Source organism: Nocardia sp. NPDC050175 (genome assembly GCF_044459885.1).
Taxonomy (GTDB): domain Bacteria; phylum Actinomycetota; class Actinomycetes; order Mycobacteriales; family Mycobacteriaceae; genus Nocardia.
In genome coordinates, this window is record NZ_JBITJI010000006.1 from 519,045 (window position 1) to 575,726 (window position 56,682).

The 56,682-nt window shown below is 65.8% G+C and carries 54 protein-coding genes and 1 pseudogene (1 of these 55 cut by a window edge); 15 read left to right on the top strand and 40 right to left on the bottom strand.

The features are described from left to right. The 5 genes from ACIBK2_RS23380 to ACIBK2_RS23400 all read right to left on the bottom strand — a co-directional run. Positions 1 to 1,440: the 5' portion of a biotin carboxylase N-terminal domain-containing protein gene (locus ACIBK2_RS23380; protein ID WP_396969727.1), read on the bottom strand. 501 nt of this gene lie to the left of the window's left edge; the window shows 1,440 of its 1,941 coding nt (coding positions 1-1,440); the start codon lies at positions 1,438 to 1,440; the stop codon falls past the left edge of the window. Further along, positions 1,437 to 3,002, bottom strand: coding sequence for a carboxyl transferase domain-containing protein (locus ACIBK2_RS23385; RefSeq protein WP_396969729.1), 1,566 nt, complete (start codon positions 3,000 to 3,002; stop codon positions 1,437 to 1,439). Before ACIBK2_RS23385 ends, ACIBK2_RS23380 begins: the two co-directional genes overlap by 4 nt. After that, entirely contained in the window at positions 2,999 to 4,234 is a 1,236-nt protein-coding gene (locus tag ACIBK2_RS23390) for an aminotransferase class I/II-fold pyridoxal phosphate-dependent enzyme (RefSeq protein WP_396969730.1), read from the bottom strand. Before ACIBK2_RS23390 ends, ACIBK2_RS23385 begins: the two co-directional genes overlap by 4 nt. A gap of 40 nt (positions 4,235 to 4,274) precedes the next feature. Next, the gene (locus tag ACIBK2_RS23395; RefSeq protein WP_396969732.1) at positions 4,275 to 5,420 is read right to left on the bottom strand and encodes an MFS transporter; all 1,146 of its coding nucleotides are present in this window, start codon (positions 5,418 to 5,420) and stop codon (positions 4,275 to 4,277) included. 556 nt (positions 5,421 to 5,976) lie between these two features. After that, the gene (locus tag ACIBK2_RS23400) at positions 5,977 to 6,822 is read right to left on the bottom strand and encodes a helix-turn-helix domain-containing protein (RefSeq protein ID WP_396969734.1); all 846 of its coding nucleotides are present in this window, start codon (positions 6,820 to 6,822) and stop codon (positions 5,977 to 5,979) included. Positions 6,823 to 6,998: 176 nt separating this feature from the next. Here ACIBK2_RS23400 and ACIBK2_RS23405 point away from each other — a divergent pair, with 176 nt between their 5' ends. Genes ACIBK2_RS23405 through ACIBK2_RS23420 form a run of 4 tightly spaced genes read left to right on the top strand, consistent with a single transcriptional unit; the run spans position 6,999 to position 9,762 of the window. Then, the gene (locus ACIBK2_RS23405) at positions 6,999 to 7,751 is read left to right on the top strand and encodes an SDR family NAD(P)-dependent oxidoreductase (RefSeq protein WP_396969736.1); all 753 of its coding nucleotides are present in this window, start codon (positions 6,999 to 7,001) and stop codon (positions 7,749 to 7,751) included. A 46-nt stretch (positions 7,752 to 7,797) separates the two neighbouring features. Then, the gene (locus ACIBK2_RS23410; protein ID WP_396969738.1) at positions 7,798 to 8,604 is read left to right on the top strand and encodes an alpha/beta fold hydrolase; all 807 of its coding nucleotides are present in this window, start codon (positions 7,798 to 7,800) and stop codon (positions 8,602 to 8,604) included. Between the two features lie 43 nt (positions 8,605 to 8,647). Further along, on the top strand, positions 8,648 to 9,394 hold the full coding sequence (locus ACIBK2_RS23415; protein ID WP_396969740.1) for an MBL fold metallo-hydrolase: 747 nt from the start codon (positions 8,648 to 8,650) through the stop codon (positions 9,392 to 9,394). Positions 9,395 to 9,396: 2 nt separating this feature from the next. Then, positions 9,397 to 9,762, top strand: a complete 366-nt coding sequence (locus ACIBK2_RS23420) for a putative quinol monooxygenase (RefSeq protein ID WP_396969741.1) — start codon at positions 9,397 to 9,399, stop codon at positions 9,760 to 9,762. A 115-nt stretch (positions 9,763 to 9,877) separates the two neighbouring features. On the opposite strand, the pseudogene ACIBK2_RS23425 reads toward ACIBK2_RS23420, so the two are convergent. The 5 genes and pseudogenes from ACIBK2_RS23425 to ACIBK2_RS23445 form a co-directional block, all read right to left on the bottom strand. Further along, a pseudogene (locus tag ACIBK2_RS23425) lies at positions 9,878 to 10,195 on the bottom strand (ABC transporter permease); the annotation flags it as partial. Then, a complete protein-coding gene (locus tag ACIBK2_RS23430; protein WP_396969743.1) occupies positions 10,192 to 10,977 on the bottom strand; it encodes an ABC transporter ATP-binding protein in 786 nt (261 codons plus the stop codon). The gene ACIBK2_RS23430 and the pseudogene ACIBK2_RS23425, both read right to left, overlap by 4 nt. Before the next feature lie 9 nt (positions 10,978 to 10,986). Continuing rightward, positions 10,987 to 11,343, bottom strand: a complete 357-nt coding sequence (locus ACIBK2_RS23435) for a DUF1048 domain-containing protein (RefSeq protein WP_396969950.1) — start codon at positions 11,341 to 11,343, stop codon at positions 10,987 to 10,989. Positions 11,344 to 11,345: 2 nt separating this feature from the next. Then, complete coding sequence (locus ACIBK2_RS23440) at positions 11,346 to 11,675, bottom strand: PadR family transcriptional regulator (protein ID WP_396969744.1); 330 nt, start codon at positions 11,673 to 11,675, stop codon at positions 11,346 to 11,348. A gap of 240 nt (positions 11,676 to 11,915) precedes the next feature. Next, positions 11,916 to 12,590: a response regulator gene (locus ACIBK2_RS23445; RefSeq protein WP_396969952.1), complete on the bottom strand. Its 675-nt coding sequence runs from the start codon at positions 12,588 to 12,590 to the stop codon at positions 11,916 to 11,918. A gap of 542 nt (positions 12,591 to 13,132) precedes the next feature. Here ACIBK2_RS23445 and ACIBK2_RS23450 point away from each other — a divergent pair. Genes ACIBK2_RS23450 through ACIBK2_RS23465 form a run of 4 tightly spaced genes read left to right on the top strand, consistent with a single transcriptional unit; the run spans position 13,133 to position 18,057 of the window. Continuing rightward, positions 13,133 to 13,327, top strand: coding sequence for a potassium-transporting ATPase subunit F (locus ACIBK2_RS23450; RefSeq protein ID WP_396969954.1), 195 nt, complete (start codon positions 13,133 to 13,135; stop codon positions 13,325 to 13,327). Next, a complete protein-coding gene (kdpA, locus tag ACIBK2_RS23455) occupies positions 13,328 to 14,998 on the top strand; it encodes a potassium-transporting ATPase subunit KdpA (protein WP_396969746.1) in 1,671 nt (556 codons plus the stop codon). 1 nt (position 14,999) lies between these two features. Next, the gene (gene kdpB / locus ACIBK2_RS23460; protein WP_396969748.1) at positions 15,000 to 17,165 is read left to right on the top strand and encodes a potassium-transporting ATPase subunit KdpB; all 2,166 of its coding nucleotides are present in this window, start codon (positions 15,000 to 15,002) and stop codon (positions 17,163 to 17,165) included. Position 17,166: 1 nt separating this feature from the next. Further along, positions 17,167 to 18,057, top strand: a complete 891-nt coding sequence (locus ACIBK2_RS23465; RefSeq protein WP_396969750.1) for a potassium-transporting ATPase subunit C — start codon at positions 17,167 to 17,169, stop codon at positions 18,055 to 18,057. A 92-nt stretch (positions 18,058 to 18,149) separates the two neighbouring features. Here ACIBK2_RS23465 and ACIBK2_RS23470 read toward each other — a convergent pair whose 3' ends face one another. The 4 genes from ACIBK2_RS23470 to ACIBK2_RS23485 all read right to left on the bottom strand — a co-directional run bounded on the left by ACIBK2_RS23470 (position 18,150) and on the right by ACIBK2_RS23485 (position 26,595). Then, a complete protein-coding gene (locus tag ACIBK2_RS23470; RefSeq protein ID WP_396969752.1) occupies positions 18,150 to 20,159 on the bottom strand; it encodes an APC family permease in 2,010 nt (669 codons plus the stop codon). A 109-nt stretch (positions 20,160 to 20,268) separates the two neighbouring features. After that, entirely contained in the window at positions 20,269 to 21,705 is a 1,437-nt protein-coding gene (locus tag ACIBK2_RS23475) for a hypothetical protein (RefSeq protein WP_396969754.1), read from the bottom strand. Between the two features lie 25 nt (positions 21,706 to 21,730). Then, positions 21,731 to 23,944: a tetratricopeptide repeat protein gene (locus tag ACIBK2_RS23480; RefSeq protein WP_396969756.1), complete on the bottom strand. Its 2,214-nt coding sequence runs from the start codon at positions 23,942 to 23,944 to the stop codon at positions 21,731 to 21,733. A 119-nt stretch (positions 23,945 to 24,063) separates the two neighbouring features. Then, a complete protein-coding gene (locus ACIBK2_RS23485) occupies positions 24,064 to 26,595 on the bottom strand; it encodes an ATP-binding protein (protein WP_396969758.1) in 2,532 nt (843 codons plus the stop codon). Between the two features lie 97 nt (positions 26,596 to 26,692). On the opposite strand from ACIBK2_RS23485, the gene nhaA reads away from it, so the two are divergent. Then, positions 26,693 to 27,847 (top strand): Na+/H+ antiporter NhaA, encoded by a 1,155-nt coding sequence (gene nhaA / locus ACIBK2_RS23490; protein ID WP_396969760.1) that lies wholly within the window; start codon positions 26,693 to 26,695, stop codon positions 27,845 to 27,847. A gap of 13 nt (positions 27,848 to 27,860) precedes the next feature. Here the strand turns inward: nhaA and ACIBK2_RS23495 are convergent, their stop codons facing one another. The 10 genes from ACIBK2_RS23495 to ACIBK2_RS23540 all read right to left on the bottom strand — a co-directional run bounded on the left by ACIBK2_RS23495 (position 27,861) and on the right by ACIBK2_RS23540 (position 37,220). Continuing rightward, positions 27,861 to 29,483 (bottom strand): amino acid adenylation domain-containing protein, encoded by a 1,623-nt coding sequence (locus ACIBK2_RS23495; protein ID WP_396969762.1) that lies wholly within the window; start codon positions 29,481 to 29,483, stop codon positions 27,861 to 27,863. Between the two features lie 623 nt (positions 29,484 to 30,106). Then, positions 30,107 to 30,403, bottom strand: coding sequence for a hypothetical protein (locus ACIBK2_RS23500; protein WP_396969764.1), 297 nt, complete (start codon positions 30,401 to 30,403; stop codon positions 30,107 to 30,109). Positions 30,404 to 30,418: 15 nt separating this feature from the next. Next, positions 30,419 to 31,807, bottom strand: coding sequence for a hypothetical protein (locus tag ACIBK2_RS23505; protein ID WP_396969765.1), 1,389 nt, complete (start codon positions 31,805 to 31,807; stop codon positions 30,419 to 30,421). 1 nt (position 31,808) lies between these two features. Next, positions 31,809 to 32,111 (bottom strand): WXG100 family type VII secretion target, encoded by a 303-nt coding sequence (locus tag ACIBK2_RS23510; protein ID WP_396969767.1) that lies wholly within the window; start codon positions 32,109 to 32,111, stop codon positions 31,809 to 31,811. After that, positions 32,108 to 32,461, bottom strand: coding sequence for a WXG100 family type VII secretion target (locus tag ACIBK2_RS23515; RefSeq protein ID WP_396969769.1), 354 nt, complete (start codon positions 32,459 to 32,461; stop codon positions 32,108 to 32,110). Before ACIBK2_RS23515 ends, ACIBK2_RS23510 begins: the two co-directional genes overlap by 4 nt. A gap of 74 nt (positions 32,462 to 32,535) precedes the next feature. Continuing rightward, positions 32,536 to 33,546, bottom strand: a complete 1,011-nt coding sequence (locus ACIBK2_RS23520) for an ABC transporter substrate-binding protein (protein ID WP_396969771.1) — start codon at positions 33,544 to 33,546, stop codon at positions 32,536 to 32,538. A gap of 65 nt (positions 33,547 to 33,611) precedes the next feature. Then, positions 33,612 to 34,544 carry an ABC transporter ATP-binding protein gene (locus tag ACIBK2_RS23525; RefSeq protein ID WP_396969773.1) on the bottom strand — a complete coding sequence of 311 codons (933 nt, stop codon included), beginning with the start codon at positions 34,542 to 34,544 and terminating at the stop codon, positions 33,612 to 33,614. After that, positions 34,541 to 35,617, bottom strand: a complete 1,077-nt coding sequence (locus tag ACIBK2_RS23530; RefSeq protein WP_396969775.1) for a FecCD family ABC transporter permease — start codon at positions 35,615 to 35,617, stop codon at positions 34,541 to 34,543. The genes ACIBK2_RS23525 and ACIBK2_RS23530 overlap by 4 nt, the downstream gene beginning before the upstream one ends. Then, positions 35,614 to 36,630: a FecCD family ABC transporter permease gene (locus tag ACIBK2_RS23535; RefSeq protein WP_396969777.1), complete on the bottom strand. Its 1,017-nt coding sequence runs from the start codon at positions 36,628 to 36,630 to the stop codon at positions 35,614 to 35,616. Before ACIBK2_RS23535 ends, ACIBK2_RS23530 begins: the two co-directional genes overlap by 4 nt. Positions 36,631 to 36,755: 125 nt before the next feature. Beyond that, positions 36,756 to 37,220 (bottom strand): winged helix-turn-helix transcriptional regulator, encoded by a 465-nt coding sequence (locus ACIBK2_RS23540; RefSeq protein ID WP_396969779.1) that lies wholly within the window; start codon positions 37,218 to 37,220, stop codon positions 36,756 to 36,758. 133 nt (positions 37,221 to 37,353) lie between these two features. On the opposite strand from ACIBK2_RS23540, the gene ACIBK2_RS23545 reads away from it, so the two are divergent. Then, positions 37,354 to 38,277 (top strand): NADP-dependent oxidoreductase, encoded by a 924-nt coding sequence (locus tag ACIBK2_RS23545; protein WP_396969781.1) that lies wholly within the window; start codon positions 37,354 to 37,356, stop codon positions 38,275 to 38,277. A 33-nt stretch (positions 38,278 to 38,310) separates the two neighbouring features. On the opposite strand, the gene ACIBK2_RS23550 is transcribed toward ACIBK2_RS23545, so the two are convergent. From ACIBK2_RS23550 to ACIBK2_RS23575, 6 genes are all read right to left on the bottom strand, one after another. Next, on the bottom strand, positions 38,311 to 39,453 hold the full coding sequence (locus tag ACIBK2_RS23550) for an acyl-CoA dehydrogenase family protein (protein ID WP_396969783.1): 1,143 nt from the start codon (positions 39,451 to 39,453) through the stop codon (positions 38,311 to 38,313). A 13-nt stretch (positions 39,454 to 39,466) separates the two neighbouring features. Continuing rightward, on the bottom strand, positions 39,467 to 40,372 hold the full coding sequence (locus ACIBK2_RS23555) for an SDR family NAD(P)-dependent oxidoreductase (RefSeq protein ID WP_396969785.1): 906 nt from the start codon (positions 40,370 to 40,372) through the stop codon (positions 39,467 to 39,469). Between the two features lie 42 nt (positions 40,373 to 40,414). Then, positions 40,415 to 41,038: a TetR/AcrR family transcriptional regulator gene (locus ACIBK2_RS23560; protein ID WP_396969787.1), complete on the bottom strand. Its 624-nt coding sequence runs from the start codon at positions 41,036 to 41,038 to the stop codon at positions 40,415 to 40,417. 91 nt (positions 41,039 to 41,129) lie between these two features. Next, on the bottom strand, positions 41,130 to 42,014 hold the full coding sequence (locus tag ACIBK2_RS23565; RefSeq protein ID WP_396969789.1) for a helix-turn-helix domain-containing protein: 885 nt from the start codon (positions 42,012 to 42,014) through the stop codon (positions 41,130 to 41,132). A 160-nt stretch (positions 42,015 to 42,174) separates the two neighbouring features. After that, positions 42,175 to 42,552 (bottom strand): nuclear transport factor 2 family protein, encoded by a 378-nt coding sequence (locus tag ACIBK2_RS23570; protein WP_396969791.1) that lies wholly within the window; start codon positions 42,550 to 42,552, stop codon positions 42,175 to 42,177. A 65-nt stretch (positions 42,553 to 42,617) separates the two neighbouring features. Continuing rightward, positions 42,618 to 44,045, bottom strand: a complete 1,428-nt coding sequence (locus ACIBK2_RS23575; protein ID WP_396969793.1) for an MFS transporter — start codon at positions 44,043 to 44,045, stop codon at positions 42,618 to 42,620. A 231-nt stretch (positions 44,046 to 44,276) separates the two neighbouring features. Between ACIBK2_RS23575 and ACIBK2_RS23580 the strand changes: the two genes are divergently transcribed. Beyond that, positions 44,277 to 44,630 (top strand): hypothetical protein, encoded by a 354-nt coding sequence (locus tag ACIBK2_RS23580; protein WP_396969795.1) that lies wholly within the window; start codon positions 44,277 to 44,279, stop codon positions 44,628 to 44,630. On the opposite strand, the gene ACIBK2_RS23585 is transcribed toward ACIBK2_RS23580, so the two are convergent. Both ACIBK2_RS23585 and ACIBK2_RS23590 read right to left on the bottom strand, forming a co-directional pair. Further along, on the bottom strand, positions 44,627 to 44,851 hold the full coding sequence (locus ACIBK2_RS23585; protein ID WP_396969797.1) for a hypothetical protein: 225 nt from the start codon (positions 44,849 to 44,851) through the stop codon (positions 44,627 to 44,629). The two genes, ACIBK2_RS23580 and ACIBK2_RS23585, sit on opposite strands and share 4 nt — an antisense overlap. A gap of 76 nt (positions 44,852 to 44,927) precedes the next feature. Continuing rightward, complete coding sequence (locus ACIBK2_RS23590) at positions 44,928 to 45,929, bottom strand: NADP-dependent oxidoreductase (protein WP_396969799.1); 1,002 nt, start codon at positions 45,927 to 45,929, stop codon at positions 44,928 to 44,930. A 267-nt stretch (positions 45,930 to 46,196) separates the two neighbouring features. Here ACIBK2_RS23590 and ACIBK2_RS23595 point away from each other — a divergent pair, with 267 nt between their 5' ends. Continuing rightward, positions 46,197 to 46,910, top strand: a complete 714-nt coding sequence (locus tag ACIBK2_RS23595; protein ID WP_396969801.1) for a DUF4232 domain-containing protein — start codon at positions 46,197 to 46,199, stop codon at positions 46,908 to 46,910. 1,009 nt (positions 46,911 to 47,919) lie between these two features. Here ACIBK2_RS23595 and ACIBK2_RS23600 read toward each other — a convergent pair. The 3 genes from ACIBK2_RS23600 to ACIBK2_RS23610 form a co-directional block, all read right to left on the bottom strand. Continuing rightward, positions 47,920 to 48,138, bottom strand: a complete 219-nt coding sequence (locus ACIBK2_RS23600; protein ID WP_396969803.1) for a hypothetical protein — start codon at positions 48,136 to 48,138, stop codon at positions 47,920 to 47,922. 6 nt (positions 48,139 to 48,144) lie between these two features. Continuing rightward, complete coding sequence (locus ACIBK2_RS23605) at positions 48,145 to 49,149, bottom strand: hypothetical protein (protein WP_396969805.1); 1,005 nt, start codon at positions 49,147 to 49,149, stop codon at positions 48,145 to 48,147. Between the two features lie 445 nt (positions 49,150 to 49,594). Then, complete coding sequence (locus ACIBK2_RS23610; protein ID WP_396969806.1) at positions 49,595 to 50,314, bottom strand: hypothetical protein; 720 nt, start codon at positions 50,312 to 50,314, stop codon at positions 49,595 to 49,597. 672 nt (positions 50,315 to 50,986) lie between these two features. Between ACIBK2_RS23610 and ACIBK2_RS23615 the strand changes: the two genes are divergently transcribed. Further along, a complete protein-coding gene (locus ACIBK2_RS23615) occupies positions 50,987 to 51,703 on the top strand; it encodes a GAF and ANTAR domain-containing protein (protein ID WP_396969808.1) in 717 nt (238 codons plus the stop codon). 82 nt (positions 51,704 to 51,785) lie between these two features. Beyond that, positions 51,786 to 52,520, top strand: a complete 735-nt coding sequence (locus ACIBK2_RS23620) for a GAF and ANTAR domain-containing protein (protein WP_396969810.1) — start codon at positions 51,786 to 51,788, stop codon at positions 52,518 to 52,520. A 154-nt stretch (positions 52,521 to 52,674) separates the two neighbouring features. Here the strand turns inward: ACIBK2_RS23620 and ACIBK2_RS23625 are convergent, their stop codons facing one another. Both ACIBK2_RS23625 and ACIBK2_RS23630 read right to left on the bottom strand, forming a co-directional pair. Then, positions 52,675 to 53,409 carry a hypothetical protein gene (locus ACIBK2_RS23625; protein WP_396969812.1) on the bottom strand — a complete coding sequence of 245 codons (735 nt, stop codon included), beginning with the start codon at positions 53,407 to 53,409 and terminating at the stop codon, positions 52,675 to 52,677. Between the two features lie 74 nt (positions 53,410 to 53,483). Beyond that, the gene (locus ACIBK2_RS23630; RefSeq protein WP_396969814.1) at positions 53,484 to 54,194 is read right to left on the bottom strand and encodes a hypothetical protein; all 711 of its coding nucleotides are present in this window, start codon (positions 54,192 to 54,194) and stop codon (positions 53,484 to 53,486) included. Between the two features lie 681 nt (positions 54,195 to 54,875). Here ACIBK2_RS23630 and ACIBK2_RS23635 point away from each other — a divergent pair. Then, positions 54,876 to 55,298 carry a MarR family winged helix-turn-helix transcriptional regulator gene (locus ACIBK2_RS23635; protein ID WP_396969815.1) on the top strand — a complete coding sequence of 141 codons (423 nt, stop codon included), beginning with the start codon at positions 54,876 to 54,878 and terminating at the stop codon, positions 55,296 to 55,298. Between the two features lie 72 nt (positions 55,299 to 55,370). Here ACIBK2_RS23635 and ACIBK2_RS23640 read toward each other — a convergent pair whose 3' ends face one another. The 3 genes from ACIBK2_RS23640 to ACIBK2_RS23650 form a co-directional block, all read right to left on the bottom strand. Further along, complete coding sequence (locus ACIBK2_RS23640) at positions 55,371 to 55,772, bottom strand: DUF6924 domain-containing protein (RefSeq protein ID WP_396969817.1); 402 nt, start codon at positions 55,770 to 55,772, stop codon at positions 55,371 to 55,373. Between the two features lie 110 nt (positions 55,773 to 55,882). Further along, positions 55,883 to 56,128 (bottom strand): hypothetical protein, encoded by a 246-nt coding sequence (locus ACIBK2_RS23645; RefSeq protein ID WP_396969819.1) that lies wholly within the window; start codon positions 56,126 to 56,128, stop codon positions 55,883 to 55,885. A 26-nt stretch (positions 56,129 to 56,154) separates the two neighbouring features. Beyond that, entirely contained in the window at positions 56,155 to 56,472 is a 318-nt protein-coding gene (locus ACIBK2_RS23650; protein ID WP_396969821.1) for a hypothetical protein, read from the bottom strand. Positions 56,473 to 56,682: the final 210 nt, after the last annotated feature.

Below are 56,682 nucleotides of genomic sequence, written 5' to 3' on the forward strand. Positions count from 1 at the left end.
ATCGAGCAACGCGCGGTCGCCGACCGCTGCGCCCACCGACCAGGGGGTCGTGCGATCGGGTGCGGTCAGTGCGGCGGCAACTGCGAAGGCGCCCAGCAGATCTGGATCGGCGAACGCCACGGTCGGGTCGATGCGGTCCAGGTAGGCGGTGTCGTGCTCGACGGCCGCCAGGATCGGCGAACCGAGGACGTGGCCGACGAATCCGAGGTTCGTGGAGATACCGGTCCAGCGCAGGTCCGTGCACGCTTGCCGTGCAGTGGCGAGCGCCTCGTCGCGGGTAGCGCCGGTGGCAACGAGTTTCGCGATCATCGGGTCGAATCCGCCGGTGACATTCAGGTGGCGATCGAATGCGCGCTCGATGCGAACATTCGGCCATTGCGTCACTTCGAGTTCACCAGGACAGGGCAGGAACGCCCGGAACGGATCCTCGGCGTACATCCGAACCTGCACTGAGGCACCGGAATAGGCGATCTGCTCCTGGGTGGCGGGCAGTGGCTCGCCCGAAGCTACCCGCAGCTGCCAGTCCACCAGATCGATACCGGTGATCTCCTCGGTGACCGTGTGCTCGACCTGTAGGCGCGTATTCATCTCGATGAAGAAGAACTCGTCGCCCACCAGTAGGAACTCGAAAGTGCCTGCGCCGACGTAGTTCAACGCCTGCGCACCGCGCACCGCGGCGTCGAAAATCCGGTCGCGGATGGCGTCCGGTATCCGCGGGGCGGGCGCCTCTTCGATCACCTTCTGGTGTCGTCGCTGCAATGAGCAGTCCCGATCGAAAAGGTGTACGACACTGCCGAATTCGTCGCCGAAGACCTGCACTTCGATGTGCCGCGCGTGCTCTACGTACCGTTCCAGGTGCAGGCGGCCGTCCGCGAAGGCCGCTGTCGCGGTCCGGGTGGCCGAGGCCAGCGACTCGCGCAGGTCAGCACTGGAGCGCACCACCGACATGCCCTTGCCACCGCCGCCACCGGCCGGTTTGACGATGAGCGGGTAGCCGATCTCCTCGGCCGCGCGGGCCAGGGCCGCCAGGTCGCCGCTCGCCTGCCGGGTGCCGGGCAGCACCGGGACACCCGCATCGGCCATGACCGTGAGTGCGGAGGCCTTGTCGGCCATGGTCTCGATCACCCGGGAACTCGGGCCGACGAAGACCAATCCGGCGGACCGGACAGCGCGGGCGAAGTCGGCGTTCTCGGAGAGGAAGCCGTAACCGGGATGTACTGCTTCACAGCCGGTTTCGACGGCACCGCGCACCAAGGCGGCAGCATCGAGGTGGCCGCCGGCCGCGGGGAGTCGCACGGTTGCCACCGCACCGTCGTGATAGGTCAGCTCGCGATCCTCGTCGACACTCACGGTGACGTAGTCGATGCCGAGGCGGCGGCAGGTCCGCGCGATCCGCGCCGCGACCTCACCCCGATTCGCGATGAGTAGCGTAGCGATCACAGCCGGAACACCCCGAAAGTGCCTGCGTCCGGCTGCGGCCGATCCCAGCGTTCATGCGCCAGCGACAGGCATTGCGCGAGCCAGGTGCGCGTGTCCTCCGGTTCGACGACCGCGTCGATCCACATCCGGGCGGCGATATACGCCGGGTGTGATTGACGTTCGAAACTGTCGATGATCGGCTGTTTGATCGCCGCCTCCTCTTCCGCGCCGAGCTCCTTCCCCTCACGACGGAGCTTGTCCCGCTTGAGAATTGCCATCACCGCGGCCGCCTGCTCGCCGCCGACGCCGGTGGAGCGCGCGTTGGGCCACATGGCCATGAACTGGCCGCCCATCGAGCGGCCCGACATCGCGAAGTTGGCGGCGCCGAAGCTGCCGCCGATCACCAGCGAAATCTTGGGCACCGTCGCGCACGAGACGGCGTTGACCATTTTCGCGCCGTGCTTCGCGATGCCAGCGCGCTCGTATTGCTCGCCGACCATGAAGCCACTCACGTTGTGCACGAACAGCAATGGGATGCGGCGTTGATTGCAGATCTGAATGAAGTTCGTCGCCTTGAGCGCGCTGTCGGGGAAGATCACGCCCTGATTCGCGACGATCCCCACCTCGTATCCGGCGATCCGCGCCGTCGCGCACACCATGGTGATGCCGTAGTCCTTGCGGTACTCCACCCACGAGGTGGCGTCGACGACGCAGCGCAGGATCGCGCGAACGTTCATCTCCTTCTTCGTGGTCGCCGGAATCAGCTCCGGCAGCCGCGCCGGATCGTCGGCGGGCTCGAGCGCCGCGAAGGCCGGTGGACGCACCTTGTCGCCCGGCGTGCGGGCGACGATATCCCGCACCATCGCCAGCGCTTCCACCTCGTTCATCGCCAGATGATCCGCGACGGCGGTCTCCCGCACGTGCAGGTCCGCGCCGCCGAGTGTTTGCGCGTCGACCTTGATGCCGGTGGCGGCTTCGACCAGTTGCGGGCCGCCGAGGAAGACCGTGCTGAGGTCTTTCACCATAACGGTCTCATCGCTCATCGCGGGAATGTAAGCGCCTCCCGCAGTACAGATTCCGAGCACGGCGGAAATCTGGGGCAGGCCGAGCGCGGACATCTCCGCGATGTTGCGGAACATCTTCCCCAGGTGCTCTTCGTCCGGGAAGATCTCTTCCTGCAACGGGAGATAGATGCCACCCGAATCGGCGAGGTAGACGCACGGCAGGCGGTATTCGCGGGCCAATTTCTGCCCACGCAACTGCTTCTTGATGGTGAGCGGGTAATAGGTGCCGCCTTTGACGTGCGGGTCGTTGGCGAACACCATGCAGGGACGGCCGTGGATGCTGCCGATCCCGACGACGAGCGCGGCGGCGGGCAGGTCGGTGTCGTACACGTCGTGCGCGGCGAGGCGGCCGATCTCCAGGAACGGTGTGCCCGGGTCGAGGATGCGGTTCACCCGTTCCCGGACCGGCAGTTTGGCGTCACCCTTCCGGCGGCGCGGCGCCACTATGCCCGCGTTGTGGTCGCGCAGCAGTTTGCGTTGTGCTTCGAATCCGATGTTGTGCTCGACGGTGACGGTCATGCCGGTAGCTCCGCTCGATCCTGATGTGCGGCGAGACTCGCGTTCAGGGTGTCGGCGAATCGGCGAATCGTGTCGGGCTCGAGGTCGGCCCGCAGCATGAGGCGCAGGCCGGCGCTGCCGCGGCGAATGATCGGGAAGAAGATGGGCGAGGTGTAGAAGCCCGCGCCGAGCATGTCCCGTGCCACGGCGATGGTGCCGTCCTCCTCGCCGATACTGACGAATCGGATGGGCAGGCCGTCGCCGGCCAGGTCGGTGTCGACCAGCGAGTCGAAGAGCCGAATGCGTTCCTGCAGTGCGATCTGACGGTCATCGACCGTGCCGTCGTCATGCAGATCGCAGGCCGCGACGATGGCGCCGAGTCCGGCCGTGTTGATTCGCTGGGACCACATCAGTGGCCCGCTGGTGCGCAGTAGCGTGTTCTTCAGGGCCTCATCGCCGAGTGCGCCGAAGAAGATGACACCGCCGCTGGCCCCGAAACCTTTGTTGAGCGAGGCGATTACGAGCGTGCGGTCCCGCCAGCCTTCGTAGGCCCCGAGGACGTATCCGCGCCCTCGCGAGCCCAGGGTCGAGATGCCGTGTGCCTCATCGAAATACAGGAACAGCCCGTACTCGTCCTGGAGTCGGAACAGCTCGTCCAGCGGTGCGCCACCGCCCGTGCTGTAGACGCCGTCGGCGACATAGGCGACGTGAGAGTGGTTGCGGCACAACTCTTCCAAGGCGGCGATATCGTTGTGCGCGATCGTGACCAGCTCGGTCTCGTCCGCGACCAGCGGTTTCATCGCGTTCAGACAGAAGTGCGCGTTCTTGTCGAAGACGACCAGCGGTGGGTGCCCGTCGGTGAGCTCGCCGGAGGCCAGCAGCGGCAGCGTCGCCCAGGCCGCGGCGGCACAGGACGAGACCGTGACAGCCTCTGCGCCGAAGGTCTGCGACAGGCGTTGCTCGGCCTCTTCCAACAGTGCGAGCCGAATTCGCATGCGGGAGATGGAGGAATTGATCGTCGCGGTTTCGTCGAGTCCACGGTGGGCGCCCGCGACTATGCGCGGGTCGCTGTCCAGGCCGAGATACGAATACGACGAAAAGTTGACGATCGTGCGGCCGTCCCGGTCGTGCACGTGGCCGTCGCGCATATCCGCTGCGACGATATCGACCAGGCCGTGAGCTGCGCTGTCGTCCCAGAAGGAGTTGCTCAAATGCAACTGCCGACGGACATTGGCGAATTGATGAGTAACCATTCCCCTTATTCCTTTGTTGGCGTGCGCGTCGATCGATGAATCAAGAAGTAGTGGCAGGCTTTTCCGGTGCCGCAACAACGAGTACGTTCACTGCGGCGAGCAGGGTGATAGCGATGGACCAGGCGATCAACCCGGCCAGCGATGGTCCGGCCAGCGAGGCGATACCCGCCAGGCCCTGCTGGATCAGCGCGCACCAGGTGACCGCGATCGCGGCACCGGAGACGAGATGGCTGACCGCGTGCGCGGCGCTGTTGGGGAACAATGTCGCCTGCCCGAAGGTGGTCGCGACGTAGCCGGCCAGGAAGATCGGCAGTGCGATCGCGCGGTGCGGCTCGAACACCCAGACCACGGTGATGAGCACGCAGCCGGCCAGCATGATCCACGCGCCCTGCCGCATCATGGTGCGCGCACCGAGGCGGCGGACGGTGCGCCGCACATAGGTCGCACCGGCCAGGTACGCCGCGCCGTACAGGACGCCGAAGAGGCCGAATACCCACGGCTGCAACGAGAATCGGTCGGCGAAGATGAACGCCGACTTCTGCTGGATCATGACAATAATGGCGAACCCGATACCGCCGGCGACCGCGCTGGCGACGAAGATCCGATCTTTGATCAGCCTGCGCACCGTGCCCTTGGCCGGGGACTTCGACTCCGGCCGCGGCAGCGAAATCCGCAGGGCGAGCGCGACGGGAATCGCAGCGAGTACGGCCAGCGCCACGAATCCGTAGCGCCACCCGACCGTCGAGGTGATGGCGCCGCCGACCACCTGCCCGCCGCCGAGCGCGACGACGAACGCCATCGACAACAGCGAAAGTTGCCGCGCGAGTTCAGCACCCGAGAACAGGTCCTTGATCATCATCCGCGCGACGACGGCAATGCCGCCCGCACCGATCGCCTGCACAATCCGCAGTCCGAGCAGTTCCGGCGCGTTCGTGACCAGCGCGAGGCCCGCACTGGCGAGGATGAAGCACAGCCCCGCCGCCACGAACGCCGGCACCCGCCCGAACCGTTCCGCCGCCCGGCCCCAGGCGACCACCGGCAGCGCGGCGAACACCACGAAGACCGCCACCGACAACTGCAGCGTCGAGTCACTGGCCCCGATGTCGGCGCCCAGCGCGGGCATACTCGGAAGATAGATGGTGGTCGCCATCTGCGCCGCGGCGACCGCGCTACACGCGGTCAGCACAACGGATCGGCTGCCTACCGTCGGAGATACAACGCTCCCGGATTCCTGCCGCACAACCAATTCAATCCCCTACACCCGATAGATGTGCGCCGCAGGTCAGTTGAGCCCGGCATGTCGGTGTGGATCGATGACCCCATCGATCCGTCTAAGACATGATTACCTGCCGGTAACCAACGATGCGAGGGTTAAAATCCCGTTGATTCTGCCGGAATGCTTTGCCGCCCAGCAGGTTCCGCACAGAGGTCAATCTTGGTCGGCGCCGTGTGGCCGCCAAGGGTACCCCCGCTCGACACTGTTGAACCGACCTATCGGGTCGGCATCGAGTTCAATTGCGGGCGAACAAGACCCGCCCGGAGAGCCGCCGTCAGGGCTGATCCAGCCATCCTGGTTCCGACACGTCGAGGTGCCGATTGCTGTTCGGCGGCAGGCAGATCCGGTCCAAGGCCGTCAGCAACCGGCCGCTGAACTGGTCGTCACCATGGCACGACGCTGTCGTCTACTCGTGGTCGAGCTGCACTCGGGGGATCAACACCGAGTGAGCACTGCAGCAAGACGGTTACTGCGGGTAGTGCAGCAGGCGAGTGTGGTCCTCGCCGAGCGCGGTCAGGCGGTGGGCGTCGCGGGTTCCCGGCTTGGCGGTGAAGACGACCATCTTGAGATCACCGGCGGGCACGGTGAGTGCGTTCGCGTCGAGGGTGATCAGCCCGACGTTGGGATGATGCGTAACTCCGGTCGTGCCAACGAATTTGGCGGCCGATCCACTGCACCAAAGATCGTCGAAACCACCGTGCGAGGCCCGCAGCTCCGCGATGAGTTTCGCCAGATCCGCATCGTGTGGATAGCGATTCGCCGCGTCACGCAGATCGGCGACCAATGCCGTCTTGAACTGCTTCTCCTGCGCATCTGATGCCCAACCGAAATTGGCGGGTTCCATAAAGAATCTCCAGGCCATATTCCGTTGGTGGGCATTGTCGGCGGGTTCGCCGAACACGCGAACGCCGATCGCGTTGTACGCCAGCAGGGTCCAGCCCGCGTCGTAGACGGCGACCGGCGTATCCCCGAGCCGTTCCAGGAGTTGCTGCGTCGCCGCGTCGATGGTGCGGTGCACGGCTCCAGGCGCGGCTATCGCGTGCCCGGACAGCGCGGACAGCTGTTCGTATTCGGCCTGGGAGAGTCGCAGCGCGCGGGCCAGCGAGTTGACGACCGATGCGGACGGATGGCTGCGCCCCTGCTCCAGGCGCTTGATGTAATCCTCTGACACTCCGGCCAATTCGGCGAGTTCCGCACGCCGCAGTCCGGGCGTGCGGCGGCTGCCGGGCAGTCGTGGCAGGCCGAGATCGGTGGGCAAGAGGCGATCACGGTATTCGCGGAGGAGTGGGCCGAGGCTTCGAGAGTTGTCCATTGCCATGTCGGTCCGTTCCGGTCGATGCGAATGTCGAGCAACCCTCAGTGTGATGGCACCTGCGGTGCACTGCCCGACGACCGTGTCGCTGGGTGGGACAACTCGGCCCTGGTTGGTGACGCCCGCTCGGCACAGGCTGGTTTCGGAACCAGACGTAGGGACGAGTGAGGATCACCATGACATCGAGCTTGACCGGAAGAACCGCACTGATCACCGGCTCCACCGCCGGCATCGGCAAGGCGGCCGCGCTGCTGCTGGCCGGCGCCGGTGCCGAGGTGATCGTTTCCGGCCGCGACACCGACCGCGGGAACGACACCGTCGCGCAGATCACCGACGGCGGCGGGCGGGCCCGCTTCGTCGCGGCCGACCTCACCGATCCAGGCTCGCTGCGCGCCCTGGCCGACGCGGCGGGCGCGGTCGATGTGCTGGTCAACAATGCTGCCGTGCAGCCTCTTTCGCCCGCGGTGTCCCAGGATGCCGCGGGCTTCGACGGCGCCATCGCGGTCAATCTGCGAGCGCCGTACTTCCTCACCGCGTCGATCGCCCCGGCGATGATCGCCCGCGGCTCCGGCAGCATCGTCAACATCAGCTCGATGACGGCCACCACGGCAATGGCGGGGTTCTCCGTCTACACCGCGACCAAAGCCGCCATGGAGGCCTTGACCCGCACCTGGGCCGCCGAATTCAGCCCCGCCGGGGTCCGGGTGAACGCCGTCTCCCCCGGCCCCACCCGCACCGAGACGGTGCTCACGGCGGTGGCCGCGGCGATCGGCGCGGGCGGCGAGGAGCAACTGGGCAAACTCACCCTGCTCGGGCGCATGGCCGAACCACGCGAGATCGCGGAGGTCATCTTGTTCCTGGCCGACGACCGGTCGAGCTACCTCACCGGCGCGGTAATCCAGGCGGACGCGGGCCGCACCGTCGCCTGACACCGTCTGCACGACACCAGGATTCACCACAATCAGAGGAGACATTGTGTCTGTCAACACAATTCATACCGTGCCCCTCGCCGGACACGGCCCGGTCGAGCTCACCGTCGCCGAATACGGCACCGGGCAACCGTTTCTGCTGCTGCACGGCGGGGCGGGCCCGCAGTCGGTGAGCGCCTTCGCCGAGCTGTTCGCCACCAGCTACGACGTGCGCGTGCTGGCGCCGACCCATCCGGGCTTCGGCGGCACGTCCCGACCCGAAACCCTCGACAGCGTCGGCGATCTCGCCGCGCTCTACGACGCGCTACTCCAGCAGCTCGACCTGACCGACGTCACCGTGATCGGCAACTCCGTCGGCGGCTGGATCACCGCCGAGATCGCGCTGCTGCAAAACCCGCGCGTCAGCGGCATCGTGCTCATCGACGCGGTCGGTCTCGAGGTGCCGGGGCACCCGGTCGCCGACTTCTTCGCCCTCACCATGGACGAGGTCTTCACCCTCAGCTTCCACAACCCCGACCCGTTCCGTTTCGACCCGGCCACGCTGCCCCCGGCCGCGCAGGCCATCGCCGCGGCCAACCGGGCCGCGCTGGCCGCCTACGCGGGCACCTCGATGACCGATCCCGGCCTCGCCGAACGCCTTGCGGGCCTAGAGATTCCCACCCTGGTGCTGTGGGGCGAGAGCGACGGCATCGTCGATGTCGACTACGGCCGCGCGTATGCCGTGGCCATCCCCCTGGCCCGGTTCCAGCCGCTGCCCGACACCGGCCACCAGCCGCAAATGGAGACACCGCATCAGGTTCTGCACGCCATCTGGCACAGCGCCGAGACCGACTTCTCCGTCTTCGCACGCTGACCACCCAATTTCCCCACAATATCGACGAATTCGAGGACCGATCATGTCGACAATCGCCGTCACCCGCGTGACGCACAGCTGCCACCTCATCGAAATCGGCGGCCGCACCTTCCTCACCGACCCATGGTTCAGCACCAAACCCGGCTACTACCAAGGCGAACCGATCGCCGTGAGCATCGCCGAATTGCCGCCGCTGGACGGCGTACTGATCAGCCACGACCACTACGACCACTGTGACCTGGAAACCTTTGCGGCATACCGTGATCACACGGTGCCGTTCGTCGTCGCCGAGACCGTAGTCGAACACGCACATCGCGCCGGCTTCGACAACGTCACCGGACTCACGCCGTGGGACGACCTCGAGATCGGCGGCGTCACCATCACCGCCGTCCCCGCCAAACACGGCGTCCACGAAATCACCTTCGTACTGCGCGCGGGCTCCGACGCCGTGTACTTCGCCGGCGATACCCTGCTGATCCCCGAACTCACCGAGATCCCCGACCGGCTCGGCCACATCTCACTGGCACTGCTGCCCACCAACGGCCTGCACGTCCGACCCGCGAACAACATGCAGGTCGTCATGAACGCCGAGGAGGCAGCCGAACTGACCGCCCTCCTCGCCCCCGAACTCGCCATCCCACATCACTACGCCTTCACCAAAGGCTGGCTCGGCGACCGACTGATCACCGCCAGCGACCGCGACCCACAGCACTACCTGGAAGCCGCACGAAAACTGGCTCCCGACACCACCGTTCGCATCATCGACCCCGGCGTCCGAGTGGAGCTCTGACCATGACCGACGACTTCCTGACCACAGCCCTGCAACACGACAACCTGCACGTCGACCCCACCGACCCCAACCCCCGCCCCATGATCGCGATCCTCGACGCCAAACCCGGCATGGCCGAAGCCTTCCGCGCAAAGATCACCGAACTCGTCCGCGCGGTACGCAACGAGCCCGGCTGCCTCACCTTCACCGCCTACGAAGCCCGCAACCACCCCGGCCGCTTCTACCTCTACGAGATCTACACCAACGCAGCAGCATTCGACACCCACCTCCAAACCCAACACGTCCACAACTTCATCTCCGCCCTCCCCAACCTGAGCACCGGCGACCCCACCAGCCTCATCCAACTCAACGAAGTCCCCATCGAATAAACCCTCAGCCGACGCCCGTCGCGCGGCTCATCGGATCAGTATTAACGCGCCGTGCGCTGGGCGCCTGCGATACAGTCGCGAAGTTCCACGATCGAATATGGATTCGGATGCCGCCGTGCGCCCACAGCACCGACGAGCGGGCGATCGGCATGGACTGGAAGCGCTCGAAGATGCCGCCCTTCATATCCAGGAAGAGCCGAAATGCGGTGTAGGAGATGCCCGAAGCGATCGTGATGATCAGAATGCCGGGCAGCAGGTAACTCACATAGGACGGCGACCCGGTGTTGATCGCGCCGCCGAGCACGTAGACGAACAGCAGCATGAAGGCGATCGGCATGATCGTGGTGGTGATGATGGTGTCCATGCTGCGCGCGATGTGCCGCAGGGATCGGCCGAGCAAAGTGGCGGTGTCGCCGAAGAAATGCGTGGTCATTGTTGTTCCTCACTCGTCAATGCTTCGTCACCGACGAGGGCGAGGAAGACATCCTCGAGGGTCGGCTGCTTCTCGACGTATTCGACCTTGGCCGGCGGCAGCAGTTGCTTGAGCTCGGCGAGGGTGCCGTTCACGATGATCCGGCCCTGGTGCAGGATCGCGATCCGGTCGGCGAGTTGTTCGGCCTCGTCCAGATACTGCGTGGTGAGCAGCACCGTCGTGCCATGCGCGGCAAGGTCTTTGACGGCGTGCCACACCTCGAGGCGCGCTTGCGGGTCGAGTCCGGTGGTCGGCTCGTCGAGGAAGATGATCGGCGGATCCCCGATCAGGCTCATAGCGATGTCGAGGCGGCGGCGCATGCCACCGGAATACGTCGACACCTTCCGGGTGGCCGCGTCGGTCAGCGAGAAACGCTCGAGCAGGGTGTCCGCGATCGCGCGCGGGTTGTCGAGGTGCCGCAGCTTGGCGACCAGCACGAGATTCTCGCGGCCGCTGAGGATTTCGTCGACTGCGGCGAATTGTCCGGTGAGGCTGAATGATTCGCGGACGTTCGCCGGTTCGGTGGCGACGTCGAAACCGTTGACGAGCGCCGTGCCCGCATCGGCCCTGAGCAGCGTGGACAGGATTCGCACGACCGTGGTCTTGCCCGCCCCGTTCGAGCCGAGCAAGGCGAAAATGCTGCCCCGCGCCACCTCGAAGTCCACCCCGCGTAACACCTTCAGGTCCTTATAGGACTTCTCCAGACCCTGGACATAGATGGGCGGAGCTTGCTGTGTCGTCATCGAACGTCCCTACCCATTCTTTCCGGGCTCTTCGCCTGCGGCCTGCGCGATGGCGCTGATCAGCCGTTGCTGTTCGCGGTTGATCCACGAATCCTCCCGATAATTCCGCGCGAACGCCTCGATGAACTCCACCGGGTCCGGCCCGACGACCTCGCGGATCGGGGTGCCGTCCGCCGCGCTCTGCTCGAACAGGTCGAGCAGGTCCTCGAACAGCGAAACGCCGCCGCCCGCTCCGAAGTAATTCAGGTACCGCTCGCACGCGTCGACCGCCGTCCGATACGGCGCGGGCAGCTGTTTCGCGCGCGCCTTGTACTGCCACCAGCGCCGCTTGTCGCCGAGATCGCCGATCACCTTTTCGATGAACATGGTCACTTGCCTCCTTCATGAAGTTGTTCGAGTCGTTCGGCGAGGAAGGTCCAGGTAGTCCAGAACTCGTCGAGATATTCGCGCCCCTGCGCGTTGAGCGAATAGACCTTGCGCGGCGGACCTTTCTCCGACGCGACCTTCGCCACGTCGACCAGGCCCTTTTTCTCGAGCCGGACGAGCAGGGCGTAGATGGTGCCCTCGGCGATGTCGGCGAAGCCCTGCTCCCGCAGCCACGCCGTGATCTCGTATCCGTACGCGGAGCGCACGGACAGAATCGCCAGGACGATGCCCTCCAGCGTGCCTTTGAGCATCTCCGTTATCTGCTTGCCCACGGATCACCTCCTCGTACTATTCAGTGTTACTAGCTACCGGTAGATAGTAACACTGAATAGTGGCGACGCAAGGTGCCGGCGGCGACGGAAGGCGCCGGGCACGCAACCCCTTGGGGGCGGATGACTTCGGCGGCCGGACCCCGCGATCGCTGATTACTCATACGACAACCATCGACGCCCGTCCTGACACCGACCTGTCACGCCCCTGTCACGTCGTGACGGAGGCCGGACGGCCGAGGACTACGCCAGGAACCGGTACCCCATGCCCGGCTCGGTCAGCAGGTGCTTCGGACGCGATGGGTCGTCTTCCAGCTTGCGTCGTAGCTGCGCCAGATATATACGCAGGTAATGGGTTTCGGACTCGTGCGACGGGCCCCAGACCTCCCGGAGCAGGTCCTGGCGGCCGACGAGTTTGCCGCGGTTGCGCACCAGCATTTCCAGCATGGCCCACTCGGTCGGCGTAAGGCGCACTGTGACACCGCTTTTGGTGACCATTTTCGCGGCCAGATCGACCGTGAAGGTAGGAGTAACCACCACCGGGTCACCGGCGCCCACCGAACCGCGCCGGACCGCGGCGCGCAATCGGGCCATCAGTTCGTCCATGCCGAACGGTTTGGTGACGTAGTCGTCGGCGCCGGCGTCCAGCGCCGCCACCTTGTCCGCCGAGTCCGTGCGTGCGGACAACACGATCACCGGAACAGAGGTCCAGCCGCGCAACCCGGCCAGCACGTCGATACCGGACACGTCGGGTAGGCCGATATCGAGGATCACCGCGCCGAGTTTCTTGTCGGTGGCGATGCGTAGCGCCTCGGCGCCGGTGCCCGCGGTGAGCACGTGGTAGCCGCGCACGGTCAGGTTGATGCGCAGCGCCCGCACGAGCTGCGGCTCGTCGTCGACCACCAGCACCTTGGTCACCGGGGTATCCGATGTCTTGTTCGTCATCACGCACCCTGCGGTCGGGGTCGACACGCATACCGGGTCGTCGCCGCACGGTGGCGCCTGGTCGATGTCAATCACTTCAATTGTCATGTCGGACTGTTCGATTCACTCTCGCCGAGCATGGGCTCGCCTTGTCGTGGCACGACATCGTCACGCCACGAACCGTCCCGGTAACTGTCGTTCCGCGCGCCCAGCGCACGAATCAACAAGCCGCAGCACACGAACCCGGCAAGGACGGCGACCGTGACAACCGACATAGCGATCCTCTCCCCGATGGATGAAGAGCCGGTCGCGTTGCGGTTCTCCGCCTGGCCGGTCGTGACTTTTCTACCTCCCGATCCAGCACTGATCTCGATCTTTACGACGTGTTGACCGCTCGCCCAACTACTTTGACGGCATTCTTTCAGCCGAATTTGTAAGTGAAGTGTCAATCATCATCCGGGGGGCGCTAAGGACTCGTAAAGGAGCGGAGCAGCGTGCCCGTGTGGCCGCTGTACTCAGCCTGGCGCGTTCGATCGATGGGCGCGATACGGAGGTTAGGCACACATGTCTGTCGTTGTGTTCACGGTGCTCACCGTGGCGATTTTCGCACTACTCGGTCTGATTCAGCGGGGGGTGGAGAAGCTGTGATCGCGAACCTGATCGGTTTGGTTCTCGCCATCTCCGTTGCGATCTACATGGTCGCGGCGCTGCTTTTCCCCGAGAGGTTCTAGGTGAACACGACCACAGCGGGGATCGCCTTCGCGGCCTCCCTGATCATCGCGCTTGCCCTGGTGCATGTGCCGCTCGGCGACTACATGTTCCGGGTCTACAACAACACCAAGCACTCCCGCGCCGAGCGCGTCCTCTACAAGGCCATCGGCGTGCAGCCCGAGGTCGAGCAGACCTGGGGCGTGTATGCCCGCAGTGTGCTGGCGTTCTCCGGAGTCAGCATTCTGTTCCTGTTCTTCCTGCAACTGGTCCAGGGCAAGCTGCCACTGCACCTCGACAACCCCGGCACCGAGATGACCCCGGCGCTGGCCTGGAACACCGCCGTCAGCTTCGTCACAAACACCAACTGGCAGAACTACTCCGGTGAATCGACCCAGGGCCACCTGGTGCAGATGGCCGGGCTCGCGGTGCAGAACTTCGTCTCCGCGGCCGTCGGCATGGCCGTCGCGGTCGCACTGGTACGCGGCTTCGCCCGCCGCCACACCGGCGATCTCGGCAACTTCTGGGTGGACCTGGTCAGGGGCACCATCCGCATCCTGCTACCGATCGCGTTCATCTTCGCGATCGTCCTCGTCGCCGGCGGCGCCATCCAGAACTTCCACCTGCACGACCAAGTCGCGCAAACCCTCAACGGCACCGAACAAACCATCACCGGCGGACCGGTGGCCAGCCAAGAAGTGATCAAGGAACTCGGCACCAACGGCGGCGGTTTCTACAACGCGAACTCCGCGCACCCGTTCGAGAACCCCACCACCTGGACCAACTGGCTCGAGATCTTCCTGCTGCTGGTGATCTCGTTCTCGCTCCCCCGCACCTTCGGGCGCATGGTCGGCAGCAAAAAGCAGGGCTACGCCATCGTTTCCGTGATGGGCACGATCGCGATCATCAGCCTGACCTTGCAAAATCTGTTCCAGCTCGCCCACCACGGCACCGTCCCGACCGCCATCGGCGCGTCCATGGAAGGTGTCGAAACCCGTTTCGGCGTGCCCGACTCCGCGACCTTCGCCACCGCGACGACACTGACCTCGACCGGTGCCGTCGACTCGTTCCACGACTCCTACACCAGCCTCGGCGGCATGATGACCATGTTCAACATGCAGCTCGGCGAAGTCGCGCCCGGCGGAACGGGTTCCGGCCTGTACGGCATGCTCATCCTGGCAGTCATCACGGTATTCGTCGCAGGTCTGATGGTCGGGCGCACACCGGAATACCTCGGCAAGAAGATCACCCCACGCGAGATCAAGCTCGCCGCATCGTATTTCCTCGTGACGCCGCTGATCGTGCTCACCGGCACCGCGATCGCGATGGCTATGCCAGGACAACGCGCCGCGATGGCCAACTCCGGGCCGCACGGGCTCTCGGAAGTGTTGTACGCCTTCACATCCGCGGCGAACAACAACGGCTCCGCGTTCGCGGGTCTATCCGGCAATACCGAGTGGTACAACACCGCACTCGGTCTCGCGATGGTCTTCGGCCGGTTCCTGCCGATCATCTTCGCGCTCGCCCTGGCCGGTTCGCTGGCCCGGCAGGGCCACACCCCCGAGTCGATCGGCACGCTGCCGACGCACCGGCCGCAGTTCATCGGCATGGTCGTCGGCACCACGGTAATCCTGGTCGCGCTCACCTTCCTGCCCGCACTCGCGCTCGGGCCGCTCGCCGAAGGAATCCACTGAAATGACCACTCCCACCACCGAAATCACCGTCCCCGACGAGTTCAACGAATCCAAGAGGCAGCTCGAGCACAAGGGTGGCCGGGTGCCGACCGGTGTACTCGACCCGAAGATGCTGCTGACCTCGCTCCCCAGTGCGGTGCGCAAGCTCGACCCGCGCACCATGTGGCGCAACCCGGTGATGTTCATCGTCGAGCTCGGCGCCGTCTGGTCGACCGTGCTCGCGATCACCGATCCCACCTTCTTCGCCTGGGCGATTGTCGTATGGCTCTGGCTGACAGCCATCTTCGCCAACTTGGCCGAAGCCGTCGCCGAAGGGCGCGGCAAAGCCCAAGCCGATACCCTGCGTAAGGCCAAAACCGACACCGTGGCACGACGACTGGTCGAATGGACGCCTGGCGGCAGGGTTATCGAAGAGCGGGTCGCAGCTCCCGAACTGCAGCGCGGCGACCATGTCGTCGTCGAGGCCGGACAGGTCGTCCCCGGTGACGGCGATGTCGTGGAAGGCATTGCCTCCGTTGATGAATCGGCGATCACCGGTGAATCCGCGCCGGTGATCCGGGAATCCGGCGGTGACCGTTCCGCGGTGACCGGCGGCACCACCGTGCTGTCGGACCGGATCGTCGTCAAGATCACCCAGGAGCCCGGCAAGAGCTTCATCGACAAGATGATCGCCCTGGTCGAGGGCGCGAGCAGGCAGAAGACGCCGAACGAGATCGCGCTCAACATCCTGCTCGCCTCGCTGACCATCATCTTCGTCTTCGCCGTCGTTACCCTGCAACCGCTGGCGATCTTCTCCAAGGCCAACAATCCCGGCGTGCCGGATACCTCAGCACTCGACGTCAATGGCGTCACCGGGATCGTCATGGTCTCGCTGCTGGTCTGTCTTATCCCGACCACCATCGGCGCACTGCTGTCCGCGATCGGCATCGCGGGCATGGACCGGCTCGTGCAGCGCAACGTGCTCGCCATGTCCGGCCGCGCGGTCGAGGCCGCGGGAGATGTCAACACGCTACTGCTGGACAAGACCGGCACCATCACCCTCGGCAACCGGCAAGCCTCGGAATTCGTGCCGATACCCGGCGTGACCGAGCAGGAATTGGCTGACGCCGCACAGCTTTCCAGCCTCGCCGACGAAACACCGGAAGGCCGCTCCATAGTCGTATACGCCAAACAGGCGTACGGACTGCGGGAGCGGACACCCGGTGCGCTGAAGCTCGCGACCTGGATCGAATTCACTGCCCAAACCCGGATGTCCGGCGTGGACGTGGACGGCCGCCAACTGCGCAAAGGCGCGGCCAGCGCCGTCACCGAATGGGTTCGCGCACAGGGCGGTTCGGTACCGGCCGAGCTGGGTGTCGCAGTCGACGGCATTTCCGCCTCGGGTGGCACGCCGCTGGTCGTCGGTGAAGTCAGGGACGGCACCGCGCGGCTGCTCGGCGTGATCCATCTCAAAGACGTTGTCAAGCAGGGCATGCGGGAGCGTTTCGACGAGATGCGCCGGATGGGTATCCGCACCGTCATGATCACCGGCGACAATCCGTTGACCGCCAAGGCGATTGCCGACGAAGCCGGTGTCGACGACTTCCTCGCCGAAGCCACCCCGGAAGACAAGCTGGCGCTGATCAAGAAGGAACAAGCAGGCGGCAGGCTCGTCGCGATGACCGGCGACGGCACCAACGACGCACCCGCACTCGCACAAGCCGACGTAGGTGTCGCCATGAACACCGGCACCTCCGCGGCCAAAGAAGCCGGCAACATGGTCGATCTGGATTCGGACCCGACCAAACTGATCGAGATCGTCGAGATCGGCAAGCAGCTGCTCATCACCCGCGGCGCACTGACCACGTTCTCGATCGCCAACGACATCGCCAAGTACTTCGCGATCATTCCCGCGATGTTCGTGGCCTTGTTCCCCGGCCTCGGCGCGGTCAACGTGATGCGTCTGCACAGTCCCCAGTCGGCGATCCTCTCGGCGGTCATCTTCAACGCGATCGTCATCATCGCGCTGATCCCGCTGGCTTTGCGCGGCGTGAACTACACCCCCTCCAACGCGTCGAAACTGTTGAGCCGCAACCTGTTGATCTACGGCCTCGGCGGCATCGTCGCGCCGTTCATCGGCATCAAACTGATCGACCTCATCATCCAATTCCTCCCTGGGATGTCCTGACATGCGTATCTCGAGCTGGATCCGGCAGCACCTGGCCGCGTTGCGTGCACTGCTGGTGCTTACCGCGATCACCGGAATCATCTATCCCGTAGCTGTTTTCGCGGTGGCCCAAGTGCCAGGCCTACACGACAAAGCAAACGGTTCACTCATCACCGTGGACGGAAAGACGGTGGGCTCCAAGCTCATCGGACAGTCCTTCACCGACAAAGACGGCAACGCACTGGTGCAGTACTTCCAGAGCCGCCCCTCGGCGGCGGGCGCCAACGGCTACGACCCGACCGCGACCGCGGCCAGCAACCTGGGCCCGGAAAGCATCGTCGACACCCTCGACGCAGACCCCGCGAACGTGAAACTCAGCCTGCTGTCCACCGTGTGCGCCCGCAGCAAGGCCATCGGCGACCGCGAAGGAGTCGACGGCGCCCGCCCGTTCTGCACCGAAGACGGTGTCGGCGCGGTGCTCTCGGTGATCGGCCCACGCTCCGCCAAGGGCGAGGTCGACCACCCGGTGCAGGTGGTCAGCGTCAACGAGGCGTGCCCCGTGGCACCGTTCATCGCCATGTACAAGGGTGTCAAGGTCGAATGCGCCAAGCCTGGTGCGGACTACTCCGCAGGCCTGATCGTCCCGATCTTCGGCGACGCCCCGATCGACACCCCGGTCCCCACCGACGCGATCACCGCCAGCGGCAGCGGACTCGACCCACACATCTCGCCCCGCTACGCCGACATCCAGGTGGCTCGAATCGCCAAGGCCCGCAATATCTCCGAGGACCAGGTCCGCGCACTCGTCGATGCCAACAAGTCGGGACGCGCCCTCGGCTTCCTCGGCGAGCCCACGGTCAACGTCGTGCAGCTGAATATCGCTCTCGACCAGCGCTACCCGTTCAAGGGATAGCCATCCGAATGAACGGCTCGGTCGGCAATGCGAATTCCCGACCGAGCCGTTGCTCGTCCGGTCGATCAAACGACCTCGTCACCAGTCGGCGGTCACTGTCGATCAGAGCGACCGACTGCGATGCCTCTTCGTACTTCGCCAGGGCGGTGCTCTTCGCGCGACAGATCGCGATCCCTCGACGAGTGCAACTGGAAGGGCACGCTCGTCACCATGACGCCCGGCTCGAAGAGCAACCGTGTCTTCAGCCGCAGTGAACTCTGGTTGTGCAGCAGGTTTTCCCACCAATGTCCGACGACATACTCGGGAATGTAGACGCTGACAACGTCGCGGGGGTGGTCACGGCGCAGGCGCTTGGCGTAATCGACGACCGGACGGGTGATTTCACGGTACGGGGATTCGATCACCTTGAGCGCGATGGCGACGTCATGCCGATCCCAATTCTGTTGTAGCAGCCGCGTATCGGTGTCGTCGACGTTGACGGTGATCGCGGTGATCGTGTCCGGGTGGGTGGCGCGGGCGAACTGCACTGCTCGCCGAGACGCCTTCGTCCAGCCCGACACCAGGACGATCGCGTGTACTCGGCTGGGCAAGGTTTCCTCGTCGTCCTCATCGACATCGAGTTCGGCACGGACCGAGGTGTAATGGCGGTGGATGAGGTACATCAGCGCGACGAGGATCGGCATCGCGAACACGACCAGGTAGGCGCCATGGCTGAATTTGGTGATCATCACGACGATGAGCACGATGCCGGTCACGCAGGAGCCGACAGCATTGATCGCCCTGGCACGATGGATACGCAACCGATCGGCCTGGGTTGACGCCGTGGCCAATTCACGATTCCAATGCCGGACCATGCCCGCCTGACAGAGTGTGAACGAGGTGAAGACGCCGACGATGTAGAGCTGGATCAGCCGAGTCACCGAGCCATCGAAGGCGTAGATGAGTACGCCCGCGGCGACGGCGAGCAGGATGATGCCGTTGGAGAACGCGAGTCGATCACCGCGCGTGTGTAGCTGGCGTGGCATGTAACGATGTTGGGCCAGAATGGAATTCAGCAGCGGAAAGCCGTTGTAGGCGGTGTTGGCCGCGAGAATCAAGATCAGCGCGGTCGTCACCATCAGGTAGTAGAAGAGCACGTTGTGCCCGCCGAAGACCGCAGCGGCGATCTGCGCGATCACCGTGCGCTGCGGATCTGTGTGGCAGTCGCCGGCGAAGCCGATCAAATCGCAGGTGTTCTCGGCAACGCGCGTGTGGGAAATCATGGCGAGCACGGTCACGCCGGAAAACATCACTATCGCGATCACGCCCATCGCCGTCATCGTACGAGCCGCGTTGAGCGCCTTGGGTTTCCGGAATGCGGGTACTCCGTTGGAGATCGCCTCCACGCCGGTCAACGCGGTACAGCCGGAGGAGAATGCGCGCAGGACAAGGAACGCGAGCGCGGCACCGCTCAGCCCGACCTGCTCGGGACGAATGTCGTAGTGCGCGCTCTCCGCGACCGGCGGATTCCCCAGCAGCACCTCGCCGAAGCCGACCAGGACCATCAGCATGACCCCGACGAGGAACCCGTACGTCGGGATCGCGAACGTCCGCCCCGATTCGCGCACACCACGCAGGTTCATCGCCGTCAGCAAAGCGATGAACACGATGTTGATCACCACCCGATACGGATTCAGGCCAGGAGCAGCGGAAACAATGTTGTCCACGCCGGCCGCAACCGACACCGCGACGGTCATCACATAGTCGACCAGCAATGCTGCCGCAACTATGAGACCCGGGATCGGTCCGAGGTTACTCGAGACCACCTCATAGGAGCCACCACCGGAGGGATACGCCTGCACCACCTGCCGGTAGGAAAGCACAACAACGGCGAGCAGGACGACGACACCGCCGGCGACCCACGGTGCCAGATGCAGGTAGGCGAGCCCGCCAAGGGTCAGGATGAGCAGGATCTCCTGCGTCGCGTACGCCACCGAGGACAGCGGGTCACTGGCGAAAATAGGCAGCGCCAAACGCTTCGGCAGCAACGTCTCACCGAGCCGATCACTCCGAAACGGGCGTCCGAGCAGAAGACGTTTTGCCACGTCGATCGGTGAAACCACGATGAATCAGCCTATGGCGCACTCTCGGCATTCGGCCGCACCCATACCGTAGAGATTTCGTAAATACGAAAGGGCGGGGCCTGACATACCCGAATCCGCCCGTGCCGCTTCACCGATACTCGGCCAACCGCGGCCGGATCCCCGCGCCGATCAGCACCACGACGATGACAGCACCGCCGTAGGGCAGCAGGCCGGACCAGCCACCGGTCTCGTTCAGACCTGCGGAGATCGCCGAATCGAAGGCACGCTGATTGATGTCGATGACCGCGGACAGTGCGTCGTCATAGCGGCGGAAGTCCTCGTTCGAGGTTCCGGTGGTCATCGTGATCGCGGCACGCCGGTCGGTCTGGGCGAGTCGTCGAATGACTTGGTCGTCTTGCTGGTACTGCTGGAAGGCCGTGAGGGCCTGCGCCGCGGCCGCACCTTCGCCCGCGAAGGTGACGTTGTGCAGCTCAGTGCCGAAGAAGCCGCCGATTCGTGTGTCGGAGTTCTTCGCACGGTAGGCACGCAGTTCGGCGTCGAGGGCGTCGGGGTAGGCGCTGATTCGATCGGCGTGCACGTCGGCCAACGCATTCGATTTGTCCAGGAAGGCTTGCTCGTAGCCGGCGGCCCGGTCCGGGTCGACCAGGTAGCGGCTCTCGTCGGCGTTGGCGTCGTAGCTCACGGCACGCGCCTGACGCAGGGCAAGCAGCGAGTCGAAGGCGTTCTCCTTCGCGACACGCAGGTCGTGGGACGCCTCGCCCATCGCAGCGAAGCCGCCGAAGATCAGTCCGCCCGCGACGAGCGTCGCGACCACCAATGCCGGATTCAGCCGTCGGTGTGTCTTCACCCGGAGCAGTATCTGCAGCCCTGTCAGGGCGCCGAGCACCAGGACGGCATGGACCGTGAGCCAGATCCTCGTGCTATCGGCGGTGTATTCGGTGTCCTGATAAGCGCGTTCGAGCGCCGCGCCATTGGTGCCGGTGAGCTGATGTGCGGACTCGAGAGTGGGTCGCATGAGATCGGTGGCCGCCCGATACGAGGCGAGCACCTCGGGCGACGGCGTGCCCCCGGCATCGCGGGCGAGGTCGACGCGCAGCATAGTTTCCGCCGCCGACGCCTCGTAACGTCCGAGCCGATCGAGGATTTCGCGAATCGTGGCCTGGGCCGACTGGTCGGCACCGGCCACCATGGTCGCCTGCTGCAGGTCCGCATCAGCCTGCAGGCGACGCTTCTCGTAGTCGGTCAGCGCGTCGTCGCGGGTCTTGGCAAAGGCCGGATCATTGCCCGCCAGAACGATATTCGCCAACTGCGCGTCCATGTCCGCCAGGGCGTAATACAGGTCCTCGGTGGCCGCGACCTGCGGCGCGGTGCGCTGTCCGATGGTGTCGAATCCGGTCCGAACCGTCCCCGCCGCCGCTGCGAGCATCAGGAAGACCCAGATCGTCCCGGCCGCCGCGAGCACGGCGACCACGCAGATCCACCTCGGCACGTCCGACCGATCAGGCAGCACCGACCGCAAGCGCGCGGCCTGCCCGAGATCGGCGCGCACCATCGTTACGGCCATCGGCCTGTCTCCTCATCCACCATCGCTACACCCACGTGACCGGCCGAATCGCGTTCGCGCGGTTGATCAGTGCGCGCCGCTCGGCCTTGTCGCGCGCCAGCCGCGCCAAGGCCCGGTACTGCCGTTCGAGCCCGCCGCGCACCGACCGCTCGTCGAGCGTGCACCCGAGCACCGTCGACCCGTTGAACATCGCCGGGGACTGCGACATCATGCGCCGGGCGGCATCGAGGACATGGATACTCGTCAACGCCAGCTGCTCGGCGTCGAGGTCGAGCGCTGCCACGAGCGCACCCGCTTCGACCAGGTATCGCTCGTCGGCTCCCCCGGCGACGCGACATCGAATCGCGACCAACTGTGCGGTGCGGTGGAAACTCGAAGTGGCCGGGACGGATTCGGCCACCGCCACCGCACCGGCGATGTCCTGCAACGCCAACCGGGTACGGGCCGCGCCGAAGGCCGCGCTCACATAGCCGTGATCGGTGCGCCACACCGCTTCGTACAGTGCTGCCGCGGCCGCGTATTCGGCAGCGCACTCGTGCGCCGCCGCCAGCGCTAGTTTCGCCGCGGGTTCGCCGGGCAGTGTGCCGTAACTGATCTCGAACTCACGCTGCGCGGCATGAGCGTCGCCCGCGGCCAGCGCGGCGAGGCCGCGGTACCAGGTGATCCGCCAGTCCGCGTCCTCGGTCTGCTCTAGTGCATCCAATTCCGAACGCGCCGAGTCGAATTCGCCGATTTCGAGCCTGGCCCGGATCAGCGCCAACGCCAGCTCCACCGAGCCGGGCACAGCCGCCGATGCCGCCTCGAGCTGCCGCGGATCCGATGTAGTCACGGTCGCCAGATAGCGGGCGGCTGGATCCTGCATATCCACCAGCGGCACCGGCAGCGCCGACGCCACCGCGCGCGGCCGCGGCGGCGTGGGCCAGCTGTCGATCTCGACGCCGAAAACCGCACGCTCGGTGCCGAATACGGCAGACGGCGCCGGTTTGGGGGCGCCGTCCTGCGCGGCGACCACCTCGCGCAGCACCCCGGTCACCTGTTCGGCCAGCTCCGCCGCCGAGCCGAACCGCACATTCGGGTCCGTCGCGGTCGCGCGGGTAATCAGCCGGTAGAAGGAGGGATTCGAGGCGAACAGTGGTATATCCGCTGCCTCGGGCAAGGTGTAGCGGAATCGACCTCGGAAATCGAAATTGACGGTGAGTACGGCCAGCGTGCGTCCGACGGTGAAGAGATCGGATTCGATGGAGGCGCCGTCGGATTCGAGTTCGGGAGCGCAGTAGCCGTCGGTCTTGTAACCGGCGCTGTCCTGATCGTCGTGCCTGCGGACCGCGCCGAGGTCGATCAGTTTCAGCTGCTCCTCACTCTGAATCACGTTGTCCGGCTTGAAATCGCAATACAGCAGCCCCTGCTCGTGCAGATAGCCGAGCGCGGGCAGGATCTCGAGGATGTAGGCCAGCCCCTGCGCGAGGGGCAGCGGCTCCAGACGGCCGTCGGCGGCGAGGCGCGAACGCAGTTCTTTCAAGGAGTTCCCGCCGACGTACTCCATCACGATGTAGCCGACCGGCTTGCCCGTCTTCGGATCAGGGTGTTCGACGAAGTTGTAGATCTTGACGATGTTCGGGTGTTCGACCGAGGCGAGGAATTGGCGTTCGGCCGCCGCCGCGGCCATCGCATCCGCGTCGCCGGTGTCGAGCAGACCCTTCAGCACCACCCACCGGTCGTTGACGTTGCGGTCACGGGCGAGATAGATCCAGCCGAGGCCGCCGTGCGCAAGACAGCCGAGCACCTCGTACTGCCCGGCCACCAGATCACCGGCGACGAGCTTCGGCTCGAACGAGTACGCGGTGCCGCAGTGCTTACAGAATCCCTCGACCCGGCCGGGGCGTCCGCCGTTCGCGCGCCCGACCGGCTTGTCGCAAGTACCGCAGAAGCGGTGCTGCTCAGCTACTTTCGGCTCCACCATGATCGCCGAGGCCGGATCGCGGTAGGGCACCGGCGCCACCGCGACCAGACCGGCACCCAACCGGCCGCGGCTCGATCGCGCCGACCTGGTCGACCGCGACGACGACCTACTCGAGCCACGTCTGGCCCGCGCGGACAGCATCGGACCCGCGACTGTACGGACCGACGCTGCCAACGGACGCGGATCGGCAGGGGCAAGGCCGCATTCGTCGCAGAAGCCATCGCGTACTGTTCCGCCACACCCGGGCTCCGCGCATGCCCTCGGCGCGCCTTCCCCCACGTAAACTCCTGTCCGGCAATCACTCCAGGCAAATCTCCCAGTATCTGAATGGTGCCAGAACAGGACGTAAAGAAGGCGTTAGGAATTCGGCTGACAACGGTAACTGTTCCGAGGTCAGATCAGCTCCACGGTAAAGCGACGATCATCGTGAGTCCGCCGCCCGGCGTGGTTTCGGGAATGATGGTGCCGCCCATGGCTTCGGTGAGTCCGCGGGCGAGCGCGAGCCCGAGCCCGACACCGTCGACGCTGTAGCGATCGCCCAGGCGCTGGAACGGGAGGAAGGCTCTTTCTCTATCGGTTTCCGGGATGCCGGGGCCGTGATCGATGACCCGGATCCACATCCGGTCGTCGTGCGCGGCCGCGGTGACCGCCGGCGGCCGGTCGGGCGGGCCGTAGCGCAGCGCATTGCCGATCAGGTTTACCAGCACGCGTTCCAGCAGCGCGGGATCGGTACGGACAGCGGGCAAGTCGTCGGGGACGTGTAGCTCGAGCGCATCGGCTGCGCTGCCGAGATCCGCGATAACCCCCGGCATTACTTCCTCGATCCCGATTTCCTTCAAGTGCACACCCAAGGCGCCCGCTTGTAATCGGCTCATGTCCAGCAGGTTCACCACCAGCCGGTTCAGCCGGTCCAACGATTCCTGCGCGGTCGCGAGCAGGCTGTCGCGATCCTCGGCGGAGAACTCCACCTCGGTGCCGCGCAGACTGGCCACCGCGGCCATCGCGGCGGCCAACGGGGTCCGCAGGTCGTGGCTGACCGCGGACAGCAGGGCGGTGCGCATCCGGTCGACCTCGGCCAGCGGTGCGAGCGCCGCTGCTTGTTCGACGAGGCGCTGCTGATGCAACGCCACCGCGGTCTGGGCGGCGAAGGCTGCGACGACCCGCTGTTCGGCGGCGAGCAGCGGGCGCCCGCGCAACACCAGGGTCAGATTGTCGTCGGCGGGCACATCCACATCGCCCTCGTCCGGTGCGCGGCTTGGCTTTTCGCCGGTGGTCGCCACGATCCGCCAGTTGTCGGGGTCGTGTTGCAGGTCCGGCTCGGCGGCGTCCGGTTGACGTTCGAGCAGGGTCACGCTGTCCATAGCGAACGTCTCGCGCAGGCGATCGAGCAAGGCGGGCAGTGCGGAGGCGCCGCGCAGCACGCTACCCGCGAGGGTGGACAGTGTGTCGGACTCCGCCCGCGCCAGCGCCGCGTCCGCGGTACGCCGGGCGGCGATCTCGACCACCGTGCTCACCGCGACCGCCACCACCAGAAAAATCGCCAGTGCCAACAGGTTCTGCCCATCGCCGATGGCGAGGCTGTGGATCGGCGGTGAGAAGAAGTAGTCCAGGAACAGGAACCCCGCCACGGACGCGGCGATCGCCGGATACAGCCCGCCGATCAGGGCGACGGCGATGACCGTGCCGAGCACCAGCACGATGTCGGTACTCAGGCTCACGTCTTCGCCCGCGGGAACGAGCATGGCGAACAGCAGCGGCAGACCGATCGCCGCGACCCCGAAACCGCTCACCCTGCGGCGCACGCTGAGCACGGACGTACCTGATCGCGAGCGCCGTGCTTTCGCGGTCGCTTCATGGTGCACCAGGTGCACATCGATGGGGCCCGACGACGCGCTGATCGACCGGCCAACACCCGCGGAGAGCCGGGCCGCGATCGGCCCGCGTCTGCTGGCGCCGATCACCAGCTGGGTCGCGTTCACCCCGCGGGCGAAATCGAGTACGGCAGTGGCGATGTCGTTGCCCATCACCTGGTGGTAGGTGCCACCCATGTCTTCCACCAGCGCCCGCTGCCGGATCAGGTGGTCGGGCGCCGCGGCGATCAGACCGTCGCTGCGCGCCACATGTACGGCAACCAATTCGCCGCCCGTGGTGCGCTCGGCGATCCGGGCCGCGCGGCGCAGGATCGTTTCCCCCTCCGGGCCGCCGGTCAGGGCGACGACGATCCGTTCGCGGGCCTCCCAGGTGCGGGTGATGCCGTTCTCGTGCCGATACCGGTCGAGCTGATCGTCGACCTTGTCGGCAACCCACAGCAAGGCCAGCTCGCGCAGTGCCGTGAGGTTGCCCGTCCGGAAGTAGTTCCCCAGCGCCGAGTCGACCACATCGAGGGCGTAGATGTTGCCGTGCGCCATTCTGCGGCGCAAGGCTTCCGGGGTCATGTCGACCAGTTCGACCTGTTCGGCCGCCCGCACGACCACGTCGGGCACGGTCTCGCGCTGCACCACGCCGGTGATCTGGGTGATCACATCGTTGAGCGATTCCAGGTGCTGGATATTGACAGTACTGAGCACGGTGATCCCGGCCTCGAGCAGTTCTGCGACGTCCTGCCAGCGTTTACCGTTGCGGCAACCGGGCACGTTGGTGTGTGCGAGTTCGTCGACCAGCACAACCTGCGGTTTTCGAGTCAGGATCGCGTCGAGATCCATCTCGGTGAACTCGGTGCCCCGATGATGCACCGTCCGCCGGGGCACCAGCTCCAGACCATCCAGCAAATCCGCCGTGTGCCGCCGATTGTGTGTCTCGACCAGCCCGAGCACCACATCGGTCCCGCGTCCGAAGCGGCGATGCGCCTCCTCCAACGCCCGATAGGTCTTGCCGACACCCGGTGCGCATCCGAGGTAGATCCGCAGTTCACCGCGCTTCACCCGCTCCATTGTCGGCCGGTTGTCCGATCGGCGCATCCGCCGACACAGCGAGCGTGCTCGACACTCGATTCCACCGGCCGCGCAGGCCGTGACTAGGTTGCATGTCGTGCCCATCCCCTTCGTGCGACGATTCCTGGCGTCGGAGACGACACCGGGAGTGCTGCTGGTCGCGGCCACCGTAATCGCGTTGATCTGGGTGAACAGTCCGGCCGGTAGCGCCTACGACGGCCTGTGGCACACGGTCGTCGGACCTGCCTCGCTGGGTTTGGAGCTCGACCTGCGGCATTGGATCAACGATGCGGTGATGACGGTGTTCTTCTTCGTCATCGGGCTCGAGCTCAAACAAGAACTGGTCAATGGGGAACTCGCCCGCCCACGCAACGTGGCGCTGCCTGTGCTGGCCGCGATCGGCGGGGCCGTCGTGCCCGCGTTGGTATTTCTCGCGCTTACTCGGGGCAGCCCGGCCGCCGCCGGGTGGGGCGTGCCGATGGCCACCGATCCCGCGTTCGCCGTCGGCATCCTGGCGCTGGTTGCCCGCCGGGTGCCGGCTGCGGTCCGATTACTGCTGCTTGCGATCGCCACCGTGGACGATGTCCTCGCGGTGATCGTGATCGCCATCGGCTACAGCCGCCACCTCTCGGCGGTCTGGCTCGGCCTTGCCGTCGGCGGCTGCCTGGTGACGGTGGCGATGAAACGATATGGGGTGCAATCGATCTGGCCGTACCTGCCGGTCGGAGCCGGAATCTGGTACGCCACTATGCAATCCGGGGTGCACGCCACCCTCGCCGGAGTCGCGTTGGCCCTGCCCACTCCCGCGGCCGGTGGTCGCGACGTCGTCGATGTCCTGCTGCGGCGGCTCGGCCCGGTCAGCGCGTTCGCCGCGGTACCGGTGTTTGCATTGGCCAACACCGGAATACGGGTATCGACAGAGTCGCTAGCCGGCGCCTTTACCGACCGGGTCACGTGGGCGGTATCGGCCGGACTGCTGGTCGGCAAGTTCCTCGGCATCACCGGAGCGATAACTCTCGCTACCCGTAGCGGACTCGGTCACCTCCCCGCCCAGGTGACCGCACGTCAGGTCGCCGGGCTCGGCCTACTCGGCGCGCTCGGATTCACCGTGGCACTGTTCATTACCGAAATCGCTTACACCGAACCAACATTGATCGATCATGCCAAGATCGGCCTCCTCGCTGCATCGCTCATCGCCGCTGCGGCGGCCGGCCTTGTCCTCGCCAAAGGCGACCGGCGATCCGACGGGTAACCGTGCACACCGGTCACGCCGTTCGTTGGGCCGACCAGTTCCCCTCCACCACTACGGCGTCCACCGCCGGGTGGTCGGAGTGTGCGCCGACGGTCTTGCGCTGCTGCCCCGCCAGACGTCGCTGTGGACCGGCGGTTCGCGCAATCTCCGCCGACAGGGCCGGGCGGGCGTGCACTTGCTCGACCGCGCGGCGACGCAGCTGGGCTCGGTCCTGTTTTCCATTGCAGGTCAACGGAATCCGGCGGGTGCGCACGAAACGGCTCGGCACCGCCGCCGGGGACAGCTGCTCGCCGAGACTTGCGCGTAGCCGCCGGAACAGACCGTCCGGCGCACACTCGGGATCGACGGGCTGGATCCAGGCGACCATGGTGGTGTCGTCGTCGACGTCGACCGCTACCACCACCGCGGCGGCGACTTCGGGATCCGCGAGCAGATGGTGTTCGATCTCGCCCGGTTCGATTCGCTCGCCATGGATCGTCACCTGGTCATCGATGCGGCCCAGGTACTCCAACTCGCCATCGACCAGCCGTACCCGGTCACCGGTGCGGTAGAGCCTGGGCACCGACGAGCCCTCGGGTGCCGTGACGAACGCCCGCATGGTCAGGTCGGGGCGGTCCAGATATCCCATCGCCAAGGGAACACCGCCGATGTGCAGCTCACCTTCGTCGCCGGGACGCACCGGATTGCCGTCCTCGCCGAGAACGCTCAGTACACAGTTGTCGATCGGACGGCCGATATACACCTGACCGATGTCCTCCGGCCGGTCTGGACAGGTCCATGCGGTCACGTCGAGCGCGGCCTCGGCCGGACCGTACAGATTATGCAGGGCCGCAGGCAGTTTCGCCACGAATTCCCGGGCCACCGGGACCGGCAGCGGCTCACCGCTGCAGAACACGTGCCGCAGCGAAGTGCACCGGGCGGCGTCCGGCCAGCGTAAGAAGTCCCGCAGCATGGTCGGCACGAAATGGCAGATGGTGATCTGGTGCCGGACGATCGCCTGGGCGACCGACACCGGGTCGCGATGTTCCTCCGAGGCCAGGAAGACGCATCTAGCACCGGCGATCAGCGGCAGCAGCAGTTCCCAACCGGACACATCGGCGGTGACCGGAGTCTTCTGCAGGATTCGATCACCGGCACCGACGCTATAGGTGTCGCGCATCCATTCCAGACGGTTGCACAGCGCGAGACCACACACCACTACCCCCTTGGGCGCCCCGGTAGATCCCGCGGTGAACAGTACGTACGCCGGTTGATCGGCCGAGGCTTCCGATAGCGCGTCGAACTCCTCCGTGTCGGACTCTCGCGGCATATCCACCGCACGCAACCCGCACTCGACGACCAACTCCCGCCCGGCCCCGGTCACCAACGCCACCTCGCAATCGGCGATCTCGGTGAACTGCCGCATCCGCGCCGAGGAGGCACCCGGATCGACCAGCAGATAGGGCAGACCCGCCTTCAGCACACCGAGCATCGCGACAAGCAGCGCCCGGCCCCGCGGCACCGCGATCGCGACCGGCCGGGCAGGCGGCGCGGTCGCCCGGAGCATCCGCGCGACGCGATCCGACCGCAACTCCAGCTCCCGATACGTCAGCTCGCCGCACCCGTCCGATGCCGCGATCGCCTCTGGCGTTTCCATCGACACCGCCCGAACCAGACCAGGAACACCGTGCCGAACAGTGCGTTCAACCGTTCGCCCCCGCAGCTCCAGAGCCGCCATCGAGTGTTGGTGATACAACCATGCCTCCACGCTCAGACCTATGTCCTGATTCGCCACGGTAGAGCGCAACAAACCCTGCGCGAAACGACCCTGACGCAACATTTACGAGGTTGGAGACGTGGCTCACGCCAGCGCGGTGGGATGCCGCGTGCGTTGTCTCGGCAGGCTGCCGATCCTCGAGTAGGTTGGCCCGCATACCGCACTAGGTTGGCCTCATGCCGCCCGCCCATCGGCCGCCGGCCGCCGCGCCACCGGGAACGACAAGTGCGATCGTGAGGGCGTAGCCACTGGCGCCAATCGCAGGGACGTCAGCGCGTCTCGGTGGTACCGCGCCCGCGAACGGTTCCGGCGTCACTCGCGGCGTCTCCCCCGGTCGTCTTCGGCCGCAGATCTTCATCGAATGGCAGTGGGCATCGGCTGCTCGACCGTAGGCAGCGTGCATGAATCCGGCACCCAACCACTGGAAGCGACGTTGATCGTCATAAACCCACGGTAAGCCTGTACCCAGGAACCGATTGCAAGATGCCACAGAGGACCTCTGTTCAGTCTCCGCTGAACCAGAGGTACCCATTCCTGCGGATAGCGGTCTCTGCGGCTTTGCGCAATGCGGTGAGCAGTTCCGCCTCTTTGTCGTCGTCCGCCGACATGTTCGCGAGCTCATCCAGAAGTACGTTCAGCTGGGAGGTGTTGAACATGGTGTCCGCATGCGCATGCAAGCCGCTGAGCAGTGAGCCTGCCGGGGCATTCGCGCGGTACTTGACGAGCGTGTCCTCCGCATCACCGTATGCCAGCTCGATTTTTTCGTGGATTTGATTCTGAATGATGATGTCGATGCCCAATTCAGCTCCTGACGCCTACGGTATCGGGTACATGGTGATAATTCCGCCGAATCGGTCGGTGACTATCTTGTATCGACTGGTTGCGTAACCGCCCAACTTCTCGGACACGCTACCGACGATATTGTCTTCGCCCGCATCCACTTCACGTTCGAAGTTGCCGTCCTTGTTCGGCCCTCGGGCAGGCGAGTTCGCGGCGGCCTCGGCCAGTTCGTCGAGCTCTTCGCTGGTAATCGTGTCGGGCCAGGTGCCCTTGGACGGATTATATTCGGAGCCACCTTTGATATGTTTTCCGCGTATGTACTTTTCGACTTCATCGGTCATGCCGGGAGCCGGGTTGTTCGGTGCCAGCGGCAAGTTCTTGAACTCGTCCGCTTCGTCGATCGATGCCGTCATCGCGATGATCGCGGCAAGCTTGGTGATAATCCCGTCCAGGCCGCCCTCGTGCGCCCAGGCGAACGCGGCGACCACGCCGACTGCACCGGCGGCGAGCTCGGCCATCCCAAGGATTTTGGGCATTTGACTCGCCCGGTACCCGGATTGGATGGCCGCAACGGCCTCGCCGACCTCGGCTTCGCCGGCGACCGCTGCGGCTTCACCCGAGCCGCCGAAGCTGAACACGAACAGCCCGATTCCGAGCAGAGCTGTGATGCCGAGAGCCCATTCCAGACTGTTGATCGAATTGGTGGTCGTGTGGCTCAGATCGACCGACGCGGCATGATATTCGCCGACCGTCGGGGCCATCTTCTGTGCCGCGGCGGTTACGGCGTCCGCGCTGGTTTTCAGGGTGGTGAAGGTGGCTTGGATAGCTGCCCGGTTGGCCTCGGTATCCTGGTCGTGAAAAAGCCCCGAGATCGTGTCGATCCGAGCGGCGGCACCGGTGACGGTGCTGTCTTTGGCAAACGCGGACCAGGTGGTGTGGGCCTTGTCGAGTTTGTCTTTGTCGCCGTTGGGGAGCTTGCCGAACATGGCCAGCACCTTGGCGACGATCTTGTCGAAGAACGCCTTGACCGCGCCGCCGACACCGCCACCGTGGTCGAATCCGATCCCGTTGTCGCGCACCGAGGTCGGAATGCTGACCTGATACTGGCCGACGCCACTGACGTCGGGGCGCGCGGGCAGCGGATTGTTCTTGTTGGCGACCGCGTAGTTGTAGGCGGTCGCGTCGAGGATCCCGGCGTAATTGGTCAACGCGTTGGCCAGGCTGGAACAGGCCTGCATGGTCTGCTGGGCGGCCTGATCGTAGGCCTGGCCCCACTGCTTGCTGCCAGGCGCGTCGCCGGCCATCCCCGCGCAGTCGCCCTTGACCGCGTCGTGCACCGGCTTATCGGCCTTGCGGAGGTCGTCTGCCAGAGCGCGGCAGCGCTTGGCAGCGTCGGCATACACCGCCACATCAATCGTGCTCATGCTATTGCTCGCTGGTAAGCATTTTCAGATTGAAACTGATCGCCCGCGTGTAGCGGCTGTGGGCCGCTGCGGCGGCATCGCTCATATCTCTTACGCCGTCGACGAATTCGCGGGCACCAGCGATCCACTCACTGTGGGCTTGCAAGTATGCGGTTGCGGCCGAACTGTCCCAATCGCTGCCGGTGAGGGTCTTCGCCTTGCGATCGATCTCGTCGAGGTGATCGCCGACGAAACCGGCCAGCGCCGATAACTGCGCCACGATCTCGTCGATATGATCCAGGTCGAAGGTGAACTGGTCGGTCACGGCAGATCCAGACTCGACATGCCCAACGCGGCGGCATGGCTCTCGTCCACCGTTTGGTATGAATCAGCGGTTACGCCAAGCTTTTCCGCCAAAGTGGCCAATGCGGAAACGATCTGGCCGCCACCTTCGCGCACCTCGAGCCAGCCGCGACCGAACTCGGCGGCGTAATCACCCGTCCAGGTGCCGGTCTTGCCGTCGTCGGAGGTCAGTCCAGCGACATCGCTTTCCGCCGAGTTCAATGCGGTGCGCAGCGTGTCGGCCAGCCCATAAACGTAGTTTCCGAAAGCCCGAACCTGCTCGGGCACGACGGACAGCGACTGCCCTGAACCAGTGTCCGCCCCCGTCGCCATAGCTGGTGACTTTAGCGCCGGATGAGTGGGCATGTCTACGCGCAACGAAGAGGCGACCGTTGCGGCGGCACCTGCTACTTCAGCTCCACACCGGTTGCCTTGGCGACATCCGCGAGCATCTTGTCTGCGGCCTGCACGCCGATGCCGGACATCCAGGTCTCGTCCGGCACCTCGACGGCCTTGCCGTTCTTCACTGCGCGCAGGTCGTTCCAGACGGGGCTGGTGGTTACCGCGCCCTTCTGCGTCTTGCTCGGATCCTCAACGGTGGCAATGAAAATGAGGTCGGCGTCGGCCTGGTCGATCTGTTCGGGGCTGATGTCCTTCATGGTCTTCAGCGGATCGGTGGAGACCTGCGAGGTAGGTCGGGGCAGGCCGATGTCGCCGAGTACCACGCCGCTGAAGGACGTGCTCTGGTACAGCCGGGTCGGGCCTGCCATGAACCGGACCACCGAGGCGACCGGCAGCACGCCATTGTTCTTCGCGCCGATGGCCGCGCCGAGGGACTTCGCCCGGCCCTCGTAGTCCTTCAGTGCGTCGGCGGCCTGCTGTTCCAGACCGAGCGCCTTGGCGTGCACGGCCAGATTCGCTTTCCAAGGGCCACCGGTGGTTTCGGTGAAGACGGTCGGGGCGATACCGCTGAGCTTGCTGTAGATCTTCTCGTGCCGGACCTTCGAGGACAGGATCAGATCGGGCTTGAGCGAGGCGATCCGCTCCAGGTTCGGCTCGAGCAGCGGGCCGACATCGGTCGCCGCGCCGACCTTGGCCGCGAGGTATTCCGGGAATCCGCTGCTGGACTTGGTGTGCGGGGTGACGGCGCCGACCGGCTTGATGCCGAGCAGGGTGACCGAGTCGAGTTCGGCGGTGTCGAGCACCACCACCCGCTTGGGCACGTGCGGGATCGTCACCGCGCCCGTCGGGGTGTCGAGGGTGCGCGGGAAGCTGGCCGAGTCGGCCGCCGACACGGCGCTCTCCGGCTTGGCCGAGTCGCTACCGCAGGCCGCCAGCGCGGACATGCCTATCGCGGCGGCGACGAGCGCGACGCCTACGCGGCCGATTGCGCCCATTTGGAATCGTCGGGTGGACATGGCTGTTCCTCGTCTCTTGTTGGTGTGGCGCAACGTCTTCGGTGACGCTGCACGGGTATCGCCGGTCAGCTGCGAACGGCGGTGGTCTCGGTAACAGGGGTGGCGGCGGAGGTATGTCGTGCGGCTCGGCTCCTCGGCACCACCAGCGGGGTGCCGGTCTCCGGATCGGGGATCACTCGGCAGTCGACCTCGAACACGGTGCGTACCAGATCCGCGTCGAGCACGTCGGCGGGTGCGCCCGCCGCGGCCAGCCGCCCCTCGTGCAGCACCACCAGGTGGTCGGCGTAGCGGGCGGCCTGCCCGAGATCGTGCAGCACCATGACGACGGTGCGGCCCGCCTCGGCGTGCAGGTCGGCGACCAGATCGAGTACGTCGAGCTGGTGGCGCAGGTCGAGGAAGGTAGTCGGCTCGTCGAGCAGCAGCAGGTCGGTGTCCTGGGCCAGGGCCAGCGCGATCCAGGCGCGTTGGCGCTGACCGCCGGACAGCTGGTCGACGTGTTGATCACGCAGTTCGGCGGTGCCGGTGCGGCGCAGCGCGTCCTCGACGGCCGCCTGATCCGCGGCCGACCACGGGCGCAGCAGTCGCTGATGCGGGTGGCGACCGAGCCGCACCAACGCCTCGACGGTGATCGCCTCCGGGGTGATCGGCTGCTGCGGCAGCAGGCCCAACCGCAGCGCCAGCGCGCGGGCCGACATGCGATGGATGTCGGCGCCGTCGAGGGTGACCGTGCCGGCCGCGGGACGCAGCAGCCTGGTCAGCCCGCGCAGCAGGGTCGATTTGCCACACGCGTTCGGACCGACGATCGCGGTGATCGAATTGCCAGGCAGCACCAGCTCGAGGTTTTCGATGACGACGCGGTCGCCGTAGCGCAAATCCAGCTTGTGCGTACGCAATTCGTTCGACACTTCGGGAGTCGCTGCGCCATCGGCACTCTCGCGACCGACCGGATCGCCGGACACGTCCGGTCGAACGTCGTATGCGGCGCGACTGTCGGTCATGCGGTTCTCCGTTGGACGGGGCTGCTCTCCCGCAGCATCAGGATCAGCAACCAGGGCGCGCCGACCGTGGCGGTCACCACGCCGACCGGCAGGCCGTTGATCGGCAGTACGTGCTGCACGATCAAGTCACAACCCACCAGTAGCGTCGCACCGGCCAGCCCCGTGACCGCCATGGTGCCCACGGTCGGCCGACCGGCGAGCAGCCGGACAAGGTGTGGAACCGCAAGGGCCACAAAGGAAACCGGGCCGGTCAAGGCGGCGGCGAGGGCGGCGAGGGCAACCGTGGTGAGCAGCAGCGTGAGCCGGGCGCCGGAGACCGAGATACCGAGGGTGCCTGCCGAATCATCGCCCAGGTCAAGGACTTCCAGCGTTCGGTAGCGCAAGAACAGCACCACCAGCACGAGCGCGCTGGCGATCGCGGCACCCTCGACCTCCAGCCAGGTCCGCCCGTAGAGCGAGCCGGTGGTCCACTGCATCGCCTGTCCGGCGAGTTCCCGGGGGAAGCGCACCACCATCAGGTTCACCGCGGCGGCCAGACCCGCCTGGACGGCAAGCCCGACCAGCACGAGGCGGGTGACCGACAATCCGGACCGCCAGCCGAGCGTGCCCAGCAATACCGCGGCGAGCAGGCCACCGCCGAGCGCGCCGAGCGGGATGAGCGTCTGGCCGGCGCCGAGGGCGAGCACCAGCACCGAACCGAAGGAGGCGCCGCCGGTGACACCCATGACGTCCGGGGAGGCCAACGGGTTGCGGAACAGTCGCTGCAGCACCGCGCCCGCAACGGCCAGGCCCGCACCGGCGATCAGCCCGGCGACCACGCGTGGAGCCCGGAATTCCTGAACTATGTAGACGTCGCCTTGGTCGCCGAGGCCGATCACGGCCCGTAGCGCCGTCGGGGCGGACATCGCCACCTCGCCGGTCGTGAGGGCGATCGTCGTGAGGACCGCCAATGCGGCGGCGCACAGCACCCCGATCAGCAAGACTCGTCGCCGCTGTCGAGCCATCGCGGTCGAACCCCCGAGGGCCGTCCGAGTCGTTCGAATCACGTTGCTGGACAACACTTGGTTTGTCATCGCACCTCCTTGCGGCGGGCGAGGATGGCCAGCAACGGCGCGCCGAGGAAGGCGGTAACGATCCCGACCTCCACCTCCGACGGCCGGGCGACGAGGCGGCCCACGATGTCGGCGGTGAGCAGCAACAGCGGACCGGCGATCAGGCAGCCGGGAATCAGCAGTCGGTTGTCGTTGCCGAGTACCAACCGGACCATGTGTGGCGCGGCCAGGCCGATGAACGCGATCGGTCCGGCGACCGCGACCGCCGAACCGGCGAGCAGTACCACCGCGATCATTCCGGCCAGCCGGATCCGGGCCACCGGCATGCCGAGCGCCTGGGCGGAATCGTCGCCCAGCGCAAGCGTATTGAGCGAGGGGGCGATCGCTAAGCCGACGACAGCGCCGATCACGAGGGTGGGCAGCATCGGCGTCAGCACGCCGAGGTTGCGCTCGGCGATCGAACCGGCCAGCCAGAAGCGGGCCTCGTCGAGCGTTCGCTCACTGAACAGCAGCACCGACGATGTCCACGAGACGAGCACGAGGTGCAACACGGTGCCGCCGAGTACAAGCCGGATCGGATCCAGGTCGCCGGCCCGGCGCCCGAGGGCCAGGCTGAACACTGCGGCGGCGGCCGCACCGGCGAACGCGAACCACACGTACTCGACCGGACGCGTCAGGTGCAGCGCGTAAATCGCGGTGACGACGGCTAATCCGGCACCGGCGTTGATGCCGAGCGTGGTCGGCGAGGCGAGTGGGTTGCGGGTAATTCCCTGAACGACCGCACCCGCGAGTCCGAGCGCCGCACCGACCGCAAGCCCGACCAGCGTACGAGGCAGCCGCATCCCGGTGATCACCATGGCGTCGCGGCCCTGACCGCCGCCGAACAGCGCCTCGACGACAGTGCCCGGAGCCACCGATCGGGCGCCCAGCGCCAGGCTCAGCACGATGCACAGCAGCAATGCGGCAAACCCGAACAGCAGCACCGCAATACGGTGCCGCTGTGGCGCCGCACGCTTCGTGTCCACCGAACTCATGAGGCAAGAGCCTAGGTTAGCTCTACCTAAGTCTGTCAATTTGGCCGGGGACTGGATGGTCTCACCGCGACATCGAGTCACGGGCGACTACCGGCAAACTCCTGCTCGTGCTCCGATCCAGCGGTCTACACCGACGTGTCCGGCTCGATCTGGCGCGCGGCGAGCCGTGGGGCGCCTGTTGACTGGACGGTCTTGTGGGTGTCGTAACGCGCTCGCGCCTCGTCGACCTCGTCGGTCTTGTCCGCGGCCCAGTCGCGTACCTGCGACAGCAGGCCGTACAGGCCCTGCCCGAGCGGGGTCAACTCGTAGTCGACACGGACGGGCACCGTCGGCGTGGCAGTACGTTTCACCATGCCGTCACGCTCGAGCATGCGCAGGGTCTGGGTGAGCATCTTCTGGCTGACGCCAGGGATCTCCCGGCTGATGTGGCTGTAGCGCATGGGTTTCCCGTACGAGCCGAGGGTGCACATCGTCAGGCTGACCCACCGGTTGCTGATTGTAGAGAGCAACGCCACCGCGGGGCAGTCATGCATATACGCCTCGTACGTGCCCGGCTCGATCTGTCGCACCGGCTTCGCTCTGGTGGTCATTCGTCTTTCCTATCCGCGCCCGCCCAGTTGGGGGGGTAACGCACTTTAAAGTGCCTACTTACGAATCAATCGTAACCTTCCTAGAGTTCGTTGTAGTCATTGTGTTCGCACCAACAAAGCAAAGGACGAAATCATGCGCGCAGCAGTCGTGCGGAAGTCAGGTGGACCCGAGGCTGTCGAAGTCTTGGAAGTCCCCATCCCGGAGCCAGGGCCCTTCGAGGTTCGTATCAAGGTCGCGGCCGCCGCACTCAATCCCGCCGATGCCGCTGTGTGGGCCGGAGTCTTCAAGCCGTCGGCGGAGGTCGAGTACACCGGTCTCGGTCTGGACGCGGCCGGCACGGTCGACGCGGTTGGCCTCGGTGTCTCGCTGGAGATCGGAACCCGGGTGATCGCCTTCGATTCCGCCGTGCTGCGCCCGACGAAGGCCCAGGCCGAATACCTGGTGACCGACCTCAACTCCATAGCCCTGGCCCCGGAGAGCATGGACCTGACGCTCGCGGCGACGATCCCGCTCAATGCGATGACCGCCTCGCTGGCCCTGGACCATCTCCCGCTACGCCCCCGCGACACGGTGCTCGTCACGGGCGCTGCCGGGGCTGTTGGCAGCTATGCCATCGAGTTGGCCCGGATCCGGGGAGTACGGATCGTCGCCCAGGGACGGCCCGAGGACGAGCAGTTCCTTCGCGATCGTGGCGCCACCTGGTTCGTGTCACGCGATGCGGATTTGAGTGCGGCGGTGCGCCGGTTCGTGCCTGCGGGCGTGGACGGCGTACTCGACGCAGCGGCGCTGGGCGCACCCGCCCTGGCGGCGGTCCGCGACGGCGGCATCTTCGTGAGCGTGCGGGCTGACGTGGTGCCCGCCGCCCAGCGCGGCGTAATGGTGCGACTGACCACGGCCGGGCCGGAAGGCACTCGTCTCGCCTATCTCTCGGCGCTCGCCGAGGTCGGCGTGCTGACACCGCGAGTTGCCCAGATCTTGCCACTGGCGCAGGCGGCCGAAGCCCACGCGCAACTCGCTAAGGGCGGCCAGCGCGGCCGCATCGTGGTTGTGCCGTGAACGAAGCACCCGTCGTCACCGCCGCCCAGTCGGTCAGAGGTCGAGTGCGCGGCCGACGATCTCCTTCATGATCTCGGTGGTGCCGCCGTAGATCGTCTGGAACCGGGCATTGAGATAGTCCTGTGCCGCATCGTATTCCGACATCAAGCCGTACCCGCCGTGCAACTGCACGCAGGCGTCGATGACCTTCTTCTGGAGTTCGGTGGTCCACCACTTCGCTTTGGCGGCATCGGGAATCGTGAGTTTGTCTTGGGCCAGCAGTTCGATGCAGCGGTCGATGAAGGTGCGGGCGATGGTGATCTCGGTGTCGAGTTCGGCGAGGACGAAGCGATTGTGCTGGAAGGATCCGATCGAGCGACCGAAGGCCTTGCGCTGCTTGCAGTAGGCGATGGTGTCTTGCAGTGCGCGTTCCATCGCGGCGACGGCGACGACCGCGATGGCGAGTCGTTCCTGGGGCAGCGCCTGCATGAGGTAGGCGAATCCTTGGTTCTGCTCCCCGAGCAGGTTGGCCTTGGGCACCCGGACGTCGCGGAAGAACAGCTCCGCGGTGTCCTGGGCCTTCAACCCGATTTTGTCTAGGCTGCGTCCGCGTTCGAACCCGGGCATGCCGCGTTCGAGGACGAGCAGACTCGTGCCGGCGGCGCCGGCGTCGGGGTCGGTTTTCACGACGACGATGACCAGGTCGGCGTTGATTCCGTTGGTGATGAACGTTTTCGAGCCATTGACGAGGTAGTCGTCGCCGTCGGCGATCGCGGTGGTGGCGATGGCTTGCAGGTCGCTGCCGCCGCCGGGTTCGCTCATCGCGATCGCGGAAATCGTTTCGCCGGAACAGAATCCGGGCAGCCAGCGCTGCTGTTGCTCGGGTGTGCAGTATTTGAGTAGGTAGGGCTGGACCAGGTCGTTGTGCACGATGAAGCCGGGCCCGTGCACGCGCGCTTTGGTGAGTTCTTCGTTGACGATGGCGTTGAAGCGGAAGTCGTCCTGGCCGCCGCCACCGAATTTTTCAGGGGCAGCGGTGGCCAGGATCCCGGCCGCGCCTGCCTTTTTCCACACCTCGCGCGGCACGATGCCGTCGGCTTCCCACTGGGCGTGGTAGGGCAGACATTCACGTTCGGCGAAGGCGCGGACGGTCTGCCGGAATTGCTGGTACTCCGGCGCTTCGGGTTCCCGGTACATGAATATCGTTGCCCTACTGCTGGTTCAGCAACGGCAGCAGCGTCGCCAACTCGTCGCCGGTCGACAGGGGCACGGTGTAGCCGTCGCGGTTCTCGATCTCGTCGAGGTGGGCGAGAATGTCTTCCGCGGTCGGGGTCACGCCGTGACCGGCGTACCAGCCCGGTGTGAGGCCGGTGAAGACGCGGGCATATCGGCCGCCGACCGCGGAGAAGCATTCGTGGGTGAGCTGGCAGGCTTCGCTGGCAAGGAACACCACCATCGGCGTAACCAGTTCGGGCGCGACCTGATCGGCGAACGTGCCGAGCAGCTCCTCGGTCATCCGGGTCCGCGCGACCGGCATGATCACGTTGCTCGCGATACCGGCCTTGGCACCCTCGATCGCGAGCACATTCGACAACCCGACCAGGCCCGCCTTCGCGGCGCCGTAGTTCGATTGGCCGAAATTGCCGAACACACCGGCATTGGACGAGGTGAAGACGAACCGGCCGTAGTGGTTGTCCTTCATCCGGGCGAACGCGGGCTTGCTCAGATAGAAGGCGCCCCGCAGGTGCACATCGAGGACCGCGTCGAGATCCTCCCATTCGAGCTTCACCAACGTCTTGTCCCGCAGAATTCCGGCGTTGTGCACGACGACGTCGAGCCGTCCGAACGCCTCGAGCGCGGTGTCGACGATTCCTTGGCCGCCCTCGGGAGTCGCGACGCTGTGCAGCGACGCGGCCGCGCGGCCACCGAGCGCCTGGATTTCCTCGACCACCCGGTTGGCCGCGGCGTCGGAGCCACCGACACCGTCGACCGAGCCGCCCAGATCGTTGACCACCACGGACGCACCGCGGCGGGCCAGTTCGAGCGCGTACTGGCGGCCGAGGCCGCCGCCCGCGCCGGTGACAATGGCGACGCGATTTTCGAATTCGAGTGTCACGGTTATCCTTTCGGCGGTGACGCCGGATCGGTGGGTATTTGGTCAGACATTTGGGGCGTGGTTCCCGTGGCCGAGTGAGCGATCGATGAAAGCGATCAGCGACTCGACGACGGCAGGGTCGGCGGTGCCGCGCGCGAGCGGGATCACCAGCGCTTGCGCCACCGCGCCCATGATCGCGGCGCCGGCCACGCGGGGATCTTGCTCGGCAAGTTCGCCGCTATCGATCCCGACCTTCACCGCGCTTGCCAGCAGATCGGTATAGGCGTCGTAAAACGCGAGACGTTCGGCGGCGACCAACGGGTCGACCGGCTCAGCGATCAGCGCGTAAGCGAGCTTCGGCGACGACAGTGCTCGGGTGCAGAATGTACGCGCCGCCGCGAGGATCGAGGCACGCGGCGAACCTTCGGTCATGGCCTGCCAGCCCGCTGCGGACGCGGCGGAAACCTCGCGGGCCGAGGCCTGCCGGAACACCTCCGCGAACAGTTCTCCCTTGCCGGGAAAGAAACCGTAGATCGTTCCCGTTCCTACTCCCGCGGCCTCGGCCACCGCGGCCATGCCGCAGCCGCCGTATCCGTGTTCGGCCACCAAATCGGTTGCCGCCGTGACGATTCCGGCGCGAGTCGCGTCGAGACGCTGCCGCACCGCCGGCGTCTGCCGATAAGCCATGCCAACAGTTGAACCCAGGTTCGGTTCTTCTGTCAAGCCTCGAATCCGGATTCATTCCTAGCTGGGGACGATCGTGGACAGCGCAACTCACTCACAGCGCGGCTGCGGCGGCGATCATCAGTTCACGGGATCGCTCCGGTGTCTCCGCCTGGATCGCGAGCCGATCCATCACCCCTCGATAGAGGCGAACGTCCTCCCGACGATCCAGATACAGCGCGGTGGTCAACTGCTCCAGGTAGATGACGTCGGGCAGTTCTCGCTCGGCGAAACGCAGCATGGTGAACGAACTCCCCGCGGCCGCGCTGCCACCGGACCGGTACGACAGCACTTGGATCGTCACGTTGGACCTGGCCGACATGTCCACTAGATGCTCGATCTGCTTGCGCTGCACCGCAGTACCGCCGACCGGCCGGTGCAGGACGGCTTCATCCAGCACCGCCCACAACAGCGGCCCGCCGGGCACATCCAGGATCTCCTGACGCTTGGTCCGCAATTCCACGCGCCGCACCGGGTCGTTGTTCTCCTGGCCCATCTCGACCATGGCGGTGGCGTAATCCTCGGTCTGCAGCAGACCCGGAACCAGTTGGCCCTCATAGGTTCTGATCGTCCGCGCCGCGCCTTCCAACCCGACGTAGGTCTCGAACCACTGTGGCAGCAGATCGTTGTAGCGATGCCACCACCCCGGCTCGTTGGCCTTGAGCGCCAGATCCACGAACATCTCGCGCTGCTCGGCGTCGGTAACCCCGTAAAGATCGAGCAGATCCACGATGTCGCGTTCTTTGAACCCGGTACGGCCCAACTCGAGTCGACTGATCTTGGCGTACGAGCCACGAATGTGATCACCCGCGGCTTGCGGCGTGATGCCACATCCCTCACGCAGCTTGCGTAATTGCCCACCGACCGCGATCCGAAGTGCCGTCGGGCCGCGTTCAGCGACACTCGAATCGACAGCGATCCGTTTCGGTTCTGCGGTCATAAGCTTTCAACTCCGATGTGGGAAGGCAACCAGCGGTAGCGCCGCCCCCACCCTCGCAACTCGCACGCGTCCACATTGATGATATCGCCCAGGAACGTAACAGCAATCGACGCACCGGGCCCGACTCGAATCGATCGGCACACCGACTCCCGGCCTGGCGCTAGATATTCCGCAGTCCGCCGAAGAATCCGACGATCCTGCGGATTCGCCCCTCCCCCGAAACCTCCACGAAATCCACGCCATCCGGCAACGCCGTGCCATCCGCCCGCACCAGCCGCCACCCGAACCTGGCCATGCCGTGATGCGCATCGACGGCACTGACCCGCACCACCCGCATCCCGGGCTGCTGTGCGAACACCCCATCAATATGTGCCGCCAACTCCTCGACGCCGGCGGTGTGCACGGTCGGATCGGTATACGTCGCCCCGTCCGCCAACGCCGCAGCGAGAAACTTCCGCCGCCGCAATGGATCCGGATCACTCCAGCCCGCACAGTACGTATCGATCAGCGCATCGAGCGCACCATCTACCTCAGCCATTGCGCCATCCTCACAATCCGGCAACATCACTCAGTCTGCCTCAGTGATCATGGCACCGGGCACCGCTACGACAGCGCCTGCGACCCGACGAACTCCGCCGCTTCCTCCTCGGATTGCGCGGCGGGTGCTGAACCCCACATGTGTCGGCCGTTGGGTTCCTGCAGGAAGTAGACCGACACCGCGCCGACCACACCCGCGATGATCAAATAATAAGCGGGCCAGTTCAAATCGCCGGTCACGCCTACGAGTGCGCCGACCACCACCGAGGTGGTGCCTGCGAACAGCGATACCGCGACGTTGAACGCTACCGACAGACCTGCGCCACGCACCTTCGTCGGGAACAGCGAAGGCAGGGTGGACGGCATTGTCGCGCTGAAGCAGATCAGCGTCAGCCCCATCATCAGCAGGCCCACGAAGACGGCGAACGCATTGTCAGTGCGGACGAGCAGCACCATCGGGAACGCCAGCACGATCAGCGCCGCGATACCGGTCCAGATGATCGGTTTACGGCCGACCCGATCGGAGATCAGACCGATCACCGGAATGGTCAGCAGCGCAACGGCCATCACCGCGATCTGCAGCCACTGCGAGGTCGACGAGGATACCCCGCCGCCGGTCGCGTCCGGCACCGTCGAGGTGACATAGGTCGGCATGTAGGAGGTCAGCATGTAGTTGGGGACATTCCAGACCACGACCAGACCCATGCAGACCAGGACGTAGGGCCACAGCTTCGCCAGGATCTTGGCCTCATCGCCGGTCTTGTTCGATTTCTCGCGCTCCTCGGATTCCTTTTCCATGGCGGCGAAGGCCGGGGTGTCGGCCAAGCGCATGCGCAGGTAGACACCGACGAGACCGAGCGGCAGCGCGACGAAGAACGGCAATCGCCAGCCCCACGCCAGCAATTGGTCGTGGGTCAGTGTTGCGTCGGCGAGCGTGACGATCAGCGCGCCGAGGAGATATCCGGTGAACGTGCCGAATTCCAGCCAGCTGCCGAGGAATCCGCGCCGCCGGTCCGGCGCGTACTCGGCGATGAAGGTCATCGCGTTGCCGTATTCACCGCCGGTGGAGAAGCCCTGCAGCAACCGCGCGCACAGCAGCAGCATGGGCGCCCAGATGCCGATCGAGTTCTGGTCTGGGATGCAGCCGATGGCGAAGGTGCCCAGTGCCATCAGGATCATCGTGGTGGCCAGCACCCGGTTGCGGCCGATGCGGTCGGCCAGCGGGCCGAAGAACATCCCGCCGAACGGGCGGACCAGGAACGCGACCGCGAACAGGCCGAAGGTGGCGACCGTGCCCGCGGTGTCGCCCAGATGGGAGAAGAACACTTCTTTGATGGTCGGCTCGAAATAGGCGTAGACGCCGAAGTCGTACCACTCGGTGATGTTGCCGATGCTCGCCGCGCCGATCGCCCGCCGGATGATCGGCGGATCGGTGACGACAATGTCGTCGAGCGACCAACGCCTCGGACGTTCGCGTGGGGTCAGCACAGCCACAAAGACACAACCTCCTGGAGTTCACGATCCGCTACCGATCCACGGACCCACGGAACCCGCCGTGGAGATCGTGGCGCGGGTACCGCCGATCCGGGATAGAACGTCTCAGGCTAAGGCGACCGCAGACCGATCCACGGGTGACGCTCCGCAGTCCGACCGAGCACAAGCCCAGCGATCGCATACCAACCCCCGGGGCTGAGATCACAAGATCAAACTGAGTAAGGTGAGAACGTGCTGGTCAGGTGTGTAAAGGTCATCAGCCCCGTCGACGGATCGACCAGGGAAACACACCCGTCGATCCGGATAGGCGCCGAGTATCCCGTCCTCTCGATCAGCTCCACGAGTCGTGGACTGACTCTCCAAATCCTGACCGACGACGGTCCCAGCTACTGGAGCGGCGAGATGTTCGAAACCACATCCAACAAAATCCCGAGCAGCTGGGTGACACAACTATCCGACGGCAACCTGGACATCGGCCCCGAGGAATTCTTGCAGCCCGGGTTCTGGGAGTCCTATTTCGATGACGACCCCGCAGCGATTCGAACCTTCAATGCCGAGCTGGAAATCTGCAGCCGTGAAATCTAACCGGATCTGCCGGCGGTCGAGTGGGTGTGCGCCGCGCCGCCGCCGGACTTTGCCACCAGGCCGTACTCGATCGCCGTCGCATCGGGTGCGGCCGAACCGCTGGGGGACGATGCGACGCCCGTTCCCTCAATGTGGATCACACCGTTTTCGGCGACAGCTGGTCCGGCAGCGATCGCGACTCCTGCCGCGATCGCTGCCGTGAACACAGTGCCTACGATCATTCGTTTCATGGTTTCTCCCGTGATCGAAAACACTTCCCTCGTAACACGTTCGAGGCGTGATCCGGGTTCGACACAGTCAGACGGCGAGTAACAGCTTGCCGGTGTTCGCGCCGGTGAACAGCATCTCGAGTGCTCGACCGAACTCGGCGACCCCGCCCTCGACCACGTGCTCGCGGGTCTTGATCTTGCCCTCGGCCAGCCACTGCGAGATCTTTTCGATGGCCTCCCCATAGCGGTCGGCGTAGTCGAACACGACGAACCCCGTCATGGACGCCCGAAAGACAAGCAATGACATATAGCGCGACGGGCCGGGCGGTGGCTTGGCGGCGTTGTATGACGCGATCGCCCCGCTGAGGACGACCCGGGCACCCCTGCGCAGGTTGGCCAGTGCGGCATCGAGTATCTCCCCGCCCACATTGTCGAAGAAGACGTCGACGCCACCGGGCGCGAGTTCGCGCAGCCGCCGCAGCACATCCTCGCTGCGGTAATCGATCGCCAGGTCGAAGCCCAACTCCTCGACCAGCATGCGGCACTTCTCCGGACCGCCCGCGATGCCGATGACCTTGGCGCCCAACGCTTTTGCGATCTGCCCGGCGACACTGCCGACCGCACCGGCGGCCGCGGAGATCAGCACGGTCTCACCCGCCTGTACTTTTCCGATGTCGAGCAGGCCGAAATACGCTGTCATGCCGGTGATTCCGAGGGCGCCGAGCCACGTTGCCGCCGAGGCGACGTCGAGATCGACCCGCTGCACGCCGCTGCCGTCACTGATCGCGTACTCGGCGACACCGAACGTACCGCTGACCGTCTCCCCCACCGCCAAATCAGGATGGCTGGACTCGACCACGGTGCCGATATCCAGCGACCGCATGACCTCACCGATCCCGACCGGCGGAAGATACGACCGGACATCATTGAGCCAGCCACGCATCGCGGGGTCGATCGAGATGAGACCCACCTTCACCAGAATCTCGCCCGCCCCCACCGCGGGCAGCTCCTCGGTCACCACACTCCACGTGTCCGCATCGGGCAGTCCCTGCGGACGCTTGGCCAGCCGGACCTGTTTGGTCGTCGTCACAAATGCTCCCTCGCTGAAAGGAAATGGTGCTCACTCTAGTAGCGAACTCGGCCCCCACTTCCTGGGGCACGGTTCGCACCGCCTGGCGTTAACACTGTGACCGAAGGTGCTCGGAGCAGGGAGTTTTCGAGCAACGTTAAGGCGAACTGCGTTGATTCGCAGCCGATTACACAAATCCTTGTCGACGCGTGACGTAACGGGGACTGCCACACATCGATGTGCAGCTTGCATACCGAATGGTTGCAGTACCGAACTGGAGGGGATCTCATGCGGATCAAATCACTGCTCGTCGCCGGCTTCGCGGTGGGCGTCGCCATCACCGTCAGCGGTTGCGACACGACCGGGTCGGTACCCACCCCGGCGACCCGAACTCCGCTGCCTTCAGCGCAACCCGGGCAACCCACCCAACCCGGACAGCCGAACCAACCGGGGCAGCCCAATCAACCCGGGCCCGCGAGTCAGCCCGGCGGCAGTGTCCCCGAGCCCGGCGGCAGTATCCCCGAACCTCCCGCAGTGCCCGCGACCAGAACCGTCGTCGCAGACCCGCCGCCTCCCGCCGACACCACACCCGCGAAATGCGTGACCGCCCAACTTCGCCTGGACAAGGGAGTCGGCGGCCCGATAGGCGGGACCTGGTTCCTGAGATTCATCAACTCCAGCTCGCGAACCTGTGTCCTGCAAGGCTTCCCGGGCATCTCGCAAACCAACGGCCCCGCCGGCGACCCGGTAGGCGAGCCCGCCGTTCGGGACCAAGGCCCGCAGGCGCCCCAGCCAACGCCGGTCACGCTGACCCCAGGCGGGGCAGCACAATTCGAGTTCATCTCCTACCCCAAGCAGATCAACGAATGCGCCGCGCTGCGCACCAACACCCTGCGCGTCTACCCACCCGACAACACCGAATCACTGTCGCTGCCTTGGGATAACCTGATCTGCCCGAGCCCACAGCGCATGCTCGTCGTCCGGGCGATCACACCGCTGTAGGTGCTCTCCTGACATCCTCACTCGTGGAGCGCATCAACGTCCGCGAGAATTTGATCGGCCCGCCGCGGGATCACGCCGGTTCGATATTCAGATGGCAGGCGAGCTATTACTGCCTCCACCATCCGTCGAGCCGTCTCTCCGTCGCCGTCGTCTACCGTTGCGGCGGCCTCATCCAGACGTAACAGCTCTTGTCCAACCCGGTCCTCTTTGCTGAAAGGAAGCTCCAGGGCTTGTCGCCGGAACTCATCCGCGTCTGCTTTCACTCCCCTGCGGTCACACCAACCTGAGGATATCGCTGGGACCCACCGAAGACGAAGAGATGCGGCATCATTCAAGCAGAGCGTGCAGTTGCGGCAAATCCGACAACCACTGAACCCCGTCACCGCTCCCGCCGCCGTCCACGAGTCCATCCCGGTAGGCGCCGCCGCCACGCGGGTTCGATGCGATCAGCAGCCGGTGCCGTCACTCGGACACAGTCAGTACGCGAGGTGGTCTCGTGATCGCGCAAAAATAGGTACCCCAACACAGTCGCCGCCGCCGAAGCCGCAGAGGCCGCGATCAACAACGTATTCAGTCCGCTGGCGGTGCCGTCTCGGATCGCGTGTTCGACCAGCGGCCGCACGTCCAGCGGGCTGTTGGCTGCGGCGAGCAGGCCGGCGCCATCGCCAGTCGCCGCGGCGATCGTGTGAACAGTCGCGGAATCGAACCGGCCCGTGTGCTGGAGCCGGTCAGCGGTGACGTCGGTGGTCCGGGCGACAATAGTGCACCGAACGAGGCCACTCCGGCAGCAACGCCAGCCTGTTTGAACGAGTTGAGAGCTCCGGCAGCCATACCGCTTCGTTCAGCAGGCACCGCCGAGAGCGCGATTTCGTTGGTCACTGTTGATGTCAGGCCCAACCCAACCGCGGCGAGGAGGAGACCGGGAATCAGCACCGCCCACGAGCAACACGAAATCCCGGTTGTGCCGCAGCGGAACGAGATCGGGCTGTTCGATACGCATTCGGTCAGCTCAGTGCGCGGGCGCGGGCTCGTCGAATGCGGCTTCGTCGATCGTGACCAGGCTCATGACCCGTCCTCCCTCTTCGAACAGAACCTGACGGTCGTGCAGTCGACCGAGCCGGTCCGCGAGTAGCGCCGGGTCCAGGTCCAGCTCCGCGGCCACCCGGTCCGGACGGGCCGGTGCGGACAGCCGCCACAGGATACGGGCGGCCGCGGAAGGCAACCACATCCAGGTCTAGCTGCCCCCGGTCGAGCCGGGGCGTTGGTTACTACCGCTCGGGGCGTTGTTGCTGTTGCTCGGTGGGGAGTTCGGGGTTCGTGATGTATTCGGTGATTTCGGGGCGCTGGTCGACGGGGTCGATGACTCCGGCACGGTCGTCGATGGTGTCGATGACTCCGGTGCGCTGGTCGATGGTGCCGGACTGGTGGTCGTCTGCCGTTTTGTGGTGTCGGTGCTGGTCGGCGGGGTTGTGGTCGTCGGCACCCGGGTCTGGCTGGGCGGAACGTTTTCGTCGCCGCCCGTCGGGGGCTTGTCGGGCTGGCCACCCCCGACGCCACTCCATATGTGGCCGACGGTGGTGACCTCGTCGCCCGAGATCGACTTCCCGGTGACGCCCTCGAAGCCGGTGATCGCCAGGATCGCGATGACGAAACCCACCACGCTGGTGCCGATGATCAACGGCCAGTGCAGGCTGTACCGGCGACGTGCCTGCTGTTCACCGGTCTCGGCACCCTTGACCGGCGATTCAGGATTCAGCCGGGGAATGAATACGGTGGGTACCTCGTCGACGGGCCGTCCGGCGTTGGCTCCCGGCGCTCTGTGGTGCGCGGGTTGCCGCTGCTGCCACTGAGGTCGGTAACCGGCTCCTGGACGCATGTCGTTCCTGAGCCCCGCCCGGTTCTGCATGGTCGGCTGGTAGCTGACCGTTCGCGGTCCGGACGCCTGCTGCGGTTGCTGAACCTGCCCAGCCTGCTCCCGAGTGCTCGAGTCGGCCAGTGCCAGCGCCGCCGCCGTGGTGCGCTGCGCCGCCGCCTTGGTCTTGCTCAGTGAGCGGAGGTACAGCTCACCGCCCACCGTGGAGACCACGCTCGCGATCCCGGCACCCGCCACGGTGCCGGCCACTCCCAGCGTCGATCCCAGAAAAGCGGCAGTAACCGCCGCCAGCGCTGCCGCGGTGACCTGCGACGGTTTGATGCCGCCTTTTTCCTCAGGGGTGCCGTCCTTCTCTTCGCTCATCATCCCGATCTGCTCGCATTGTCACCGCTTCGATTCCGCCACGGTACAAGCCGCGCGGACCGCACCGTTCGCCGCCGGGACTACTTGTGACACAACGCATCTCAGTGCCTTAACTCGCATGAAGTCGACCTAACAATTACCAACAATTCCGGCTTCCGCCCGGGCGCCGGAGCTGAACGATATCGGCAACGGTTGGGCCGCACGGCTTCCCAGAACATGGCATGGCGATGCGATCGCCGCGGCGGGTGCGTGGCACGTAGACGATCGCCCGCGTGAGCGCCGCGACGACAGGTTGCACCCGCGCCCAGGACACTCGGCTTGCTGCCGCACTTGCCTCGAAAACGACAGTCGACGTTGATCTTCCGGCGACGGGCGGCAGTCCCGGCAGCACCTTCGCAGGTAGCCGCCGTCCGTCGCGTGTGGTCACCCACTCCGAGATGCACCTGCCTCAGCAGGAGCCACTGCCGCTGCCTCCGGTGCCGGGAGCGCCGGCGACCAGGCCCACGCCGCCGTTGCCACCGTGACCGCAAGCACCGAGCACCCCGGTGCCGGTCTTGGCACCGCCGTTGCCGCCGTCGCCGCCTGCTCCGCCGGTACCCAGCACCCCGGCACCGCCGTTGCCGCCGCGTGCGGCCGCGCCACCGTTGTTCGTTGCGCCGGAGGCGTTGCCGCCGTTGCCCGCACGCCCGCCTGCGCCACCGGTATCGACGGCACGAGCGACACCGCCGAGGCCACCTGCCCCGCCGGCCGCACCCGCACTACCCGAGCCGCCGGTAGCGCCCGCGCCGCCGTTGCCGCCCGCGCCACCGGCTCCGCCGGAGCCACCGATCGGTCCGCCCAGCCCGCCGATGCCACCGGACCCGCCTATGCCCGCAACGCCTAGTCCACCACTTCCGCCATTGCCGCCCGCGCCACCGGCTCCCCCGCCGTAGCCGACACCCCCGTTGCCGCCATTCCCACCCGGACAGTTCATCGCACCGGAGCTGCCGTTACCACCGGCACCACCCGCCGGGTTGGCGGCGGTACCCGGGGCGCCGTTGGCGCCATTGATGGTGACGCAGGCGTCCGCGAATGCCGGTGGCGCCACGGCCATCATCGTCCCCGTGGTCAGGACGAGGCCGCCTAGAAGCGCGGCGATGCGGGTGCGTGTACTGAGAGTCGTGTTCATATTCGTACTCCATCTTGCTGAAGAGCGATGCGGCCGATGTATCGACATGGAGGAATGTGAATACGCCTCGCGCCACGACGTATTCACCGGCTCATCGATTAATCGACAAGTCAATTACTTCGCCGTCTTCGTCAGCGTCAGACAATTTGATAAAAGATGGACGTTATTGCCCGTGACAGCTTCGACAAGTCCACGCACTCCGTTGCCGACCAGGGCCTTTCGGGCGGTCGTTTGGGCGGAGTTGATGCACAGAAATGCCTCGCTACGATATCGAAGCACTGACACACTCGGGCAATCACCCATACTTCGACTCAGCTGCCAGCAATGGAAGGATTGACGATATTACCGGGCTGGAGCAGCGAACTCAGCCTACGCTCCTCAGGCACTGATTACTACGCAACAAATAACTCGATCAGGGGGTAGATGTGGCAACGCCAACCGTCCCGACCCGCGATGGCAGCGACCCGTTCGGGACTGCCATCAATACCGCACGGAAACGTTCTGCGCCGACCCTGGCGGGGGTAATATAGTTCTGCTATCAGCTCGACCGCCGCCCGGCGTTCGATGTCGCCGCCTGGAAGCGTGTTCGACTCGGCCCAGCTGTACCGGATCGGAACTGGGCGTAGGACTCACGAAAGCTGTTGGGGCCATGGATATCTCCGGTTCAGCGTCGTGACTGCCGTTGAGCCGTCGCGGTTCTTCGCGGCAATGGCGACAGTGCCGGATGGCGTTGGCGGGGCGGAACGGATATGCCAGGCCTGCCTGCGGGTGCTGCCGTTTCAGCGGGCGGCGATCGCGGTGAATATCGAGGACACCGGGTGGGAAGTGTTGTGCGCCAGCGACTCTGTCGCCGAGCGGATCGAAGGGTTGCAAGCGACAGTCAGTGCAGGACCCGGCATCGAGGCGGCGATCAGCGGTATGCCCGTGTTCATCGACGACTTCGCCGTGATCCATCGACGTTGGCCGTTACTCGGTGCAGCACTGGGCCTTTCGGATCGCGGTGCGATGTACGCGCTGCCCTTGCAGGTCGGTGCGGCGCGGGTGGGGGTACTGGATCTGTATCGCGATGAACCAGGACGGTTGGAACCCGCGGAGTGCGCGGCGGCGTCTTCGGTGGCGAGGGTGGTCACGATGATCCTGCTCGGGGACGGCCGTGCCGAGGGGAACGGCTCGGAGGTGGTTTTGGGGTCTTGGTGGGAATCGGCGCCTCGCGGTCAGGAAATCCATCAAGCCAGCGGAATGGTCGCCGTCCAGCTCACGGTTTCGGTGCGGCACGCGTATGCGCGGCTGCAGGCGCACGCGTTCGCCGGCGACCGCACGCTGGCCGATGTCGCCCACGATGTGGTGACGCGCCAGTTGCGGTTCGATCCGGCTGCCGGGGAGGCTTGACGAGACACCATCGTGCAGCACACCCCGCCGACTATCTGCCGGAATTCTCGCAGAACACAGCATGATGAACAGGGAGGATCTGATGACGGAGCGAGAAGGTCCGTTGGTGAAGGCGTTCGTGGAATTGGCGGACACCCTCGTCGCGGACTACGACGTGATCGAACTGGCACAGCGACTGGTCGACGACTGCGTGCGACTGTTGGCGATCGATGCCGCGGGCATCCTGCTGCGCGCGCCGGAAGGTGGATTGCAGGTGCTGGCCTCGACCAGCGAGCAGACCAGGCTGCTGGAGCTGTTTCAGGTGCAATCCGAAGCTGGTCCGTGTCTGCAGGCCTTCGGCGTCGGAGAAGTCGTTGTGGTCGATGATCTTTCGGAGCAGGTGGACCGATGGCCCGCGTTCGCACAGCGGGCGCTCGCCGAGGGGTTTCACGCAGTATGCGCGATACCGATGCGGTTGCGCGACGAGCGAATCGGCGCGCTGAATCTGTTCTCCACCGCCATCGGCACGTTGTCGGCGCCAGACCTGACGGTCGGGCAGGCCTTGGCCGACGTGGCTACGATCGGGATCCTGCACCAGCGTGTGGTGACCCGCACCGAAGTGGTCACCCAGCAACTTCAGCTGGCGTTGAACACCCGAATCATCATCGAACAGGCCAAAGGCGTGCTCTCCGAACGCGGCGGACTGAACATGGACGACGCTTTCAAGCAGTTGCGGACCTACGCACGCAGCAACAACCTGCGCCTGTCCGACTTCGCTCGTGGCATTGTCGATGGCACCGCCGATGCGGGCATGGTGATCGACCGACCGGCACCGTAACTCCGTCGGGACGCGAATCATGTTGACGCGCAGCGACTATCATCGGACGATGACGCCGGTAGGGCATGGCGGTCGCGTGCCGGGCGAGGCTGGTTCCGGTCACACCGCACGACCGCGCGGTGTGACCGGGTCGGTTCGTCGATCGGCTTGCTACTCAGCCGTGTGCACCGGCCGCACATCCGGAGCCCGCGCCCGGTAATCCACCGTTGCCGCCGCCGAGGGAGCCGTGTCCGCCGTTGCCACCGTTGCCGCAACTACCCGCGGTACCGGCGCCGGTCCGAGTACCTGAGGCGCCGCCGGTACCGCCGTCGCCGCCATGGCCGGTGGTAGCGGTACCGCCATTGCCGCCGGTTCCGCCGTTGCCGCCGTTGTTGGAGGCGCCGGTTGCCGCACCGCCTGCGCCGCCGATTCCGCCGATACCGCCTTGGCCGGCATTGGCCGCTCCGCCTGCCCCGGCCGCACCGCCGGCCGCACCGGGTCCGCCAACGGCAGCTCCGCCGCCGCCTGCCCCGCCGACACCACCCTTACCTCCAGGGCCCGAGGCGCCGGATCCGCCGATACCGCCTGCTCCACCTACTCCCCCGAGGGATCCAGCGCTCGCGCCGAGGCCACCCGCGCCACCGGCCCCGCCGGCGCCACCGATTCCCAGAAGGACGGCCGCGCCCCCGTTGCCGCCGCGGCCGCCGGGGCAGCCCAGGCCGCCCGCCCCGCCGGGCTGGCCGGGCTGACCGCTCGGGCTGAGTGACGTGCCCGCGGCGCCGTTGGCACCATCGAGGTTTGGGCAGACGGCAAATGCGGGTGGGGCCACGGCGATCATGGCGCCTGCGCTGAGTACGAGGCCGCCCAGGAGGGCGGCGGCGCGTGTTCGGGTGGTGCGAATTGTGGTCATGGTGCTACTCCATTTGGTTGAGGCTTCGCGTTCTGCATTCCGCCGCGAAATTCGGCGTTTCAGGAGATGCCGGATCAGCAGGAGCCACTGCCGCTACCAGCGATACCCGGGGCGCCGGCGTTCAGGCCGGTGCCGCCCGCCCCGCCTGCACCGCAATGCCCGAGGGTGCCGGTGCCGGTCTTGGCACCGCCGTTGCCTCCGCCACCGCCTGCGCCGCCGGTCCCCAGCGGACTAGCTCCGCCGTGACCGCCGTTCGCCGCGGCCCCGCCGTTGTTGTTGACCCCGGAGGCGCCGCCACCAGCGCCGCCACGTCCACCTTTACCGCCGGTATCCGGCTTTTGGGCGTCGCCGCCGATCCCACCGGCTCCGCCGGGAGCACCGCCGCTGCCTGCGACAGCACCCGCGCCGCCTGCGCCACCGTCACCGCCCGCGCCACCGGATCCTGCGGTGGGTCCGCCGAGTCCGCCGTTGCCGCCGACCCCGCCGGTACCCATGAGGCCGAGTCCGCCGACTCCGCCGTTACCCCCTGCGCCACCGGCTCCGCCGCCGTAGCCTGCGCCGCCGTTACCGCCGTTGCCGCCTGGACAGTTGACGGTGCCGGAGCTGCCGTTGAGCCCCGAATTGCCGGCCGGGTGCGAAGCCGTACCCGCCGCGCCGTTGGCGCCGTTGATGGGTGAGCAGGCGGCGAATGCCGGTGGGGCTATTGCGATCATGGTGCCTGCGCTGAGTACGAGACCGCCCAGCAGAGCGGCGACGCGTGTTCGGGTGGTGCGAGATACGGTCATGATGGTGCTCCAATTGCTGATGCGCTGATGTCGGCGTACCGGCACCGGCTGGGTGTGCGCGCTTTCTGGTGCCGCGACGAAATGGCCGGCATTTCGGGGAAACCTCCGATTCGACATGAAGGAGTATGCGAATACACCGCGCTATAGCGTATTCACTGGCTTGTCGAGTCGTCTCCGTCAACGTTGCAGGAGAACGGAATTCGTCATGGGATGTCGTTCGCTGATGTTCAGCACTGTCCTGCCGGATGCGGACACACCACACTCCCGGCGGCGACCTCTTCGAGCGGAAACACTGAATGCCCGGAGAGATGGAGCACTGATATTTGCAAATTAGCCACCCATGCTCGAACTCCTCTGACGGCAGCGAAAACAAGCCTGATATGGCCGAGGTCTGGGGCGGTGAACTCAGCCTACGCTACTCCACAGGTAATTACTATCAAGTCCATTCCCGCACAGCCACTTCCACGGCCCGTATCACGAATTCCATGTGGAAGCAAATAGTTTCATACCAGCCGATGCGCGGCGACCTGTTCAGAAAATATATGAGAGGTGTTTTACCTGGCTCTGGATTTGCAATGAAGACACCGGGCCGAGCTAGCGAGTTTCACCATCGCGCTCAACACCATCACCGAGCGTTGTGCGGTTAATATTAACTGGACAAGATTCCGATACGCTCGCACCATGGATGATGGGCTGGGTGACTTGTTGCATCGCGTGGTGTTTTTGCTCGGTGAGGCCACCCGGCGGCGCACGGAAGGCTCGGACGGGTTGAGTTACAGCCAGATGCGGCTGCTCGGCATGGTGGAAGAGAACGAGCCGATGACCCAGCACCAACTGGCGCAAGCGCTTTCGGTGTCCGACCCGGCGATCAGCCGGGCCCTGCGCCCGCTGGAAGCAGCCGGACTCATCCAGGTCAACCCCGACCCCGAGCACGGACGACGACGACTGGTCGGCACCACCGAAGCCGGCCGCAACGCGTTCCACGCCAGTGGTAAGCCGCTCTACGACGAACTACGCAACGCGTTGCTCGCAGCCGACTTCCCGTACGAGCGCTACCTGCGCGACACCGTCATGCTGGCCGAATTCCTCGAGCCAAACCGCTAGCCGCATCCATTCGTTCCGGCGATGAGCCCGGCCCGCACGGACGGCGACTGCGCGACCTCGGGCACTCCAAGGTCAGAAACCCCGGAAGATGCCGTCGTCGTCGGCCGCACCGGCGAACTCGTCCCAGTCCATGTTGGCGAGGGAGATGTTGTTTTCGATCGACCACAGTTCCTCGGCGATGACTCGCAGCTGCTCGGTTCCCTCTTCGCTGCGGTAGATGCCGAGCAACGGCTGTTCGGGGGAGGTGATCGCGAGCTTGTCAGCAACGATGAGCAGCGAATGGGGGGCGAGCAGCACCGCGAGCTGCTCGGCGCTCACGTCACGATAGGCGGGATCATCCACAAGGTGCAGGTTCGCCAGAAAGTCGTCTTCGTTCGGTGTCGTCACTGCCGTCCGCAACGCTTCCCAGCCCTCGTGATCGGAGAAGTCAGTGCGGATCAGGAGAGTTTCATCGGACTGCGGCAAGCTCTTCATGCCGAGCATCCTTTCATTTGTGCTGCCCCCACGGCGCCGAAGTCGTTGCGGTTCCGGTTATTTCGCTGAGTACCCGGGCGTGCGCGACACCCTGTTCTGATCGGCTCATGTCAATCGGTGTCCAATCGCCGAGCCGCATCCCACAGCAGCGCACCAAAGTTCTCGTAACGATCATCATCAGGACTGCTGCCGTCGCCGGTTAACCACTCGTACGCGGCCCACTCACCGTCCTGCGCGGCGCCGTCGGGGTGCAGCAGCCAGCACACGCCGGGCCCGCCATCGTCTTGTGCGATCAACAAGCTCCGCTCGAGGATCGAGCGATTAGTGTCGTCAATTGCGGAGCTCCAGGCCTCCACGAGCTCGGGGTCGCGTTCGGGAAGCCCTAGTGGCCCGCGCCCGGGCCGCCGCCGCCAGGGTTGCCGCCGCCAGGGCCGCCGCCGCCAGGGTTGCCCCCACCGCCCGGATTACCGACGCTGCCGCGCGGGCTGCCCTCGTCGTCCGAATTGGCGACGCTGCCGCGCGGGCTGCCCTCGCCGCCCGGGTAGTCCATCAGGGCGATACCGGAGTTCAGGGATTGCGCGACGGTCGATGTAGGGGATACCGGCTGGGCGGCGGCCACGGTGGGGGCTGCCAGCGCGAGGGCTGCCGCTCCGGCGATTCCCGCAGCGGCAATGCTGCGGCGAACGGTGAGCAGGTGCATCGAATCTCCCGATCCAGGACGACGATTCGTCCTTGCTGTCCGGGCCGCGACCGTCCGGTCGGGCCACCCTCGGAGGCTAACAAAAAGTGTGCGTGCTTGTCCTGCGGCGTAATCCGGGAGAAAGGTTGTGTCACACGGGATTACAGCGCGATTATGTCGATCACACGGACGTAACCTGTACCGAGATCGGTGATTGCCGTAACGGCCTGC

What these genes read in the sequence shown, in the direction of transcription:
- ACIBK2_RS23385 (WP_396969729.1), bottom strand. Translation starts at nt 3,002, where the DNA reads ATGACCGTCACCGTCGAGCACAACATCGGATTCGAAGCACAACGCAAA.
- ACIBK2_RS23390 (WP_396969730.1), bottom strand. Translation starts at nt 4,234, where the DNA reads ATGGTTACTCATCAATTCGCCAATGTCCGTCGGCAGTTGCATTTGAGC.
- ACIBK2_RS23400 (WP_396969734.1), bottom strand. Translation starts at nt 6,822, where the DNA reads ATGGACAACTCTCGAAGCCTCGGCCCACTCCTCCGCGAATACCGTGAT.
- ACIBK2_RS23405 (WP_396969736.1), top strand. Translation starts at nt 6,999, where the DNA reads ATGACATCGAGCTTGACCGGAAGAACCGCACTGATCACCGGCTCCACC.
- ACIBK2_RS23415 (WP_396969740.1), top strand. Translation starts at nt 8,648, where the DNA reads ATGTCGACAATCGCCGTCACCCGCGTGACGCACAGCTGCCACCTCATC.
- ACIBK2_RS23420 (WP_396969741.1), top strand. Translation starts at nt 9,397, where the DNA reads ATGACCGACGACTTCCTGACCACAGCCCTGCAACACGACAACCTGCAC.
- ACIBK2_RS23430 (WP_396969743.1), bottom strand. Translation starts at nt 10,977, where the DNA reads ATGACGACACAGCAAGCTCCGCCCATCTATGTCCAGGGTCTGGAGAAG.
- ACIBK2_RS23435 (WP_396969950.1), bottom strand. Translation starts at nt 11,343, where the DNA reads ATGTTCATCGAAAAGGTGATCGGCGATCTCGGCGACAAGCGGCGCTGG.
- ACIBK2_RS23450 (WP_396969954.1), top strand. Translation starts at nt 13,133, where the DNA reads ATGGGCGCGATACGGAGGTTAGGCACACATGTCTGTCGTTGTGTTCAC.
- kdpB (WP_396969748.1), top strand. Translation starts at nt 15,000, where the DNA reads ATGACCACTCCCACCACCGAAATCACCGTCCCCGACGAGTTCAACGAA.
- ACIBK2_RS23465 (WP_396969750.1), top strand. Translation starts at nt 17,167, where the DNA reads ATGCGTATCTCGAGCTGGATCCGGCAGCACCTGGCCGCGTTGCGTGCA.
- ACIBK2_RS23475 (WP_396969754.1), bottom strand. Translation starts at nt 21,705, where the DNA reads ATGGCCGTAACGATGGTGCGCGCCGATCTCGGGCAGGCCGCGCGCTTG.
- ACIBK2_RS23485 (WP_396969758.1), bottom strand. Translation starts at nt 26,595, where the DNA reads ATGGAGCGGGTGAAGCGCGGTGAACTGCGGATCTACCTCGGATGCGCA.
- ACIBK2_RS23495 (WP_396969762.1), bottom strand. Translation starts at nt 29,483, where the DNA reads ATGGAAACGCCAGAGGCGATCGCGGCATCGGACGGGTGCGGCGAGCTG.
- ACIBK2_RS23505 (WP_396969765.1), bottom strand. Translation starts at nt 31,807, where the DNA reads ATGAGCACGATTGATGTGGCGGTGTATGCCGACGCTGCCAAGCGCTGC.
- ACIBK2_RS23515 (WP_396969769.1), bottom strand. Translation starts at nt 32,461, where the DNA reads ATGGCGACGGGGGCGGACACTGGTTCAGGGCAGTCGCTGTCCGTCGTG.
- ACIBK2_RS23520 (WP_396969771.1), bottom strand. Translation starts at nt 33,546, where the DNA reads ATGTCCACCCGACGATTCCAAATGGGCGCAATCGGCCGCGTAGGCGTC.
- ACIBK2_RS23525 (WP_396969773.1), bottom strand. Translation starts at nt 34,544, where the DNA reads ATGACCGACAGTCGCGCCGCATACGACGTTCGACCGGACGTGTCCGGC.
- ACIBK2_RS23530 (WP_396969775.1), bottom strand. Translation starts at nt 35,617, where the DNA reads ATGACAAACCAAGTGTTGTCCAGCAACGTGATTCGAACGACTCGGACG.
- ACIBK2_RS23535 (WP_396969777.1), bottom strand. Translation starts at nt 36,630, where the DNA reads ATGAGTTCGGTGGACACGAAGCGTGCGGCGCCACAGCGGCACCGTATT.
- ACIBK2_RS23540 (WP_396969779.1), bottom strand. Translation starts at nt 37,220, where the DNA reads ATGACCACCAGAGCGAAGCCGGTGCGACAGATCGAGCCGGGCACGTAC.
- ACIBK2_RS23545 (WP_396969781.1), top strand. Translation starts at nt 37,354, where the DNA reads ATGCGCGCAGCAGTCGTGCGGAAGTCAGGTGGACCCGAGGCTGTCGAA.
- ACIBK2_RS23550 (WP_396969783.1), bottom strand. Translation starts at nt 39,453, where the DNA reads ATGTACCGGGAACCCGAAGCGCCGGAGTACCAGCAATTCCGGCAGACC.
- ACIBK2_RS23560 (WP_396969787.1), bottom strand. Translation starts at nt 41,038, where the DNA reads ATGGCTTATCGGCAGACGCCGGCGGTGCGGCAGCGTCTCGACGCGACT.
- ACIBK2_RS23565 (WP_396969789.1), bottom strand. Translation starts at nt 42,014, where the DNA reads ATGACCGCAGAACCGAAACGGATCGCTGTCGATTCGAGTGTCGCTGAA.
- ACIBK2_RS23570 (WP_396969791.1), bottom strand. Translation starts at nt 42,552, where the DNA reads ATGGCTGAGGTAGATGGTGCGCTCGATGCGCTGATCGATACGTACTGT.
- ACIBK2_RS23585 (WP_396969797.1), bottom strand. Translation starts at nt 44,851, where the DNA reads ATGATCGTAGGCACTGTGTTCACGGCAGCGATCGCGGCAGGAGTCGCG.
- ACIBK2_RS23595 (WP_396969801.1), top strand. Translation starts at nt 46,197, where the DNA reads ATGCGGATCAAATCACTGCTCGTCGCCGGCTTCGCGGTGGGCGTCGCC.
- ACIBK2_RS23600 (WP_396969803.1), bottom strand. Translation starts at nt 48,138, where the DNA reads ATGTGGTTGCCTTCCGCGGCCGCCCGTATCCTGTGGCGGCTGTCCGCA.
- ACIBK2_RS23605 (WP_396969805.1), bottom strand. Translation starts at nt 49,149, where the DNA reads ATGATGAGCGAAGAGAAGGACGGCACCCCTGAGGAAAAAGGCGGCATC.
- ACIBK2_RS23610 (WP_396969806.1), bottom strand. Translation starts at nt 50,314, where the DNA reads ATGAACACGACTCTCAGTACACGCACCCGCATCGCCGCGCTTCTAGGC.
- ACIBK2_RS23620 (WP_396969810.1), top strand. Translation starts at nt 51,786, where the DNA reads ATGACGGAGCGAGAAGGTCCGTTGGTGAAGGCGTTCGTGGAATTGGCG.
- ACIBK2_RS23625 (WP_396969812.1), bottom strand. Translation starts at nt 53,409, where the DNA reads ATGACCACAATTCGCACCACCCGAACACGCGCCGCCGCCCTCCTGGGC.
- ACIBK2_RS23630 (WP_396969814.1), bottom strand. Translation starts at nt 54,194, where the DNA reads ATGACCGTATCTCGCACCACCCGAACACGCGTCGCCGCTCTGCTGGGC.
- ACIBK2_RS23635 (WP_396969815.1), top strand. Translation starts at nt 54,876, where the DNA reads ATGGATGATGGGCTGGGTGACTTGTTGCATCGCGTGGTGTTTTTGCTC.
- ACIBK2_RS23640 (WP_396969817.1), bottom strand. Translation starts at nt 55,772, where the DNA reads ATGAAGAGCTTGCCGCAGTCCGATGAAACTCTCCTGATCCGCACTGAC.
- ACIBK2_RS23650 (WP_396969821.1), bottom strand. Translation starts at nt 56,472, where the DNA reads ATGCACCTGCTCACCGTTCGCCGCAGCATTGCCGCTGCGGGAATCGCC.